Origin of the sequence: Kocuria oceani, from assembly GCF_029524215.1 — a bacterium.
Taxonomy (GTDB): domain Bacteria; phylum Actinomycetota; class Actinomycetes; order Actinomycetales; family Micrococcaceae; genus Kocuria; species Kocuria oceani.
Map to the genome: position 1 here is coordinate 1 of NZ_JARAMH010000009.1, position 57,095 is coordinate 57,095.

General features: G+C 73.5%; 48 protein-coding genes, 1 tRNA gene, 1 pseudogene and 1 riboswitch (1 of these 51 running past the window's edge). Of the genes and pseudogenes, 28 read left to right on the plus strand and 22 right to left on the minus strand.

Annotated features, from left to right (window positions below):
- Positions 1–62: 62 nt before the first annotated feature.
- The 3 genes from PU704_RS11295 to PU704_RS11305 form a co-directional block, all read right to left on the minus strand.
- Positions 63–944, minus strand: coding sequence for a siderophore-interacting protein (locus PU704_RS11295; protein WP_075871750.1), 882 nt, complete (start codon positions 942–944; stop codon positions 63–65).
- Positions 945–970: 26 nt separating this feature from the next.
- Entirely contained in the window at positions 971–1,648 is a 678-nt protein-coding gene (locus PU704_RS11300) for a uracil-DNA glycosylase (protein ID WP_075871751.1), read from the minus strand.
- A gap of 130 nt (positions 1,649–1,778) precedes the next feature.
- Positions 1,779–2,867, minus strand: coding sequence for a YihY/virulence factor BrkB family protein (locus PU704_RS11305; RefSeq protein ID WP_075871752.1), 1,089 nt, complete (start codon positions 2,865–2,867; stop codon positions 1,779–1,781).
- Between the two features lie 110 nt (positions 2,868–2,977).
- Between PU704_RS11305 and PU704_RS11310 the strand changes: the two genes are divergently transcribed.
- The 7 genes from PU704_RS11310 (at position 2,978) to PU704_RS11340 (ending at position 8,689) form a co-directional block, all read left to right on the plus strand.
- Entirely contained in the window at positions 2,978–3,679 is a 702-nt protein-coding gene (locus PU704_RS11310; protein WP_047802066.1) for an SDR family oxidoreductase, read from the plus strand.
- Positions 3,676–4,002, plus strand: coding sequence for a DUF3263 domain-containing protein (locus PU704_RS11315; RefSeq protein ID WP_047802065.1), 327 nt, complete (start codon positions 3,676–3,678; stop codon positions 4,000–4,002). The genes PU704_RS11310 and PU704_RS11315 overlap by 4 nt, the downstream gene beginning before the upstream one ends.
- Entirely contained in the window at positions 3,999–4,217 is a 219-nt protein-coding gene (locus tag PU704_RS11320) for a hypothetical protein (protein WP_047802064.1), read from the plus strand. The genes PU704_RS11315 and PU704_RS11320 overlap by 4 nt, the downstream gene beginning before the upstream one ends.
- Positions 4,218–4,299: 82 nt before the next feature.
- Positions 4,300–4,899 (plus strand): GNAT family N-acetyltransferase, encoded by a 600-nt coding sequence (locus tag PU704_RS11325; protein WP_047802063.1) that lies wholly within the window; start codon positions 4,300–4,302, stop codon positions 4,897–4,899.
- 251 nt (positions 4,900–5,150) lie between these two features.
- Positions 5,151–6,782, plus strand: coding sequence for a chaperonin GroEL (groL, locus tag PU704_RS11330; protein WP_047802062.1), 1,632 nt, complete (start codon positions 5,151–5,153; stop codon positions 6,780–6,782).
- Positions 6,783–6,945: 163 nt separating this feature from the next.
- A complete protein-coding gene (locus PU704_RS11335; RefSeq protein WP_075871753.1) occupies positions 6,946–7,653 on the plus strand; it encodes an MgtC/SapB family protein in 708 nt (235 codons plus the stop codon).
- A 43-nt stretch (positions 7,654–7,696) separates the two neighbouring features.
- Positions 7,697–8,689, plus strand: a complete 993-nt coding sequence (locus PU704_RS11340; protein ID WP_277551443.1) for an RNase H family protein — start codon at positions 7,697–7,699, stop codon at positions 8,687–8,689.
- 9 nt (positions 8,690–8,698) lie between these two features.
- Here PU704_RS11340 and PU704_RS11345 read toward each other — a convergent pair whose 3' ends face one another.
- From PU704_RS11345 to PU704_RS11365, 5 genes are read right to left on the minus strand one after another with little or no spacing between them, the layout of a single operon-like run.
- Positions 8,699–10,165 carry a sensor histidine kinase gene (locus tag PU704_RS11345; RefSeq protein WP_047802059.1) on the minus strand — a complete coding sequence of 489 codons (1,467 nt, stop codon included), beginning with the start codon at positions 10,163–10,165 and terminating at the stop codon, positions 8,699–8,701.
- 11 nt (positions 10,166–10,176) lie between these two features.
- Positions 10,177–10,899: a response regulator transcription factor gene (locus tag PU704_RS11350; RefSeq protein ID WP_062736432.1), complete on the minus strand. Its 723-nt coding sequence runs from the start codon at positions 10,897–10,899 to the stop codon at positions 10,177–10,179.
- Positions 10,900–10,941: 42 nt separating this feature from the next.
- The gene (locus PU704_RS11355) at positions 10,942–12,612 is read right to left on the minus strand and encodes a DNA repair helicase XPB (protein ID WP_277551444.1); all 1,671 of its coding nucleotides are present in this window, start codon (positions 12,610–12,612) and stop codon (positions 10,942–10,944) included.
- The gene (locus PU704_RS11360; protein WP_277551445.1) at positions 12,612–14,690 is read right to left on the minus strand and encodes a helicase-associated domain-containing protein; all 2,079 of its coding nucleotides are present in this window, start codon (positions 14,688–14,690) and stop codon (positions 12,612–12,614) included. The genes PU704_RS11355 and PU704_RS11360 overlap by 1 nt, the downstream gene beginning before the upstream one ends.
- Before the next feature lie 3 nt (positions 14,691–14,693).
- Positions 14,694–14,951: a hypothetical protein gene (locus tag PU704_RS11365; protein ID WP_075871757.1), complete on the minus strand. Its 258-nt coding sequence runs from the start codon at positions 14,949–14,951 to the stop codon at positions 14,694–14,696.
- A gap of 154 nt (positions 14,952–15,105) precedes the next feature.
- Here PU704_RS11365 and PU704_RS11370 point away from each other — a divergent pair, with 154 nt between their 5' ends.
- From PU704_RS11370 to PU704_RS11380, 3 genes are all read left to right on the plus strand, one after another.
- A complete protein-coding gene (locus tag PU704_RS11370; protein ID WP_047802053.1) occupies positions 15,106–15,489 on the plus strand; it encodes a cold-shock protein in 384 nt (127 codons plus the stop codon).
- Positions 15,490–15,552: 63 nt separating this feature from the next.
- Entirely contained in the window at positions 15,553–16,101 is a 549-nt protein-coding gene (locus PU704_RS11375; protein ID WP_053004716.1) for a DUF3027 domain-containing protein, read from the plus strand.
- 53 nt (positions 16,102–16,154) lie between these two features.
- Positions 16,155–17,390 carry an MFS transporter gene (locus PU704_RS11380; protein WP_277551446.1) on the plus strand — a complete coding sequence of 412 codons (1,236 nt, stop codon included), beginning with the start codon at positions 16,155–16,157 and terminating at the stop codon, positions 17,388–17,390.
- Here the strand turns inward: PU704_RS11380 and serC are convergent.
- Complete coding sequence (gene serC, locus PU704_RS11385; RefSeq protein WP_380112405.1) at positions 17,387–18,544, minus strand: phosphoserine transaminase; 1,158 nt, start codon at positions 18,542–18,544, stop codon at positions 17,387–17,389. The genes PU704_RS11380 and serC overlap by 4 nt on opposite strands.
- Positions 18,545–18,751: 207 nt before the next feature.
- Here serC and PU704_RS11390 point away from each other — a divergent pair, with 207 nt between their 5' ends.
- The 4 genes from PU704_RS11390 (at position 18,752) to PU704_RS11405 (ending at position 22,343) form a co-directional block, all read left to right on the plus strand.
- On the plus strand, positions 18,752–19,441 hold the full coding sequence (locus PU704_RS11390; RefSeq protein WP_075871758.1) for a metal-dependent transcriptional regulator: 690 nt from the start codon (positions 18,752–18,754) through the stop codon (positions 19,439–19,441).
- Between the two features lie 350 nt (positions 19,442–19,791).
- A riboswitch (cyclic di-AMP (ydaO/yuaA leader) is annotated at positions 19,792–19,981 on the plus strand.
- Positions 19,982–19,986: 5 nt separating this feature from the next.
- Positions 19,987–20,676 carry a C40 family peptidase gene (locus PU704_RS11395; protein ID WP_277551448.1) on the plus strand — a complete coding sequence of 230 codons (690 nt, stop codon included), beginning with the start codon at positions 19,987–19,989 and terminating at the stop codon, positions 20,674–20,676.
- Positions 20,677–20,977: 301 nt separating this feature from the next.
- Complete coding sequence (locus tag PU704_RS11400) at positions 20,978–21,910, plus strand: C40 family peptidase (protein WP_277551449.1); 933 nt, start codon at positions 20,978–20,980, stop codon at positions 21,908–21,910.
- Positions 21,911–22,076: 166 nt separating this feature from the next.
- Positions 22,077–22,343 carry a hypothetical protein gene (locus tag PU704_RS11405; protein ID WP_075871762.1) on the plus strand — a complete coding sequence of 89 codons (267 nt, stop codon included), beginning with the start codon at positions 22,077–22,079 and terminating at the stop codon, positions 22,341–22,343.
- Here PU704_RS11405 and PU704_RS11410 read toward each other — a convergent pair.
- The gene (locus PU704_RS11410) at positions 22,261–22,725 is read right to left on the minus strand and encodes an NUDIX hydrolase (protein WP_222844978.1); all 465 of its coding nucleotides are present in this window, start codon (positions 22,723–22,725) and stop codon (positions 22,261–22,263) included. The two genes, PU704_RS11405 and PU704_RS11410, sit on opposite strands and share 83 nt — an antisense overlap.
- A 42-nt stretch (positions 22,726–22,767) precedes the next feature.
- Positions 22,768–23,643 (minus strand): annotated as a pseudogene (locus tag PU704_RS11415) (DUF4031 domain-containing protein); the annotation flags it as partial.
- 64 nt (positions 23,644–23,707) lie between these two features.
- Here PU704_RS11415 and PU704_RS11420 point away from each other — a divergent pair.
- Positions 23,708–23,783: transfer RNA gene (locus PU704_RS11420), tRNA-Arg, on the plus strand.
- Between the two features lie 55 nt (positions 23,784–23,838).
- Here the strand turns inward: PU704_RS11420 and PU704_RS11425 are convergent.
- The gene (locus tag PU704_RS11425) at positions 23,839–24,510 is read right to left on the minus strand and encodes a hypothetical protein (protein ID WP_047802046.1); all 672 of its coding nucleotides are present in this window, start codon (positions 24,508–24,510) and stop codon (positions 23,839–23,841) included.
- A 173-nt stretch (positions 24,511–24,683) separates the two neighbouring features.
- Between PU704_RS11425 and PU704_RS11430 the strand changes: the two genes are divergently transcribed.
- Together PU704_RS11430 and pcrA are read left to right on the plus strand one after the other, a co-directional pair.
- Complete coding sequence (locus PU704_RS11430; RefSeq protein ID WP_277551450.1) at positions 24,684–25,412, plus strand: NHL repeat-containing protein; 729 nt, start codon at positions 24,684–24,686, stop codon at positions 25,410–25,412.
- 55 nt (positions 25,413–25,467) lie between these two features.
- Positions 25,468–27,939: a DNA helicase PcrA gene (pcrA, locus tag PU704_RS11435; RefSeq protein WP_075871765.1), complete on the plus strand. Its 2,472-nt coding sequence runs from the start codon at positions 25,468–25,470 to the stop codon at positions 27,937–27,939.
- Positions 27,940–28,114: 175 nt separating this feature from the next.
- On the opposite strand, the gene PU704_RS11440 is transcribed toward pcrA, so the two are convergent.
- Entirely contained in the window at positions 28,115–29,563 is a 1,449-nt protein-coding gene (locus PU704_RS11440) for a sugar porter family MFS transporter (RefSeq protein ID WP_047804500.1), read from the minus strand.
- 238 nt (positions 29,564–29,801) lie between these two features.
- The gene (locus PU704_RS11445; RefSeq protein WP_277551451.1) at positions 29,802–30,545 is read right to left on the minus strand and encodes a hypothetical protein; all 744 of its coding nucleotides are present in this window, start codon (positions 30,543–30,545) and stop codon (positions 29,802–29,804) included.
- A 263-nt stretch (positions 30,546–30,808) separates the two neighbouring features.
- Here PU704_RS11445 and sucC point away from each other — a divergent pair, with 263 nt between their 5' ends.
- Both sucC and sucD read left to right on the plus strand, forming a co-directional pair.
- Positions 30,809–31,978, plus strand: coding sequence for an ADP-forming succinate--CoA ligase subunit beta (gene sucC / locus PU704_RS11450; protein WP_277551452.1), 1,170 nt, complete (start codon positions 30,809–30,811; stop codon positions 31,976–31,978).
- Between the two features lie 39 nt (positions 31,979–32,017).
- A complete protein-coding gene (gene sucD / locus PU704_RS11455) occupies positions 32,018–32,935 on the plus strand; it encodes a succinate--CoA ligase subunit alpha (protein ID WP_047804503.1) in 918 nt (305 codons plus the stop codon).
- Positions 32,936–33,028: 93 nt separating this feature from the next.
- Here the strand turns inward: sucD and PU704_RS11460 are convergent, their stop codons facing one another.
- A complete protein-coding gene (locus tag PU704_RS11460; RefSeq protein ID WP_047804504.1) occupies positions 33,029–33,421 on the minus strand; it encodes a tautomerase family protein in 393 nt (130 codons plus the stop codon).
- Between the two features lie 440 nt (positions 33,422–33,861).
- Here PU704_RS11460 and PU704_RS11465 point away from each other — a divergent pair, with 440 nt between their 5' ends.
- The 7 genes from PU704_RS11465 (at position 33,862) to PU704_RS11495 (ending at position 42,289) form a co-directional block, all read left to right on the plus strand.
- Positions 33,862–34,821 (plus strand): sugar phosphate isomerase/epimerase family protein, encoded by a 960-nt coding sequence (locus PU704_RS11465; protein WP_277551453.1) that lies wholly within the window; start codon positions 33,862–33,864, stop codon positions 34,819–34,821.
- A 34-nt stretch (positions 34,822–34,855) separates the two neighbouring features.
- A complete protein-coding gene (locus tag PU704_RS11470) occupies positions 34,856–35,746 on the plus strand; it encodes a sugar phosphate isomerase/epimerase family protein (RefSeq protein WP_075872277.1) in 891 nt (296 codons plus the stop codon).
- On the plus strand, positions 35,743–36,729 hold the full coding sequence (gene iolC, locus PU704_RS11475; RefSeq protein WP_075872276.1) for a 5-dehydro-2-deoxygluconokinase: 987 nt from the start codon (positions 35,743–35,745) through the stop codon (positions 36,727–36,729). The genes PU704_RS11470 and iolC overlap by 4 nt, the downstream gene beginning before the upstream one ends.
- Positions 36,726–37,664 (plus strand): Cgl0159 family (beta/alpha)8-fold protein, encoded by a 939-nt coding sequence (locus PU704_RS11480; protein WP_277551454.1) that lies wholly within the window; start codon positions 36,726–36,728, stop codon positions 37,662–37,664. Before iolC ends, PU704_RS11480 begins: the two co-directional genes overlap by 4 nt.
- Positions 37,661–39,616: a 3D-(3,5/4)-trihydroxycyclohexane-1,2-dione acylhydrolase (decyclizing) gene (iolD, locus tag PU704_RS11485; RefSeq protein WP_277551455.1), complete on the plus strand. Its 1,956-nt coding sequence runs from the start codon at positions 37,661–37,663 to the stop codon at positions 39,614–39,616. The genes PU704_RS11480 and iolD overlap by 4 nt, the downstream gene beginning before the upstream one ends.
- A gap of 11 nt (positions 39,617–39,627) precedes the next feature.
- Positions 39,628–41,154, plus strand: coding sequence for a CoA-acylating methylmalonate-semialdehyde dehydrogenase (locus PU704_RS11490; RefSeq protein ID WP_277551456.1), 1,527 nt, complete (start codon positions 39,628–39,630; stop codon positions 41,152–41,154).
- A gap of 97 nt (positions 41,155–41,251) precedes the next feature.
- A complete protein-coding gene (locus tag PU704_RS11495; protein ID WP_277551457.1) occupies positions 41,252–42,289 on the plus strand; it encodes a Gfo/Idh/MocA family protein in 1,038 nt (345 codons plus the stop codon).
- Between the two features lie 175 nt (positions 42,290–42,464).
- Here the strand turns inward: PU704_RS11495 and PU704_RS11500 are convergent, their stop codons facing one another.
- From PU704_RS11500 to PU704_RS11510, 3 genes are all read right to left on the minus strand, one after another.
- Positions 42,465–43,847, minus strand: a complete 1,383-nt coding sequence (locus PU704_RS11500; protein ID WP_277551458.1) for an MFS transporter — start codon at positions 43,845–43,847, stop codon at positions 42,465–42,467.
- Positions 43,848–43,939: 92 nt separating this feature from the next.
- Positions 43,940–44,857, minus strand: a complete 918-nt coding sequence (iolB, locus tag PU704_RS11505; RefSeq protein ID WP_277551459.1) for a 5-deoxy-glucuronate isomerase — start codon at positions 44,855–44,857, stop codon at positions 43,940–43,942.
- A gap of 157 nt (positions 44,858–45,014) precedes the next feature.
- Positions 45,015–45,755 (minus strand): GntR family transcriptional regulator, encoded by a 741-nt coding sequence (locus PU704_RS11510; RefSeq protein WP_047804973.1) that lies wholly within the window; start codon positions 45,753–45,755, stop codon positions 45,015–45,017.
- A gap of 231 nt (positions 45,756–45,986) precedes the next feature.
- On the opposite strand from PU704_RS11510, the gene PU704_RS11515 reads away from it, so the two are divergent.
- Positions 45,987–47,030, plus strand: a complete 1,044-nt coding sequence (locus PU704_RS11515) for a Gfo/Idh/MocA family oxidoreductase (RefSeq protein WP_277551460.1) — start codon at positions 45,987–45,989, stop codon at positions 47,028–47,030.
- Between the two features lie 97 nt (positions 47,031–47,127).
- Here the strand turns inward: PU704_RS11515 and purU are convergent, their stop codons facing one another.
- From purU to PU704_RS11535, 4 genes are all read right to left on the minus strand, one after another.
- Positions 47,128–48,000, minus strand: a complete 873-nt coding sequence (gene purU / locus PU704_RS11520; protein WP_277551461.1) for a formyltetrahydrofolate deformylase — start codon at positions 47,998–48,000, stop codon at positions 47,128–47,130.
- A 649-nt stretch (positions 48,001–48,649) separates the two neighbouring features.
- Positions 48,650–49,795, minus strand: coding sequence for a VIT1/CCC1 transporter family protein (locus PU704_RS11525; RefSeq protein WP_277551462.1), 1,146 nt, complete (start codon positions 49,793–49,795; stop codon positions 48,650–48,652).
- A 247-nt stretch (positions 49,796–50,042) separates the two neighbouring features.
- On the minus strand, positions 50,043–51,455 hold the full coding sequence (locus tag PU704_RS11530) for a TY-Chap domain-containing protein (protein WP_277551463.1): 1,413 nt from the start codon (positions 51,453–51,455) through the stop codon (positions 50,043–50,045).
- Positions 51,456–51,630: 175 nt separating this feature from the next.
- On the minus strand, positions 51,631–54,969 hold the full coding sequence (locus PU704_RS11535; protein ID WP_277551464.1) for a DEAD/DEAH box helicase: 3,339 nt from the start codon (positions 54,967–54,969) through the stop codon (positions 51,631–51,633).
- Positions 54,970–55,097: 128 nt separating this feature from the next.
- Here PU704_RS11535 and PU704_RS11540 point away from each other — a divergent pair, with 128 nt between their 5' ends.
- Positions 55,098–57,095: the 5' portion of a hypothetical protein gene (locus PU704_RS11540; protein ID WP_277551465.1), read on the plus strand. The gene runs 1,128 nt beyond the window's last position; the window shows 1,998 of its 3,126 coding nt (coding positions 1–1,998); it begins with the start codon at positions 55,098–55,100; its stop codon lies beyond the right edge, outside the window.

Below are 57,095 nucleotides of genomic sequence, written 5' to 3' on the forward strand. Positions count from 1 at the left end.
CGGCACGAGCACCCGCCGCAACCGGCGCCGCTGAGCGTCCGGGCGGCGGTGCCCGGGACCGCTCAGAGGATCATGCCGACGGGCAGCTTCTTCTCCGCCTGGAACACGTCCTCGGTGCGGCCCCGCGCCCAGTAGCCGGACAGCGAGACCTGGTCGCGCTCCAGGCCGCGGCGCCCGAACAGCTCGTCGCGCAGGGCCTTCATGGCCTCCCGCTCCCCGTGGGCGAAGACCTGCACGCCCTCGGGCGCCGCGGGCCAGCCGGCCTCCTGCACCGCCCGCACGAGCGCGGGGACGCCCTCGGCCGTGTCCCGGCGGAACACCCAGCGCACCGCCATGCCGGCCGGGGCCGTCACGGGCAGGACGTCGCGGGGCGAGTCCACCTCCAGCACCACCTCGCCGTGCGCGGACGCCGGCAGGGCCTCCAGGACGGCGAGCGCGGCGGGGATCGCGGCGTCGTCGGCGGCGATCAGGGTCCATGCCGCCTCCGCGGACGGCGTCCACCGGCCGCCCGGGCCGAGGGCGATGATCCGGTCCCCGGGCTCGGCGCGGGCGGCCCACGGCCCTGCCCAGCCCTCGTCGCCGTGCAGCACGAAGTCCATCCACAGCTCGGCGCGCTCCGGGATCCACCGCCGGATCGTCAGGTGGCGGGTCACGGGCTGGTGCTCGGGCGGCAGGGACTCCTTGAGCGCCCAGTAGTCCGGGTTCGGCCCCGGGGCGGGGCGCCCGGGCACCGGGTGCCCGGTGGCCGCGTGCTCGGCGGCCGGGCCGAGGAACACGAGCTTGACGTACTTCTCCGGAGGGGCGATGTCCTGGAAGCGCTCCGGCTCGTCGACGCCCAGGACGACCCGGACCATCGACGGGGAGAGCTGCTCGCACCGGCGCACCGTGAGGTTCAGCTGCGGCTTGCGGGGGCGTGCGGGAGCGGACCCGGGCGTCGTCGTCATGCGCTCCACCCTAGCGGGGCCGGGGCTCAGAGCCGCCAGTCGACGGGGTCCGTGCCCTGCTCCTCCAGGAGGTGGTTGGTGCGCGAGAACGGCCGGGAGCCGAAGAAGCCGCGGGAGGCGGACAGCGGAGAGGGGTGCGCGGACTCGACCGTGGGGTGCCCGTCCAGCCACTTGGCGGTGCTGCGGGCGTCGTTGCCCCACAGGATCGCCACGAGCGGGTGGTCGCGGGCGGCGAGGACCTGGATGGCCCGCTCCGTGACCGCCTCCCAGCCCCGGCCGCGGTGGGAGGCCGGGGCGCCCGCGCGCACGGTGAGGACCCGGTTCAGGAGCATCACGCCCTGCCGCGACCACGCGGAGAGGTCCCCGTGCTCGGGCGGGTCGATGCCGAGGTCGTCCTGCAGCTCCTTGTAGATGTTCTGCAGGGAGCGCGGCACCGGGCGCACGTGCGGCTGGACGGAGAAGGACAGGCCCATGGCGTGGCCCGGGGTGGGGTAGGGGTCCTGGCCGACGACCAGCACCCGGACCTGCTCCAGCGGGTCCTGGAAGGCCCGGAAGACCGCCGACCCCTCGGGGAGGGTCCGGTGCCCGTCGGCGTGCTCCTCGCGCAGGAACCGGCCCATCTGCCGGATCTGCGGCTCCACCGGGGCCAGGGCCTCGGCCCAGTCGGGGGCCATGATCGTGTCCAGGGGCTGGGGCTCGCTCACGCTGCTCCTCGGTGGTCGGTGGTCGGTGATGGGTGGTCGGTGCTCGGTGTCTGTGACGGTGTGCCTGTGGCCGCCCGGCAGGGTCGTGGCCGGCCGGGCGGGGAGGTGCGTCCCTCGCCCGGGCACCACTCTAGGCCGGTCGCTCGGGGCCGGCGGCCTCGCGGTAGTCGACGTCCGCGTACCGGCGGCGGAGGTCGCGGCCCTCCTCCACCAGCTCCTGCTCCTTCTGCCGCAGCTTCCGCGCGGCCCGGACGTCGCGCGGGGGCAGGCGCAGGTTCTCCTCGGCGGCGATCCCCGCCTGGAGCTGGCGGGCCCGTTCCGTCTCGGCGTTGAACTCCGCCCCGGCCAGCAGCACGGTGTTCATGATCCAGATCCACAGCAGCAGCACGATCACCCCGCCGATGGCGCCGTAGGTCGCGTTGAAGTTGCCGAAGCTGGAGACGTAGTAGCTGAAGCCGGCCGTCGCGGCGGCCATCACCGCGATCGCCGTCACCGAGCCGATGCCGAGCCAGCGGAACCGGGGCTGCCGGACGTTCGGGGTCGTGGAGTAGAGCAGGACCACCATGAAGGCGAGCAGGGCCAGCATGACCGGGACCCGTGCCGCCTGCCACAGCCGCAGGGTGCTCCCGGGCAGGCCCACCAGCTCGCCCAGCCGCTCGGCGACCGGCCCGGAGAGCAGCAGGAGCAGCATCATGCCCACGGCCAGGACCACCAGGAGCAGCGTGATCCCGACCATCAGGGGGTAGAGCTTCCAGAACGGCCGGCCCTCCTCGACCTCGTAGATCCGGTTCATGGACCGGCCGAAGGCCCGGACGTAGGCCGAGGCGGTCCACAGGGCCCCGAGGAGTCCGGTGACCAGCGTCAGCCCCGCCGAGGGGGACCCGGCCAGCTCGCGGACCGGGCCCTCGACCACGGCGACGGCCTGGTCCGGCACGCCGAACTCGTGCAGCAGCCGGAGGAGGGTCTCGGCGGTCGCCTCGGCCTGGCCGACCACGCCCAGCAGGGAGACCACGGCGAGCAGGGCCGGGAAGACCGAGAGCACGGCGAAGAAGGTCATCACCGCGGCCGAGTCCGTGCACTCGTCGCGGCGGAACTCGTGCGCGGTCCGGCGCAGCACGTAGCTCCAGGACGGCTTGCTGATCTGGGTGGGCGAGGACGGCTTCTCGGCGCTGTCCGGGTCCTCCCCGGGGGCCCCCGAGGTCTCGGTTTCGACTGCCATGGGGATCCTCCGCGTGGTCGGCTGCGGGCCAGGATACCGGGGCCGCCACCGTCCCGGTGCCTCCGGTCCGGGGCGGGCGGGACCGGCGGGGGACTGGTTAGAGTGGGCGCATGAGCGCAACCGATCCCCGACCCGTCGCCGTCGTCACCGGGGCCACCGGAGGCATCGGCCGCGCGTGCGTGGCCGACCTGGCCCGGGACCACGACGTCGTGGCCCTGGGCCGCGAGCCCGCCCGTCTCGCCGAGCTGGCGGAGCTGCCCCACGTCACCGTCCGCGCCGCGGACCTCACCGACCTCGCCCGGCTGCCGGCCGCGCTGGAGGGCCTCGACCGGGTCGACGTCCTCGTGCACTCGGCGGCCCGCGCCGGCCGCACCACCGTGGCGGCGGCCTCGGTGGACGACTGGCGGGGCCAGCTCGAGCTCAACGTCGTGGCCCCGGCGGAGCTGACCCGGCTCCTGCTGCCCGCCCTGCGTGCGACCCGCGGCACGGTGGTGTTCCTCAACTCGGGCTCCGGGTTCACCGCACGCGCCGGGGACGCCGTCTACGCCGCCTCGAAGTTCGCGCTGCGCGCGCTCGCCGACTCCCTGCGCCAGGAGGTGGAGGCCGACGGCATCGTGGTCAGCTCGGTGCACCCCGGGCCCGTGGACACCCAGATGCAGCGGGACATCCAGGCCGGTCTGGGCAACGAGTACGAGCCCGAGCGCTACATCCGCCCCGAGTCCGTGGCCGCGGCGGTGCGCGCCGTCGTGGACGCCGGCGAGGACGCGCAGCTGACCACCGTCACCCTGCGGCCCCGGGCCGAGTCCCGGTGACCGGGGAGGACGCCGCCGCCGAGGACCCGGCGGCGGAGGAGCCGACCGGGGACGACCCCGCGGCGGGGGAGCATCCCGGGGCGGACGCGGCCCCGGCCGGGGCCGGCCCGGGGCTGGACGAGACCGACCGGGAGATCCTGGCGATCGAGAACCTGCAGTGGAAGTACCAGGGGGCCAAGGAGATGGAGATCCGGCGCCGCCTGGGGCTCTCCCCGACGCACTACTACCAGCGGCTCAACGTCCTCATCGACAGCCGCGCCGCCCTCGAGCACGACCCGATGCTCGTGGGCCGGCTGCGCCGGCAGCGCGGGGACCTCGGATGAGCCAGTACCCGCCCGACGAGTTCGACGACGTCCCCGAGGACGGCCCGCGCCAGGGCGCCCACCGCGGGCTGCGCCCGACCGCCCGGGTGGGCGCGGGGGAGCTGACCGCCATCGTCGTGGCCGGTCTGCTCACCCTCGGCGTGGGGGCGTACGCGTTCCTGGAGGGCGCCGCGGACCCGGCACCCGCCCCGGCCGTCTCGTCCCCGCAGCCCTGACCGGCACCGCCCCACCACCGGGGACCCGGGCACCCGCACCCGGCCCCCGCACCCCGTGCCAGACGCCCCGGAAGGAAGCACCGTGCAGATCGCAGGCAGCCGAGTCCACCTCCGTGACTGGACCGAGGAGGACCTCGCCGCGTACGAGACGTGGATCATGCCGCCCGAGGGCGGCGGCGAGCACGAGTGGCAGCGCACGGACGGGCCGTTCTACCCGAACTTCACCGCGGAGGGCGCCCAGCGCTGGCTCACCACCCTGCGCGCGCACGTGACCGCGCAGGACTGGCCGGACCCGCGCGAGACCATGGTCATCGCGGACGCCGCCACCGGCCGCTTCATCGGGCAGGTGTCCTGGTACTGGTCGGAGAAGCCCACCGAGGACCCCGGGACCGGCACGCACCTGCTGCCGCTGCGCTCCCTGGGCATCACCGTCTACTCCCCGCAGCACTGGAGCGGCGGCTACGGCACCGAGGCGATGCGGCTGTGGATCGACCACCTCTTCGCCCGCTCCGACTCCCACCGGCTCGATCTCGAGACCTGGAGCGGCAACGTGGGCATGTGCCGGGTGGCCGTGAAGCTCGGCTTCACCGAGGAGGCCCGGCTCCGCCGGGCCCGCAGGGTCGGCGGCGAGTACTACGACCGGATGATCTACGGCCTGCTGCGCGAGGAGTGGCAGGGCTGAGCGACACCGGCTCAGGGGGTTTGCACTCTCCCCGGACGAGTGCCAAGATTGCGATTAGCACTCAGTCGTGCGGACTGCTAAGGGGTCGGTCCCCGGCCCGGCCCGGGCAGCCACCGGCACAGGAGTGACACCTCAACCACCACGGTGAGGTGCCGTGCGGCGTCGGGAAGAGCCCGCCGCCGTGCGCGCCGTCCGTCGCGGGCACCGTGGAGGTCGACCGTTTGTCTACCGTCCAGGAGGGACGAAGTCACATGGCAAAGATGATTGCTTTCGACGAAGAGGCACGCCGCGGTCTCGAGCGGGGTCTGAACACCCTGGCCGACGCCGTCAAGGTCACCCTCGGCCCGCGCGGGCGCAACGTGGTCCTCGAGAAGGCCTGGGGCGCCCCCACGATCACCAACGACGGCGTGTCCATCGCCAAGGAGATCGAGCTCGAGGAGCCCTACGAGAAGATCGGCGCCGAGCTCGTCAAGGAGGTCGCCAAGAAGACCGACGACATCGCCGGCGACGGCACCACCACCGCCACCGTGCTGGCCCAGGCGCTCGTCAAGGAGGGCCTGCGCAACGTGGCCGCCGGGGCGGACCCGCTGAGCCTCAAGCGCGGCATCGAGAAGGCCGTCGCCGCGGTGACCGAGGAGCTGCTGGCCTCCGCCAAGGAGGTCGAGACCGAGGAGCAGATCGCCGCCACCGCGTCCATCTCCGCCGGCGACCCCGAGATCGGCCGCCTCATCGCCCAGGCGATGGAGAAGGTCGGCAAGGAGGGCGTGATCACGGTCGAGGAGTCCAACACCTTCGGCCTGGACCTCGAGCTCACCGAGGGCATGCGCTTCGACAAGGGCTACCTCTCCGGCTACTTCGTCACCGACGCCGACCGCCAGGAGGCCGTCCTCGAGGATCCCTACATCCTCGTGGTCAACTCCAAGATCTCCGCGGTCAAGGACCTGGTCCCCGTGCTCGAGAAGGTCATGCAGGCCGGCAAGCCGCTGCTGATCATCGCCGAGGACGTCGAGGGCGAGGCCCTGGCCCTGCTGGTGCTCAACAAGATGCGCGGCTCCATCAAGTCCGTGGCCGTCAAGGCCCCCGGCTTCGGCGACCGCCGCAAGGCCCAGCTGGCCGACATCGCCATCCTCACCGGCGGCCAGGTCATCACCGAGGAGGTCGGGCTCTCCCTGGAGACCGCCACCGTGGACCTGCTGGGCCAGGCCCGCAAGGTCGTCGTGACCAAGGACGAGACCACCATCGTCGACGGCGCCGGCACCGCCGAGGAGATCGAGGGCCGCGTGGCCCAGATCCGCGCCGAGATCAACAACTCGGACTCGGACTACGACCGCGAGAAGCTGCAGGAGCGGCTGGCCAAGCTGGCCGGCGGCGTGGCCGTGCTCAAGGCCGGTGCCGCCACCGAGGTCGAGCTCAAGGAGCGCAAGCACCGCATCGAGGACGCCGTGCGCAACGCGAAGGCGGCCGTGGAGGAGGGCATCGTCGCCGGCGGCGGCGTCGCCCTGATCCAGGCCGGCCAGAAGGCGTTCGAGAAGCTGCAGCTCACCGGCGACGAGGCCACCGGCGCGAACATCGTGAAGGTCGCCATCGACGCCCCGCTCAAGCAGATCGCCATCAACTCCGGTCTCGAGGCCGGCGTGGTCGTCGACAAGGTCCGCGGCCTGGACCTGGGCCACGGCCTCAACGCCGCCACCGGCGAGTACGAGGACCTGATGGCCGCGGGCATCAACGACCCGGTCAAGGTCACCCGCTCGGCGCTGCAGAACGCGGCGTCCATCGCCGGGCTGTTCCTCACCACCGAGGCCGTCGTGGCCGACAAGCCGGAGCCCGCGGGCGCCGGCGCCGGTGCCGACGACGGCATGGGCGGCATGGGCGGCATGATGTGATCGACGGCTGACCCGTCGAGCGTGCGAGCCACGCATCCGGCACGGGCCGGGCACCCCTTCCGGGGCGCCCGGCCCGTCGTCGTTCCCCCGCCCGCAGCGGCCGCCCGTTCCGCAGCACGCGGACTTGGTGTTCAATCGAGTCACCACGCGGGGAGGAGCGGCCATGGACTTCGCCGACTGGGACCGGGTCCCGGTTCAGCTGGCCCTGGTGGTGGCGGCGTTCGGGCTCACCGCGCTCGTGGGCCTGGAGCGGCGGCTGCGGCGCAAGAGCGCCGGGCTGCGCACCCACGCCCTCGTCGGCACGGGCTCGGCCGTGTTCACGCTGGTCTCCGCCTACGGCTTCGGGGCGCTGCCGGGCATCGACGCCGGCCCGGACCCCTCCCGCGTGGCGGCGCAGATCGTCACCGGCATCGGCTTCCTGGGGGCGGGGGTGATCTTCACCAACCGGGACGTGGTGCACGGGCTGACCACCGCCGCGAGCATCTGGCTCTCGGCGGCCATCGGCATGGCCTGCGGGGCCGGGCTGGTGCCTCTGGCGGTCGTCGCCACCGGTCTGCACCTGCTCTCCGCCGTGGCGCTGGGGCCGTTGTCCCGCCGGCTGCCGCGCATGGTGGCGCCGCAGGGACTGCGGCTGCGCTACGCGGACGGCCACGGGGTGCTGCGGGAGGTGCTGGCCGTGGTCGAGGAGCTCCAGCTCAGCGCCTCCGTGGTCTCCAGCCGCCGGATCGGCGGCCCGGGGCGGCCCGAGGTGGAGCTGCTGCTGCGGCTCGAGGGCAAGACCGACCTGCGCACGGCCGCGGTGCAGCTCTCCGGGATCGACGGCGTGCGGGACGTCGCCCAGCAGCGTCTCGAGGACGACCGCGGCGACTGAGCGCGGTCCGGGGCGCCGCCGGGGCCGTGAAAAGATGGACGCCATGACGATCACTGCTGCCGCCGACGGCTCCGCCCTGGGCAACCCCGGTCCCGCCGGGTGGGCCTGGTACATCGACGACGACACCTGGCGGGCCGGCGGCTGGCCGCACGGCACCAACAACATGGGCGAGCTCAAGGCCGTGCTCGACCTGCTCGAGTCCACGGCCCACCGCCCCGAGGAGCCCCTGCGGGTGCTGTGCGACAGCCAGTACGTCATCAACTCGATCACCAAGTGGATGCCGGGCTGGAAGAAGAAGGGCTGGAAGAAGAAGGACGGCAAGCCGGTGCTGAACGTGGAGCTCATGCGCTCCCTGGACGCCGCCATGGCCGGGCGCGACGTGCGCTTCGAGTGGGTCAAGGGCCACGCCGGCCACGAGCTCAACGAGGCCGCCGACGCCCGCGCCCGCGCGGTCGCCACCGCGTTCCAGACCGGCCGGCCGGCGCCGGAGGGCCCCGGCTTCCCGGGCGCCGGAAGCGCCCCGGCGCGGGCCGCCGGGAGCCCGCGGGGCCGCACCGCGTCCCCGGACCGCGCGGCCGCGGCGGGACGCCTCCCGGCGCCCGTGGCGCCCGAGGACCGCCACGACCCGGACCTGCTGAGCGAGCTGCTCGCCCACGAGGAGGACCTGGCCCGCGGGCGGTCGGCGGCGCAGACGGTCCAGGCCCTGGAGCGGGACCTGCTGCGCCCGGAGGTCCGCGCCGACGCCGGGCGGGTCGGCCAGCTGCTCCACGAGTCCTTCGCCGAGATCGGCACCTCGGGGACGTGGTGCTCCCGGGCCGAGGTCCTCGACCGGCTCTCCCGCGAACCGGGGCTCGGCCCGGTGGACGTGCACGTCCTCTCCGCCACCGAGCTCGGCCCTGCGGCCGTGCACCTGGTCTACCGCCTGGTCGCGGGGGACCGCCCGAGCCTGCGCAGCTCGCTGTGGGTCCGGGAGGACTCCCGCGCCGAACTCGGGCCCTGGCAGCTGCGCTTCCACCAGGGCACCGACGAGTCCTGAGCGGCCCGCTCAGACCTCCGGGGCGTCGTCGGCCCGCTCGATGCCCGGCACGCGCACGGTCATCGTCGCCCCGCCGCCGGGCGTCTCGGTCAGGCGGACCGTGCCGTCGTGCTGCTGGACGATCGCGGCCACGATGGACAGCCCCAGGCCCGTGCCGCCGGTCTCGCGGGTGCGGGAGGAGTCGGCCCGGTAGAAGCGCTCGAACACGCGCTCCGCGTCCGGCCCGTGGATGCCGGGGCCGTGGTCGCGCACCTGCAGGACCGCGTTGAAGGTCTCGTCCACCGAGCGCTCCACCCCCACCGCGATCTCGATCGGGCTGCCGTCGGGGGTGTAGCGCAGGGCGTTGGTCACCAGGTTGGCCACGACCTGGCGCAGCCGCGACTCGTCGCCGTGCACCCAGGCCGAGACGGGCCCCGCGCCCTGCAGGCCCACGACCTCGATCCGCCGGTCGGGGTCGGAGGCATGGGCGTCGCCGGCGGCGTCGAAGGCGAGGTGGAGCAGGTCCACGTCGACGTTCTCGGCGGGGCGCCGCTCGTCCAGGCGGGCCAGCATGAGCAGGTCCTCCACGAGCTGCGTCATCCGCTTGGCCTCGGACTCGATCCGGGCCATCGCGCTGCCCACGTCCTCGGGCTTCTGCAGGGCGCCGTGCCGGTAGAGCTCCGAGTACCCCCGGATGGTCACCAGCGGGGTGCGCAGCTCGTGGGAGGCGTCGGCCACGAACCGGCGCAGCTTGCCCTCGGAGCGGGTGCGGGCCTCGAAGGCGTCCTCGATGTGGCCGAGCATCGTGTTCAGGGACGCGGAGAGCTGGCCGATCTCGGTCTGCCGGTTGTACCCCTCCATGCGCTGGGAGAGGTCGCCCTCGGCGATCCGGGCGGCCGTCTGCTCCACGTGGTGCAGCGGCGCGAAGGCGCGCGTGACCAGGACCCAGCCGACGGCCATCGCCGCGAAGAGGGTCGCCACCCCGAAGCTCAGCGTCAGCAGCGTCACCGCGCTGAGCATGGCGTTGGTGTCGTCGAGCGGCTCCGCGACGGCCACCACCAGGTCCAGCCGCTGCGGCTTGGCCGTGACCACCCGCCAGGTCCGGTCCGGGGCGCCCACGGAGCCCACGGTCGCCGCCTCGAGGGGATTCTCCTCGACGTGCTCGAGGTCGATCCTCGACAGGTCCGGGCGCAGCGTGTGCACGCCGTCCGGGGTGTTGACGGCCTCGGCCACCACGGCGCCCTCGGCGTCGAGCAGATAGCCCGCGTGCGGGACCTGCACGCCCTCCTCGCCCTGCAGGTCGGCGACCAGCACCGCGGAGACCGTCCGGACGGAGTCGCGCAGCTCGCCGTCGATGCCGTTGAGCATCGAGGTGCGCAGCACCGAGATCGCCACGAAGCTGGTCACCAGGATGGACAGCGCCAGCAGCACGCCCGTCAGCACCATCAGCTGCGAGCGCAGCGACGCCGAGCGCCACCGGGAGGACAGGGTCTGCATCCCGGACCGGGTCAGTGGTGCTTGTGCGAGGACCGCAGCAGGTAGCCGACCCCGCGCTTGGTGTGGATCAGCGGCGGCAGCTCGGGGTCGTTGTCGATCTTGCGCCGCAGGTAGGAGATGTAGGACTCCACGATGGAGGCGTCCCCGTTGAAGTCGTACTCCCAGACGTGGTCGAGGATCTGCGCCTTCGACAGCACCCGGTTCGGGTTGAGCATGAGATAGCGCAGCAGCTTGAACTCGGTGGGGGACAGGTCGATCTCCCGGTCGCCGCGGAAGACCTCGTGGGCGTCGTCGTCGAGGACGAGGTCGTCCACGCGCAGCCGCGAGTCGTCCTCCTCGGCGGGCTGGGTGCGGCGCAGCACGGCCCGGATGCGGGCGACCACCTCGTCGAGGCTGAAGGGCTTGGTGACGTAGTCGTCGCCGCCCACGGTCAGCCCGGTGACCTTGTCCTCCGTCTCGTCCTTGGCGGTGAGGAAGAGGATGGGGAAGTGCCGCCCGGCCGCGCGCAGCTTGCGGGTCACGGAGAACCCGTCCATGTCCGGGAGCATGACGTCGAGCACCGCGAGGTCCGGGTCCTCGGACTCCGCCTTCGCCAGGGCGTCGCGGCCGTTGGCGGCGGTGACGACCTCGAAGCCGGCGAAGCGCAGGGACGTGGCCAGCAGCTCGAGGATGTTGGGCTCGTCGTCGACGACGAGCAGTTTCGCTTCGGGGTTCTCGTTCTTCACAGGCACCATTTTCTCGGAACACCCTGAGAGCCGTCTGAACGCAGTTCGCTGTTACCCGGGGAGTTCGCCGGAGGCGGCGAGGTCGGCCGCGTCGAGGATCCGGTAGGCGTAGCCCTGCTCGGCGAGGAACCGGCGGCGCTTGGCGGCGTAGTCGGCGTCCACGGTGTCCCGGGCCACCACCGTGTAGAAGGTGGCCGGGCGGCCGTCCCGTTTGGGCCGCAGCAGCCGCCCCAGGCGCTGGGCCTCCTCCTGGCGGGAGCCGAAGGCGCCCGAGACCTGCACCGCCACGGAGGCCTCCGGCAGGTCCACCGAGAAGTTCGCGACCTTGGACACCACCAGCACCGGTAGCTCCCCGGCGCGGAAGGCGGCGAAGAGCCGCTCCCGCCGGGCCGTGCTCGTGCTGCCCTTGAGCACGGGGGCGTCGAGCAGCGCGCCCAGCTCGTCGAGCTGGTCCAGGAACTGCCCGATCACCAGCACCGGCTCCCCGCGGTGGCGGGCCACCAGGCGGGCCGCGACGTCGAGCTTGTGCGGGGAGGAGGAGGCGAGCCGGTGCCGGTCGGCGTCCTCCGCGGAGGCGTAGGCCATCCGGTCCCCGACGGGCAGCTGCACCCGCACCTCCACGCAGTCCGCGGGGGCGATGTGCCCCTGGGCCTCGATCTCCCGCCACGGGGCGTCGTAGCGCTTCGGGCCGATGAGCGAGAACACCTCCCCCTCCCGGTGGTCCTCGCGCACCAGGGTCGCGGTCAGGCCCAGCCGGCGCCGGGCCTGCAGCTCGGCGGTCATCCGGAAGACGGGGGCGGGCAGCAGGTGCACCTCGTCGTAGACGATCAGCCCCCAGTCGTGGCCGTCGAGCAGCTCCAGGTGGGGGTGGGTCCCGCCGCGGCGGGCCGTGAGCACCTGGTAGGTGGCGATGGTGACGGGGCGGACCTCCTTGAGCGCCCCGGAGTACTCGCCGATCTCGTCCTCCGTCAGGGTGGTCCGGCGCAGCAGCTCCGCCTTCCACTGCCGGGCGGAGACGGTGTTCGTGACCAGCACGAGCGTGGTCGTCGAGCTCGCCGCCATCGCCGCGGCGCCCACCAGCGTCTTGCCCGCGCCGCACGGGAGGACGACGACGCCGCTGCCGCCGGCCCAGAAGTTCTCCACGGCCCGGCGCTGGTAGGGCCGCAGCGCCCAGGCCTCGCCGGAGACGGGGTCCGTCTCCGTCAGGGAGATGGGGTGCGGGGTGCCGTCCACGTACCCGGCCCGGTCCTCGGCCGGCCAGCCCACGGCGAGCAGCAGCTGCTTGAGCTCGCCCCGGGCGCTCGCGTGCACCACGGTGGTCTCCCCGTCGATCCGCGGGCCCAGCAGCGGGGCGATCTTCCGGTGCCGGGCGATCTCCTCCAGGACGGGGGCGTCGTGGCAGCGCAGCACGAGCCCGTGCACGGGGTCCTTCTCCAGCACGAGCCGGCCGTAGCGGGACATCGTCTCGTCGATGTCCACGAGCAGGGCATGGGGCACCGGGAAGCGGGAGCGGGTCAGCAGGACGTCCAGCACCTGTTCGGCGTCCAGGCCGGCGGCGCGGGCGTTCCACAGGCCCAGCGGGGTGATGCGGTAGGTGTGCACGTGCTCGGGGGCGCGCTCGAGCTCCGCGAAGGCGGCGAGCTCGCGGCGGGCCTCGTCGGCGTCCTCGTGGTCGATCTCGAGCAGCACGGTCCGGTCGCTCTGGACGATCAGGGGTCCCATCAGTGCTCTCCTGCAGGGTCGGTGCGGTCGGGCGGCGGCGGGACGTCGTCCGCGCCGGTGAGGCGGGCCAGCAGGTCCTCGACCTCCTCGGCCGACGGCCCCGGGTGGCGCGGGGCGGGCGCCTGCGGCAGCAGGTCCGGGCCGGCGTCGCCGGCGGACGGCGGCGGTGCCGGCCGGACGGTCTCCACCGCCGGTTCCGTGCCCGTGGCGCGGACGGCGGCGACGAGCTGCTCGAGACTGCCCCCGCGCGCCGGTCCCGCCCGGCGCCGGCCGGGACCCGGTTCGTCCCCGGTGACCACGAGCACGCCCGGGGCGGGCCGGCGCAGCCGGTGCCCCGCCAGGCGGGGGGAGCGGGCGAGGGCCTCGAGGAGGTCCTGCTCACCCGTGAGCACCCAGTCGGCGGGGGTGATCCGGACCCGGCCGTGGTCCCGGCCGGCCTCCTCGACCAGGTAGGCCAGGGCCTGCGGCACGGGTCCGCGGCTGTGCTCGGCCAGCCACGCCAGGATGCTCTCCGGGTCCCACCCGGCGTCGAGGGCCCGGTGCAGGGAGCGCTCGGTGAAGCGGTGCCGGGCCGCCGGGCCGTGGCCCTCCGCGTCCGCGAGCTCGCCGAGGGCGCGGGCCACGGGCGGGGCGAGGTAGCCGGTGGCCGTGGCGGTGAGGTCGCCCTGCAGCAGCACCGTCCGTGCGGGAGCGGGCAACCAGCCGGCCACCGCCCGGGCGGCCTCCTCGGCCCGGCCCGCGGCGACCGCACGCCCGGCCGGGGAGAGGGCGTCGGCGCCCACGAGGCCGAGCTCGGCCGCCTCGGCGAGCATGCCGGGTCCCCACCGGTCGAGGGGGCGGGCCAGGCGCGGGCGCTGCCACCGGGCGAGCGCCAGGACGTCCTCGGGGGCGTGCCCGCCCGGCGCGGCCTCGGCGAGGTCGGCATGGGCCCGCAGCAGTGCCCGGCGCACCGGCGGGGCCTCCGGGGAGTGCGTCCCGCGGGTGAGGACCCCCACGACCGTGCCGTCGGCCAGGGGCAGGCCGACCGCGGAGGGCACGACGTCGGCGGCCCACCACGAGCTGACGACGTGCAGCCACTGCTCGGGGCGCTCGGCGTCCTCGAAGGGCGCCGGCGCGGGCCGCCACGCGGAGGTGTCCGGGTCGAGCTCCACGAGCCCGGCGAGCTCGGCCAGGCCCAGGAGGCGCACGAGCTCCGGGTGCTCCAGGGCCAGGGCGGTGCGCAGGCGGCGCAGCTCGCGCACGCCGATCCCCCCGGCGCGCAGCGTGGTCAGGGGACGCTCGCGCAGCTCGGCGCGCAGCGCGGCCAGCCGGCGCAGCACCTGCTCGACGGCCGCCGCGGCGGCGTTGTCCCGCAGCCGGTCGGGCACCCGCGTGCCCGGGGGCAGGGGCGGGTCCTGCGGGGACCGGGCCCAGGGGTCGCCCCCGCGCAGGGCGAGGCCGAACTCCCGGGGCAGCTCGACGTGGCGGGAGTCCACGGGGAGCAGGACGCCGCGGGCCAGGAGCCAGTCCACGGGCCGGGCGGCGGCGGCGGCCTCCGGGTCCGGACGGCGCAGCGCGTCCGGCAGCAGGCCCACCGGGCGGGAGCGGAACCGCTCGAGCACCTCCCGCACCGGCGCGGGCCAGCGCACGATCTCCGCGGGGGACGCGGGGGACGCGGGGGCCGCCGGCTCGCCGCCGCGCAGGCGTGCCGCCCGGGCCGCCAGCACCCGGTGCGGGCGGCCCAGCCCGGCGGGGTAGCGGCCCAGGGCCTCCGCCACCCCGGGCACGAGCCGCAGCGCGTTCCCGTCCCTGTGGACCAGGGCCAGCCGGTGCAGCCGGTCCCACGGCGGGGCGGCCAGCAGCGGGCCGGCGGGACCGTCCGGGGTGCCGAGCACCACGGCCCGCTCGAGGGCGTCCAGCTCCGGCCGGGAGAGCTCGTCGAGGGCCCGGCTCAGGCCCGCCCGGGAGAGCAGTGCCTCGGCGAGCTCGGCGGTCGTCGTCGTCCCGGGGCGCACGGCGTCGGGTCGCGCGTCGAGCAGCGCGGCCAGCTCACCGGGGGAGCGGGCCGCGAGGTCCCGGAGCAGTCCGTCCGGGACCACGGGTCAGGCCCGGCGCCGGCGCAGCACGGAGCGCACCAGGGCGGCGCAGAAGAGCAGGAAGGCCACGGGCAGCACGAACCACGGGATGACCGTCAGCCCGTCCCACGGGTCCGCGCCGACGGCCTTCAGCACCAGCAACAGCCCGAGGCACACCGCGCAGACCAGGCCCAGCACGACCGCGGCGGCGCCGAGGACGTCGACCCCCGGGCGGCGGGCGGGGCGGTCCTCGGGCGTGGCGGCGCGGTCGTCGTGGGAAGGCATGGGTCCAGAATAGCGAGCCGGGGACCCCGCCGTGACCGCGTCCGCGGGCGTCCCGGCGCCTGCGGCAGGGCTAGAATGGGAGGTTCCACAGGGTGGCCCGGCAGCACGGACGGCGGGGCCGCCCTTCCACGAGGACGACGACGAGGGAGACAGCGTGCCCACCGGCAAGGTGAAGTGGTTCGATTCCAAGAAGGGCTTCGGCTTCCTGGCGACCGACGACGGCCAGGAGGTGTTCCTTCCCTCCTCGGCCCTGCCCGCGGGCGCCACCACGGTGAAGCCGGGGACGCGCATGGAGTTCGGCGTGGCCCAGGGGCGGCGCGGCGCGCAGGCGCTGTCCGCGCGCATCCTGGACCGGGCGCCGTCGATCGCCAAGAACGTCCGCAAACCGGCCGAGGAGATGGCGGTCATCACCGAGGACCTCATCAAGCTCCTGGACGAGATGTCCAACGGGCTGCACCGCGGCCGCTACCCGGACTCCGCGCACGGCCGGAAGATCGCCGCCATCCTGCGCACCGTGGCCGACAACCTGGACGTCTGAGCCGACCGGCCCGGGCCCCGGCCCGGGCGCCCCACCCAGCACTCACCCCGAGGGAGACCAGCAGTGACCGAGGAGACCGTCCAGGACGCGCCCGCCGAGGCGGCCCCCGAGCCTCCTGCCCGCCCGGCGCGACCGGCCCGCCGCCGGGCCCCCAAGCAGGACGCCCTGCTGATCGCCGACACCGCCACCGCCCGTGCCGGCGTGGAGCAGATCGCGGAGCCTCAGCAGATCGGTCCCGGGCACCGCGTGCAGGTCGAGGAGGACCGGCTGGTCGTCCACCTCTTCGAGTGCACCCTGCCCGGCTACCGCGGCTGGAACTGGTTCGCGAGCCTCGCCCGGGCCCCGCGCAGCAGGACGGTGACCGTCTGCGAGGTCGGCCTGCTGCCCGGGGAGGACGCCCTGCTGGCCCCCGAGTGGGTGCCCTGGTCCGAGCGTGTGAGCCCCGAGGAGAAGGCCCAGGAGGAGCAGGAGCGCGCCGAGGAGGAGGCCGCGGCGGCACCCGCCGACCAGGCCCCCGGGACCGCCGCCGAGGAGCCGGCCGCGGGCGGCGACGAGCCCGGGTCCGGCCCGCAGGACGGGACCGTGCCGTCGCCGGACGGCGAACGGCCCTGAGCGCCCCGCGGAGCGGCGTCGCGGCCGCGGGCGCCCCCGATCCCGCCCGGGGCATGTTCCGGTCCTTCCGCTTCCGCAACTACCGCATCTGGTTCCTGGGCGCCCTGGTGTCCAACATCGGCACGTGGATGCAGCGCACCGCCCAGTCCTGGCTGGTCTTCGACGAGCTCTCGGACCACGACGCCACCGCGATGGGCGTGGTGACCGCCCTCCAGTTCCTGCCCCAGCTCTTCCTGGCGCCTTGGGCGGGGGTGCTCGCCGACCGGCTGGACCGGCGCCGCCTGCTGCTGTGGACGCAGACCGCCATGGCCGCGCTCGCGGCGGGACTGGGCGCGGCCGTGCTGGCCGGGGTGGCGAGCCTGGGGCTCGTCTACGCCTTCGCCCTGGCCCTCGGTGTCGCGTCCACCGCGGACGCTCCCGTGCGCCAGACCTTCGTCTCCGAGATGGTCGACGACGACTACCTCTCCAACGCCGTGGCCCTGAACTCCACCTCGTTCAACGCGGCCCGGATGATCGGCCCCGCCGCCGCCGGCGTGCTCGTGGCCTCGATCGGTTCCGGGTGGGTGTTCCTGCTCAACACGCTCACCTTCGGCGCCATGCTCGCCGCGATCCTCGCCATCCGGTCCGAGGAGCTGCGCGGGATGCCGCGCTCCGGGCGGGGGCGCGGGCAGATCCGGGAGGGACTCGCCTACGTCGGCGGCCGTCCCGACATCGTGGCGGTGCTGGTGACGATCTTCCTCATCGGCACCTTCGGGCTGAACTTTGCCGTGTTCCTGGCCGCCATGGCCGGCCCCGAGTTCGGCCGCGGACCGGAGACCTTCGGGGTGCTCAACTCGGTCCTCGCGGTGGGCACGGTGGCGGGCGCCCTGCTCTCGGCCCGGCGGCGCAGCGCCCGGTTGCGCTACGTCTACGGCGGCAGCGCCGTCTTCGCGCTCAGCTGCCTCGGGGCGGCCACGGCGCCCACCCTGACGGTGTTCGCGCTGTGGCTGGTCCCGTGCGGGCTGTCCTCCCTGACGATCATGACCACCGCCAACGCCTATGTGCAGTCGACCACCTCCCCGGTGATGCGCGGCCGGGTGATGAGCCTCTACATGGCCATCTTCATGGGCGGCACCCCGGTGGGGGCGCCCGTGGTCGGGTGGATCACGGACGCCCTCGGGGCGCGGTGGGGCATGGGCGTGGCCGTGGCCGCCGGGCTCGGCGGGGCCCTGGTCGGCGCCCTGTTCTGGCTGCGGCTGCGCGCCCGGGGCCCCGCGGCCGGGGCGGCGTCCCCGGGGGCGGCTCCCTAGCGCCCGCCGTCCGCCGCGCGCAGCCGGTCGACGACGTGGTCCACGCAGGCCAGCAGCCGCGCGACGTCGTCGGGCTCGATCGAGACGAACGTGGCGATCCGCAGCTGGTTGCGCCCCAGCTTCCGGTAGGGCTCCACGTCCACCACGCCGTGGGCGCGCAGCACGGCGGCCACGGCGGCGGCGTCCACGCCCGAGTCGAAGTCCACCGTGGTGATCACCGTGGAGCGGTCCTGCGGGCGGGCCACGAAGGGGGCGGCGAAGGGGGAGGCCTCGGCCCAGGCGTAGACCAGGTCGGAGGACTCCTTCGTGCGGGCCGCCGCCCAGGCCATGCCGCCCCGGTCGTTGAGCCAGCGCAGCTGCTCGTCCAGCATCACCAGCGTGGCCAGCGCCGGGGTGTTGTAGGTCTGGTCCTTGCGAGAGTTCTCCAGGGCCGTGGTCAGCTTCAGGAAGTCGGGGACCCAGCGCCCGGAGGCGCCGATCCGTTCGATCCGCTCGATCGCGGCGGGGGAGAAGGCCCCCAGCCACAGCCCGCCGTCGGAGCCCAGGTTCTTCTGCGGGGAGAAGTAGTAGACGTCCGCCGCGGAGAGGTCCGCGGCCATTCCGCCCGCCGCCGAGGTGGCGTCGACCAGCACCAGCGCCTCGTCCGCGATGCCGGCGGGCCGGACCACGGGGGCGGCCACCCCGGTGGAGGTCTCGTTCTGGGGCCAGGCGTAGACGTCCACGCCGTCCTCCGCCCGCGGCTCCGGACGGGTGCCGGGCAGGGTCTCCACCACGGAGGAGGCCTCCAGGAACGGCGCGGCGTCCGTGGCCTGGGCGAACTTGGCGCCGAACTCGCCGAACACCAGGTGCTGGGCCTTGGCCTCGACCAGCCCGAAGACGGCGGCGTCCCAGAAGGCGGTGGCCCCGCCGAGGCCGAGCAGGACCTCGTGGCCCTCGGGCAGACGGAGGAACTGCGCCAGGCCCTCGCGCACCGAGCCCACGAGCCGCCGGACCGGGGCCTGCCGGTGGGAGGTCCCGAGCAGCCCGGCCCCGGCCCGGGCGACGGCGTCGACCTGCTCCGGGCGGACCTTGGAGGGCCCGGCGCCGAACCGGCCGTCGGCCGGGAGCAGGTGCTGGGGGATGGTGACGTGTGCGGACAACGGGTGCTCCCTCATGACGGACGTGCGGCGGGCGGCGGGCGCGGCGGTGGTGGTGCAGGGGCGTGCACGGCCGGGCCCCGGCCCATTCTGCCCCACCCGGACCCGGGCCCCGCCGCGGCCCGGTCCCCTCCGCGGCAGGGGACCGCGGACTAAGCTCGTGCGGGAAGACCGGACCGGGCGGGATCCCCGGGGACGGACGGCCGGACGAAGGATGACTGAGGCATGAGCGATCTGATCGACACCACGGAGATGTACCTGCGGACCGTGCTCGAGCTCGAGGAGGAGGGCATCACGCCCATGCGGGCGCGCATCGTCGAGCGCCTCGACCACTCCGGGCCCACCGTCTCGCAGACGGTGTCCCGGATGGAGCGCGACGGACTGCTGACGGTGGGGGCCGACCGCTCCCTGGTCCTCACCGAGCTGGGCCGCGAACGCGCGGTGCAGGTGATGCGCAAGCACCGTCTGGCGGAGCGGCTGCTGGCCGACGTCATCGGACTGGACCTGGCCCAGGTCCACGACGAGGCGTGCCGCTGGGAGCACGTGATGAGCGAGCAGGTCGAACGGCGGCTGGTGGACCTGCTGCACAGCCCCCGATACTCCCCGTACGGCACGCCGATCCCGGGCCTGGCCGCACTGGGCGTCGGGGACAGCCCCTCGGCGGCGGGGCACCCCTCCCTGCTGGAGGCCGCCCGCGCGGATCCGGAGGCGACGCACACCGTGGCGCTGCTGCCGGAGGTGGTGCAGGCCGACGCCGCGCTGCTGGGCGTGCTGAGCGACGTCGGCGTGCTCACCGGGGCCGTCGTTCGGGCCCGCGTGGAGGGCCAGCGGGTGCGGATCGAGGTCGCCGAGACCGGCCGGTCCGCGGAGATCGACCTGCGCACGGCCGGGGCCATCCGGGTCCTCGCCGTCTGAGCGCCCGTCGGGTCGTGCCCGGCCCGAGGGCAGGTCACGGGACAGGTCACGGGGCCCTGCGCGAGACCCGGCCACCCTTGTGGGGACGTTCACAAGGCACTTTCGGCCAGTTCGGCCGGACCGTGCCCCGCCGGCGGCGAATGCCCTGGTGAGCCGCGGGTTCAGGGGTGCCCGGACCCTCGCTCCACCGTGCGCCGCCGGATCGCACTGATAGTCCGGAGCGACATAATCCACAGGTTTTCGTCCGGCCCGAGATGCAATTCCGTGATCGGCCGTGATCAAAACGTGACACTTCCGTAACCGGTCATGTATTGTTCAACCCGTGCTGATCACTGGTCGGATCGGCATCCTCGTGCACATCGCCGAATTCTGCCGGTGCCCGGGGCCCATGCACAGAAACTGCTTGGCAGAAGCGGGGGAACCATTTCCGGTCCCGGTGATCCGGGGCCTTGGGGTTAAGTCGCCGGAGCGCATGCGCTCCGCGGCCGGGTGTCTCCCACCCGAATCCGACAGCTCACCTCGTAGGCAAAGGGAGGAACACACCCATGGCTATTTTCAAGCAGAGCACCGCCCGCCACCGCGCCGAGACCACCTCGAACGCCGTGCGCAACACCACGATCGCCGCCGCCGCCGGCGCCGCGATCGTCGGCTCCATCGCCCCGGCCCAGGCCTACGCCGAGATCCCCGCGGCCTCCGGTGCCGCCTACTCGGCCCCGGCTCCGGCCGCCGCCTCGCTGGCCTCCTACACCTACCAGGCCCCGGCCCCCGCCGCCTACCAGGCCCCCGTTGCCGCGCAGCCCGCCGCCCCGGCCTACCAGGCCCCGGCCCCCGCCGCGCAGCCGGCGGTCTCCACCGCGAGCGTGACCCCGCAGGCCAACGCCACGACCGAGATCACCGCGGCCGCCGGCGGCATCGTGGGCACCGCCCAGCAGGGCATCGGCTCCGGCTACGTCTACGGCGGCACCGCCTTCGGCGCCTGGGACTGCTCCGGCTTCACCCAGTGGGTCTTCGCCCAGAACGGCATCGACCTGCCCCGCACCACCTGGGCCCAGTTCGCCGCCGGCACCCCCGTGTCCAACCCGCAGCCCGGCGACCTCGTCTCCCAGAACGGTGGGGGCCACGTGGGCATCTACATCGGCGGCGGCAAGATGATCTCGGCGCTGAACCCCTCGCAGGGCACGCAGATCCACTCCGTCAACGCCATGCAGCTCGACGGCTACTACCGGATCGGCTGATCCGGCTCGTCTCCCGCGGAGACCCCAGGGTCCCCGCGGGAGGCACCCGGTCCCTCCCGGACCACCCGGACCCGCACTCCCGGGTCCCCCCCCCGCACATCCGTCCTCTCCGACGCCGTGCGCCCCGTCCGCCTTCGGACGCCCTCCTCCGTTCCCCCCGCCGTGCGCGGCCCTCCGCATCCGGACGGCCGCGCTGCCGGAGATCGATCACCCCGCGCGCCTGCGCGCGGGGTGATCCGTGCTGTCACCGCAGTCTCCCGGCAGGTTCGCCCGGCCCTCCAGAAAGCCTGCTGAAACCCCCATGACTCGTGACCTGAACTCCTCGACCGGCGTCACCTCCCTCCTGACCGGCCGGGCCCGCACCGTGGCCGCCGTCGCCGCCCTCTCCGGCCTGGCGCTGGCCACCACCGTCTCCGCGCACGAGGCCCCGGCCCAGGAGGCCGCCGCCGACGCCCCGCTGTCCGCCGTGGCCGCGGCGACCCCGTCCGCCGCCCCCACCGTCTCCCTCGCGCCGGTCGCCCACGTGACGAAGGCCCAGGACGAGTCCGAGAAGAAGCAGACCGAGAAGGCCGAAAAGAACGAGAAGAAGGCGGCCGAGAAGAAGGCGGAGCCCGAGGCCCGCGAGACCGTCCAGCGGCCGGCAGCGACGCCGGCGGCGCAGCCGGTCGTCGCCCCGGCCCCGCAGCCGGCCGCCCCCGCCGTGCAGGCCGCCCCTGTCGTGGCCCCCGTGGCGCAGCCGGCGCCGAAGGCCGTGGCCGCCCCGAAGCCCGCCCCGGCCCCGCAGCCGGCCGCCCCCGCCGTGCAGGCCGCCCCGCAGCCGGCCGTGAAGCAGGCCCCGGCGCCGAAGCCGGCCGTCCAGGCGGCCCCGGCGGCCGAGCGCACCGTCGCCCCGCAGAGCTCCGCCTCCGGCAAGGGCGCCACCATCTCCTCGGCCGCTCTGGGCCAGCTCGGCGTCGGCCAGGACTGCACGGCCCTGGTCACCAACGCCCTGCGCGCCGCCGGCATCAACCACCACGGCTGGCCGGCCTCCTATCTGAGCCTCGGCACGCAGGTCTCCGCCGGCCAGGCCAAGCCCGGCGACCTCGTCTACTACGCCGACGGCGGCATGGGCTCGGCCCACATCGGCGTCTACATCGGCGGCGGCAAGGCCGTGCACGGCGGCTGGAACGGCGGCACCACGGTCATCGACAGCGTCAACGTGGGCTCCGGCCCGATCTACGTCCGCGTGCGCTGACCGCACGCGAGGACATCGGTTCGGGTGCGCGGATCCTGGTCGGCCAGACAGGTTCCGCGCACCCGCTGCTCGTCCGGCGGCCGCCCGCCCACCGTGCCCGGTGCGCGCCGCCGACCGGTCCGGCCACTGCCCGGCCCGCGTCGCCCGGCGCCGATAGACTGGACCCATGGCCACCGACCTCAGCCGCAACGCCCGCACCAGCCTGGACCGTGAGTACGCCTACATGGCCTACGGCATGATCGGCGGCGCCGTGCCCGGGATCGTGGTCGGCCTCGTGGTGGCCGCGTTCGTCGGCCACGCCGCCATGTGGCTGTCCGTCTTCGGCGGTGTCGGCATCGTGCTGGGCCTGGTCACCGGGCTCCTGCTCCACCGGCGGCACCGCGCCGCGGGCGAGCTGGACGATCCGCAGGGGAGCCCAGCAGCGCGGGAATGACGTGCTCCCGGAGCAGCGGCGCCAGATCGGCCGGCAGCGCGGCGGGCGAGACGTCGTCCAGCGGCTGCCACCGTAGCTCCTCGATCTCCGCGCGGGCCTCCGGGCGCCCGGTGAGGGGCGCGGTGAAGACCGTGGAGCGCACCCACGTGGCGGTCTCGTTCGCGGCGGGGGCCTCGAACTCTCCCAGCAGGCGGAGCTGCCCGGGGCGCAGCGCCAGTCCCACCTCCTCGGCCGTCTCCCGCACGGCCGCCTCGGCGGGGGACTCGCCCGGGTCGAGCTTGCCGCCCACCAGCATGAACCGGTCCGTGCCCCGCTTGCGCACCGTGAGCAGGGCGCCGTCGTCGTCGCGCAGGCACACCGCCGTGATCGTGAGTACCTCCACGTCGGCGGGGGCGCCCCGGCCCGCGGCAGTGCGCAGCTGCTGGATCTCGGCCTCCAGGTTGCGGGCGGCGCGGGCTCCCCAGCGCCGCTGCGCGGCCGGCGTGCGGTAGAGCGGCTGCCGGTGCCAGAGTCCCTCGAGCACCCGCAGCCGCCCGGCGGCGAAGTCGGTGTCGGGCACGTGCGCGTACTCCCGGCGCACGGCGGCGGCGTAGGCCGCGTACGCGGCGGGCGAGGACCCCAGCACGGCGAGGTCCGCGTCCAGCAGGAGCGCCCCGGGGAGGTCCTCGGCCGCGGCCGCGTGGTCGAGGGTGAGCAGGATCAGGCGCTGGACCTCGGCGACCACGTCCGGGGCGAGACCGGCCGCGGTCAGGCGCTCCCCGGCCAGTTCGGCGGAGTCCCGCTCGTCCTGCCCGGGCCGGCCGGCGTAGACGGCGTCGTGGAACCACGCGCCCAGCAGGAGGGCGTCGTGCTGCTCCCGGTCCAGCCCGGCTCCGGCGGCCAGCTCGTCGAGGGCCTCGAGGACCGCCAGCAGGTGCGAGCGGCCGTGGTAGTGCCGGTGGGGCTCCCCCCACCGTTCGACGAGCTCCGCCCCGAGCCGCGGCAGACCGGGGAACCGGCCGTCCCAGCGCCGGCCCAGCACCCGGCCGATCCGCTCCGGGCGGGCCCGGGCGGGCACGCGCAGACCGCTGCGCAGGAGCACCCGGGTGAGCTCACGGCCCTCGACCGGCCGCGCGCCCGCGGCCACCGCCCGGTCGTAGAGGCTGCCCCGCACGTCGTAGTGGTCCCGGTCGAACGCGCGCCGGGGCACGCCCAGCCGGTGCGCGAAGGCGTGCAGCTCCTCGTAGGAGGAGTCGGAGACCAGGTGGGAGAAGTGCGTCCCGTGGGCGGGCCACAGCGGCGGATCGATGTAGACGGGCATGCGACCGATCCTAGACGCGCACGGTTCGCGGGGTTCCCGGGCAGCACCTAGACTGTTCGGCGTCGCCCTCGTAGCTCAGGGGATAGAGCACGGCTCTCCTAAAGCCGGTGTCGTTGGTTCGAATCCAATCGGGGGCACCACCGCAACGCCCCGGACCGCCCGGTCCGGGGCGTTGCGCTGCCCGGGTCCTGCCGCTCAGCGCGGCAGGACCCCGGGGCGCTCCGGGCCGCCGGCCGGAGGCCGCGGCGCCCGGCGCCGCAGCGCCTCCACGGCCACGGCCACGGTGACCGCCAGCAGAAGCACCAGCAGCACCCAGCGGGCCACCACGAGGGCGGACGCCGTGGCCACGGCCGAGGCGTCGCCGGGGTCCGCGAGCGCGGCGTCGATCGCCGCGTTGCCCGCCAGGGAGACGGCCGCGAAGCCCAGCACGACCGCCGAGCGCAGCCACCGGCGAGCGCGCGAGGCCGTGTGGAGGGCGACGAGGAGCAGCCACGCCAAACCCACGAAGAGCGGGGCCAGCAGACCGGCGGAACGGTGCACGGCCTCGTACTGGGCCCGTCCCTCCTCGCCGAGGGCGACGGCGAGCCGTGCGGCGTGGGCCTGGTCGAACCCGCCGGGCATCCACTCGGGCAGGAGCAGGCCGTCCGCGACGGCCGCGCCGAACTGGGGGAGCACCCACGCGTGCACGTACAGCCACAGCAGCGCGGAGACGCCCACGGCCACCCCGACCACGAGCCCGGAGCTCGACCGGGCGGGCTCGGGCCGCAGCTCGCCGGGCCGCGCCTCGTGCAGCCGGGCCCCCCGCGGCGGCGGCTCGACCGCCGTGCTGCCGTGCTTGCGTGCCTTCTGCGCCCGGGTCAGTGCCATGCCCCCATTATCCGTCCGGTGGCCGGGCGTGCGGTCCGGCTGTGCGTCCCCCCGCGGGGCGCTCGACCCAGGAGTAGGCTGGGGCCACCCGCACCGGTCCTCGCGACCCGCGGGGGAACGGTCCGGCCGACGACGACCGGGCGCGCGACGAGGACGACACGGAGGTGCCCGTCATGGAACTGTCCATCGGACTCCCGGACGGCCTGCTCATGCGGCTGACCGAGGGCAATGCGCTGAGGCTCTTCGAGAAGGACCACGAGACGGTGCGCCGCACGGTGGACTGCTCCGTCCTCGGCGGCGCCCCCATCACGGACATGGTGTGGTCGCACAAGCTCTCGGCCGTGATCGTGGCGGTGCCGTCGCTGCACCGGCTGTTCCGCTGGGACCCGTACACCGACGTGCTGTACGGGTTCGCGGGCACGGGGGAGTCCGGGCAGCGGGACGGGAAGGCGGGACAGGCCACGTTCGCGGCCACCGTCTCGATCACCGAGGACGGCAACGGGACCCTCTGGTTCGTGGACCGCGACTCCTCGTCCCTGCGCTGCATCGAGATCGACACGGACAAGCCCGACGGCGACCCGCGGGTCTGCACGGTGGTGGGCCGGGCGGGGCCGGGCTTCGCCGACGGGCCGGCGGACGCCGCCCAGCTGGACCACCCCGAGGACCTGCAGATCCTCTACGACGGGTCGATCGTGATCGCCGACACCGGCAACGACGCGATCCGCCACCTGGACCTGGCGGACCGGCAGCTGGACACCGTCTACGGCGGCGGTGAGGCCGGGGCCGCGGAGTTCGACGACGAGATCCGGCTGCAGCGGCCCGTCCGGGTCACCGTGGCCGACTCGGAGCTGTGGGTCGACGACGACAACGGGCGGCACCGGCTGGAGCTGCACTTCGTCTGAGCCCGCTCCCCACCCCGGCCCGGGTGTCACCGGCCCTCGGTAGACTGGGACCACGATGGACTACCTCTTCGACAACCCGCTCCTGCCCTCCTCCTCCGTGGCGCGTCCCGCCGCGAACGCGGCCCCGCGCCGCGGCGCCGTTCCCGCGGAGGCCCTCGTGGAGGGTCTCAACGAACCGCAGCGGGCCGCCGTGGAGCACTCCGGTTCGCCGCTGCTGATCGTCGCCGGCGCGGGCTCCGGCAAGACCCGGGTGCTGACCCACCGGATCGCCCACCTGCTGGCCACCGGCCGTGCCCACCAGGGGGAGATCCTGGCGATCACGTTCACGAACAAGGCCGCCGCCGAGATGCGCGAGCGCGTGGTCGAGCTGGTGGGGGAGTCGGCGAAGTCGATGTCGATCTCCACGTTCCACTCGTTCTGCGTGCGGGTGCTGCGGCGGGAGGCCGCCAGCGTGGGCCTGAAGTCGACCTTCTCGATCTACGACTCCGCCGACTCGCTGCGGCTGATCACCCTCGTGGCCAAGCAGCACGACCTCGACCCGAAGCGTTTCGCGCCCAAGAGCATCCAGCACCGGATCTCCGCGCTGAAGAACGAGCTCGTCGACGACGAGACCTACCTGTCCCGCGTCTCGGAGACCGACCCCTTCGAGAGCGCGGTGGCCCAGGTCTACCGCGGCTACACCGAGCGGCTGCGCGCGGCCAACGCGATGGACTTCGACGACCTCATCGGCCAGACCGTGCACATGCTCCGGGCCTTCCCCCAGGTCGCCGAGTACTACCGGCGCCGGTACCGGCACGTGCTCATCGACGAGTACCAGGACACCAACCACGCGCAGTACGCCCTGGTCCGGGAGCTCGTCGGCACGGGCGCCGGAGCTGATCCCGGTCCGGGGGCGAACCCCGTGCCGCCCGCCGAGCTGACCGTCGTGGGCGACTCCGACCAGTCGATCTACGCGTTCCGCGGGGCCGACATCCGCAACATCGTCGACTTCGAGAAGGACTACCCGCAGGCGCGCACCATCCTGCTGGAGCAGAACTACCGGTCCACCCAGAACATCCTCACCGCCGCGAACGCGGTGATCGCCAAGAACAAGGCCCGCCGGGACAAGCGGCTGTGGACCGCCTCCGGCGACGGCGCGAAGATCACCGGCTACGCCGCGGAGAACGAGCACGAGGAGGCCCGGTTCATCGCCGAGGAGATCGACCGCCTCCAGGACGAGGACGGCTACCGTCCCGGTGACGTCGCCGTGTTCTACCGCACCAACGCCCAGTCCCGCTCGCTCGAGGAGATCCTCATGCGCGTGGGCCTGCCGTACAAGGTGGTGGGCGGCACCCGCTTCTACGAGCGCAAGGAGATCAAGGACGCCCTGTCCTACCTGCGCTCGATCGTGAACCCGGACGACGACATCAACGTCCGGCGCATCGTGAACGAGCCCAAGCGCGGCATCGGCGACCGCGCCGAGGGGGCCGCGGCCGCGCTCGCCGAGCGGGAGCGGATCTCGTTCATGGACGCCCTGCGCCGCGCCGACGAGGCCCCCGGGATGGCCACCCGCTCGCTGAACGCGGTCAAGGCGTTCGTCCAGCTCATGGACGACCTCGCCTCGGTGGCGGAGGCCTCGGGGGCCGCCACGGTGCTCGAGGCGGTGCTCGAGCAGTCCGGCTACCTCGCCGGGCTGCGCGGGTCCTCCGACCCGCAGGACGAGTCCCGGGTGGAGAACCTCGCCGAGCTCGTGGCCGTGGTGCGCGAGTTCGAGCGGGACAACCCCGAGGCCGGGCTGCCCGAGTTCCTCGAGCACGTCTCGCTGGTGGCCGACGCCGACCAGATCCCCAACCGGCCCGCGGGGTCCTCCGAGGACGGGCCGAGCGCCGAGCAGATCGCGGCGGAGGTCGCCGAGGCCCGCGTCCAGGGCGTGGTCACCCTCATGACCCTGCACACCGCCAAGGGCCTCGAGTTCCCCGTGGTCTTCCTGACCGGCATGGAGCACGGGCTGTTCCCGCACCAGCGCTCCCTCACGGACGAGAAGGAGATGGAGGAGGAGCGGCGCCTCGCCTACGTGGGCCTGACTCGCGCCCGGGAGCGCCTCTACCTCACCCGCTCCGAGTTCCGCTCGATGTGGGGCCAGTCCCAGTACAACCCGGCCAGCCCGTTCCTCGACGAGATCCCGGCGGAGCTGCTCGAGTGGAAGCGCGAGGGATCCTCGGCCCCGGCCTCCTGGGGCTCCTCGCTGCACGCCGGCGGCTCCGGGCAGCGGGACGCGATGCGCGGCTCGTACTGGGGCGCGGCGGCCTCCTCGAACGCCGCCTTCGAGCGGATGGCGCCGTCCCGGGCCGCCGCGGCGGGGCGGGTGCAGCCCAACAAGGAGATCCCGAGCCTGTCCGTCGGGGACACCGTGGACCACAAGGCCTTCGGCAAGGGGACCGTGGTGTCCGTCGAGGGGGCCGGGGACAAGACCGTGGCCAAGGTGCGCTTCGGCGGGGACGAGAAGCGGCTGCTGCTGCGCTACGCCCCCCTCACCAAGGTGGGCTGAACCAGGCCCACGGCGGCCCGCCGCGGCGCCTGCGCGACGTGCGTGCCGCGGCCCGGCAGGAGGCCGGGCGCCTCGGCGCAACGGAAGAGCCCCCGGGTGCGGTGGGGCCCCTCGAGGGATCCCACCGCACCCGGGGGCTCTTCCGCGCCACGAGGTCCTCGGGGCCGGCGGCCGTCTAGGAGTTCGGCGCCTTGACCGTGTAGATCGCGCCGGTCGTCACGTCCTCCTCGAGCGCCTCCAGGGTCCGGCCGCGGGTCTCCGGGACCTGGGTGTAGACGAAGAGCAGGGCCAGCGCGCCGACCCCGGCGAAGAGGAAGAACGTCCCCGTGATCCCCACCGCGGCGACCAGGGAGGGGAAGTAGAGGGACAGGACGCCGTTGGCGACCCACAGCATGAAGACGGACACGCCGATCCCCACGCCGCGCATGTGCAGCGGGAACACCTCGGAGAGGTAGACCCACACGGCGACGTTGAGGAAGGTTTGCATGGAGCCGACGAAGGCCACCACCAGGGCCAGGATCACGAAGGGCCGCAGCGGGTTGCCCTCCTCCAGCAGCATCGAGGAGGCGCCGATCAGCAGGTGGCAGACGGTGGTGAGCGTCAGGCCGATCATGAAGGTCTTGCGCCGGTCGAGCCGGTCCATGAGGTACAGGGCGATGAAGCCGCCGACCACGGCGATCACGCCGGGGGCGATGTTGGCGATCAGGGCCGCGTTGGCGCTGAAGCCCGACTCGATCAGCACGATCTGCCCGTAGTACATGATCGAGTTGATCCCGGTGAGCTGCTGGGCGATGCCCAGGCCGATGCCGACGAGCAGGATGCGGATCAGGTTCTTGTTGGACAGGATCGCGCCCAGGCCGATCTGGTTCTCGGCGCGCTCCTCCTCCGCCACGTGCTCGACCTCGCCGAGCTCGGCGATCGCCCGCTCCTCGGAGCGCACCGTCTTGAGCACCTCGAGGGCCTCACGGTGGCGGCCCTTCTCCACGAGCCACCGCGGGGACTCCGGCATCCGGAGCATCCCGATGAACAGGGCCACGGCCGGCAGCGCGGAGATCGCGAACATGACGCGCCACACGCTCGGGGACTCGCTGAAGACGTTGCCGATGATCGCGTTGATCACGAACGCCGAGAGCTGGCCGATCACGATGGCCACCTCGTTGCGGCCCGCGATCGAGCCGCGGATCTCGTAGGGGGCCAGTTCCGCGAGGAAGACGGGCACCACGGCGGAGGCCCCGCCCACGGCGAGCCCGAGGCAGATGCGCCCGGCGACCAGCACCTCGTAGCCGGGCGTGAACACCACGATCATCGTCCCGACGAAGAACAGGACGGAGAGCAGGAGGATGGTCCGCCGGCGCCCCCAGGCGTCGGAGATGCGACCTCCGGAGAGCGCGCCGACGGCGGCGGCGAAGACGAGCGAGCTGGTGACCACGCCCTCCGTGAACGGCGTCAGACCGAGCTCCTCCGACATGGGACGCAGCGCACCGTTGATCACGCCGGTGTCGTAGCCGAAGAGCAGACCGCCGAAGCAGGCCACGATGGAGATGAGGCCGAGGCGCTTGCGATGTGGTCCGGAGGTCAGCGGAGGCAGCGCAGCCGCTGTCTCGCGTGGTGACGATGTGGCCATCGAAGGTTCCTTTGTTCGTGCGCAACCGGTGCGCTCTGCACAGTGTGATGATCTCGCCGGGTCGGCGCGTCCCTCACGGAGTGACGCACGTCTCACTGGTTCGAATGTCCTTATGTTAGGACATATGGCGCGGCCAGGAAACCCCTCCAGGAAATTCCTGTGATCGGCGCAACATGTCGCGGTCGCCCCGGTGACGTCCTGAGCGCCGGGCGCGCCGGCGGTGCCGCGGCGGAGGTGTCTAGACGAACAGGAGCACCACGACCGCCGCGGGGCCCGTCCAGCGCAGCGACCGGCCGGTGAGGTTGTGCACCATCCCCAGCAGCGTGCAGCAGATCAGCGCCGTGGCCGCGGAGGTCCACCCGCCCAGGACCAGGCCGAGCAGGGCGAGCAGGACCCCCAGGACCAGCCCGCCCACCGGAGCCGCCTGGGTCCAGCGACCGGGGCGGCGCAGCTCCACCGCCCGCTGCACGCACGTCAGCACGAGGGCCAGCAGCAGGGACCGGCCCACGTGGTAGGCCGCGAAGCCGACCATGCCCAGCCAGGCGCCCCCGCCGTAGTCGGCGTAGAGGTCGAGGTAGAGCTGGACCGGCTGGAGCCGCCACTGGCCCACGAGGAAGACGGGCAGGATCACCCCGAGCAGGACCGCGAGCACGAACAGCACGAGTGCGGTGGTGGTCCGCCGGTGATCGAGCGCGGGGGAGTAGGTGGGGGGCTGCGGGGTGACGGGGTCCGCCGCCCGGTGGCGCAGCCACGCCACGAGCCCGCGCTGGATCCCGAGCCAGGCCGCGCCCAGGCACAGCCAGGCGAAGACCTGCCAGCCCAGGGGATACACGTCGGGGATCTCCCCGGTGACCGTGAGCACCGTGCCGTCGACCACGGCCTCCAGGCCGAGGGCCACGAAGGCGAAGGTCGCGATGGAGACGAGGAAGCCGGGGTCGGCGGGGGCGAACGCCCGGTTCTCGGGGGTGTCGACGGAGCTCATGGGGCCAGTCAATCAAGAAACGCCCGGGAACTCGTGCGCGGGCCCGGTTGTGGCCGCCGATTCAGCATGGACTACAGTCTCGTACAGGGAGTGCCCCGGCACGTCCCGCGCCCGGGAACGGCTCCGCGGAACGGTCCGGACGCATGCCTCAGGTCTCGGCCCGGGGATGCGCGGCGCTCCGTTCACCATCAGGTCGGAGGACGACCCGCCTACTGCCCGGGCCGTCGCCGATCCACGACTTCGACGAAGAAGGGCATTCACCCGTGGACCTGTTCGAATACCAGGCACGCGACCTGTTCGAGAAGCACGGCGTCCCCGTGCTCCAGGGCATCGTCGCGACCACCCCGGAAGAAGCAAAGGCCGCCGCCGAGAAGATCGGCGGCGTCACCGTCGTGAAGGCCCAGGTCAAGGTCGGAGGGCGCGGCAAAGCCGGTGGCGTGAAGGTCGCCAAGACCGCCGACGAGGCCTACGAGCACGCCCAGCAGATCCTCGGCATGGACATCAAGGGCCACACGGTCCACCGCGTGATGATCGCCCAGGGCGCCGACATCGCCGAGGAGTACTACTTCTCGATCCTGCTGGACCGCGCCAACCGCTCCTACCTGGCCATGTGCTCCGTCGAGGGCGGCGTGGAGATCGAGCAGCTCGCCGTGGAGCGGCCCGAGGCCCTCGCCCGCGTCGAGGTCGTCCCCACCGAGGGGATCACCGAGGCCAAGGCCCGCGAGATCGTGGCGCAGGCGAAGTTCGACGAGGAGACCGCCGCCGGGGTCGTGCCGGTCCTGGTCAAGCTGTGGGACGTCTTCAAGAAGGAGGACGCCACCCTGGTGGAGGTCAACCCGCTGGTCAAGACCGGCGACGGGAAGATCATCGCCCTCGACGGCAAGGTCACCCTCGACGAGAACGCCGAGTTCCGTCAGGCCGACCACGCCGAGCTCGTCGACAAGTCCAGCGCCGACCCCCTCGAGGAGAAGGCCAAGGAGCACGACCTGAACTACGTCAAGCTCGACGGCGAGGTCGGCATCATCGGCAACGGCGCGGGCCTGGTCATGTCCACCCTGGACGTCGTCGCCTACGCGGGGGAGAAGCACGGCAACGTCAAGCCGGCCAACTTCCTGGACATCGGCGGCGGCGCCTCGGCCGAGGTCATGGCCGCGGGCCTGGACGTCATCCTCAACGACCCGCAGGTCAAGTCCGTGTTCGTCAACGTCTTCGGCGGGATCACCGCCTGCGACGCCGTGGCCAACGGCATCGTGAAGGCCCTGGAGATCCTCGGCGACGAGGAGGACAAGCCGCTCGTGGTCCGCCTGGACGGCAACAACGTCGAGGAGGGCCGGCGCATCCTCGCCGCCGCCAACCACCCGCTGGTGACCCTCGCCGAGACGATGGACGAGGGTGCGGACAAGGCCGCCGAGCTCGCCCACGCCGCCAACTGATCCGCCGACCGGACGAACACTTCTAAGGAACGAACAGCAATGTCTATCTTTTTGAACAAGGACTCCAAGGTCATCGTTCAGGGCATCACCGGCGGCGAGGGCACCAAGCACACCGGCCGGATGCTCGCCGCGGGGACCCAGGTCATGGGCGGGGTCAACGCCCGCAAGGCCGGCACCACCGTGGCCCACCGGGACCAGGACGGCAACGACGTCGAGCTGCCGGTCTTCGGCACCGTCGCCGAGGCCGTCGAGAAGACCGGCGCGGACGTGTCGATCGTCTTCGTGCCGCCGGCCTTCACCAAGGACGCCGTGATCGAGGCCATCGACGCCGAGGTCCCGCTCGTCGTGGTCATCACCGAGGGCATCCCGGTGCAGGACTCCGCGGAGTTCTGGGCCTACGCGAAGTCGAAGACCGACGCGGACGGCCGGCAGACCACCCGGATCATCGGCCCGAACTGCCCCGGCATCATCACCCCGGGCGAGTCGCTGGTGGGGATCACCCCGGCGAACATCACCGGCAAGGGCAAGATCGGCCTGGTCTCCAAGTCCGGGACCCTGACCTACCAGATGATGTACGAGCTGCGGGACATCGGGTTCACCACCGCCATCGGCATCGGCGGCGACCCGGTCATCGGGACCACCCACATCGACGCCCTCGAGGCGTTCGAGGCGGATCCCGAGACCGAGGCCATCGTGATGATCGGCGAGATCGGCGGCGACGCCGAGGAGCGTGCCGCGGACTTCATCAAGGCCAACGTCACGAAGCCGGTCGTGGGCTACGTCGCGGGCTTCACGGCCCCCGAGGGCAAGACCATGGGGCACGCCGGCGCGATCGTCTCGGGCTCCTCGGGCACCGCCCAGGCCAAGAAGGAGGCGCTCGAGGCCGCCGGCGTGAAGGTCGGCAAGACGCCGTCCGAGACCGCCCAGCTGATGCGGGAGATCTTCGAGGGCAAGTGACCCGGCGGGCCCCGGCCCGTCGACCGGCACACGGGAAGGCCCCGTCCACGGTGTTTCGTGGACGGGGCCTTCCCGTGTGCCGGCTCGTGCGGCTCAGAGCTCTCCGGTGAGGAACTGGGCGACGCCCCGGCCGAAGGACCAGTCCTCGCGGGTGTTCTCGGTGACGGAGACGATCAGGTCCTGCGGGTCCAGGCCGGTCCGCTGCTCGAGCCGGTCGGCCAGGGCCCGGTACATGGCCTGCTTCTGGGCTTCGCTGCGGCCCTGCTGGACGACCTGGACCACGACGAGGTCGTCGGTGCGGCTCAGGCCCAGGCCCGTGTCCTCGGCGATGATCTGTCCGGGCCGGTGCTCGGTGATGATCTGGTAGCGGTCCCGGGGCGGGGCGGCGAAGGTGTCGAGCATGACGCCCTGGACGACGTCCGCCAGGGCGCGGAGCTGCTCGGGGGTACGGCGGTTCTCGGTGACGTCGATGCGCACGAGGGGCACGGCGGGGCCTTTCGGTCGAATGGTGCGGAAGGGGTCACGGGCAGGGCGGTCCAGGCCGGGCCTGGGCCGGGCGGAGCGGCGGTCGGGTCGTGGCGCCGCTCGGGGCGGCGTCGGCCCGGCCCCGGGACGCCGTGGATCCGGCTCCGTGCGGTCGGAGCTCCTCCACGATCACCCGTGCCGCCCATTATGTCAAGACATATTTACATAATTGCCGGCGGGCGGTGCCGGCTGGCGTCCGTCCCGCTCCGGGCGCGCCACTGCGGGGCTCGGAGGTGCTGGTGGCCTCCCGTGCCCGGCGGGTGCGGGACGCATAAGACGGTATGTCTTTACAAACTGACCTGGGTCGGTATTCTGGTTGTGATCCCGACCACTGATCGCCCCGTCGCCCGGACGACGGACCGTGGCGGTGACCAGGTACCAGAACCAGGAAGCAGGTCATCATGGCGCAGCAGAACGCGACCACCGCGACCGCCGGCGCGGCGGCACAGCAGCAGAACCCCGTGCTCATCGGCACGGCCCCGGACTCGTGGGGCGTGTGGTTCCCCGACGACCCGCAGCAGACCCCCTGGGAGCGGTTCCTCGACGAGGTGGCCGAGGCGGGGTACTACTGGATCGAGCTGGGGCCCTACGGCTACCTGCCCACCGATCCCGCCCGGCTCGCCGACGAGCTCGCCCAGCGGAACCTCAAGGTCTCGGCGGGCACCGTCTTCACCGCCTTCCACCGCGGGGCAGACCAGTGGCAGGAGGCCTGGGAGCCCGCCCGGAAGGTCGCCGAGCTGACGGCCGCCATGGGCGGCGAGCACATCGTGGTCATCCCCGCCATGTGGCGCGACGACGTGACGGGCGACGCGCTCGAGAACGAGCACCTGAGCACGGAGCAGTGGAACGCCCTGTGCGAGGGCCACGACCGGCTCGGGAAGGTGCTGCGCGAGGACTTCGGCCTCCAGCAGCAGTTCCACTCCCACGCGGACTCCCACGTCTGCGGCCAGCCCGACATCGAGACGTTCCTGCAGCGCACCGATCCCGAGCTCGTGACCCTGTGCCTGGACACCGGCCACGCCGAGTACGGCGGGGCGTCCTCGGTGGACCTGATCCGCAAGTACCCCGACCGGATCGGCTACCTGCACCTGAAGCAGATCGACCCCGTGGTCCTCGAGCGCGTGCGCCGGGAGAACATGACCTGGGCCGCCGCCAACCTCGCCGGCGTCATGGTGGAGCCCCCCGCCGGCCTGCCGGACCTCGCCGCGGTGATCGCGGAGGTCGAGAAGCTCGACCGGCCGATCTTCGGCATCGTCGAGCAGGACATGTACCCCGTCTCCTCCTTCGACGTCCCGCTGCCCATCGCCACCCGCACCCGCTCCTACCTGCTGGGCTGCGGCTCCCGCACGAGCGTCCGCTGACCCGCCCCGGCACCACAGACCTGGAGAACCGTCCATGAAGATCGCTCTCGACCCCACCCCGTTCCACCACTCCCACTCCCTGCTCGAGTTCCCCGCGCTCGCGGCCGAGCTCGGCTACGAGTACCTGCAGCTGACCCCGCACGCGGACTTCCTGCCCTTCTTCAACCACCCCAAGGCCGACGACCAGCTCGTGGCGGACCTGCGCCGGGCCTGCCGCGACGCCGGCGTGCAGATCGCCTCGGTGCTGCCGGTGCTGCGCTGGTCCTCCCCGGACCCGGACGCCCGGGAGGCCGCGGTGCGCTACTGGAAGCGCGCCATCCGGATGACCGTGGACCTCGGCGTGACCCAGATGAACACCGAGTTCCAGGGCCGGCCCGAGCTGGCCGAGGAGTCCGAGCGGGCGTTCTACCGCTCCGTGGAGGAGCTGCTCCCGCTGATCGAGCGGGAGGGCGTGCACATCGCGATCGACCCGCACCCCGACGACTTCGTCGAGCAGGGTCTCGCCGCGTGGCGCGTCATCCGCGGCGTGAACTCCCCGCACCTCGGCTTCGCCTACGTGGCCCCGCACACCTTCCACATGGAGGACGCCCCGCTCGAGATCATGGCCGCCGTAGGGGACCGGCTGCGCGTGGTGCACGTCGCCGACACCATGGACCACCACCGCTCGCACGGGCTGCGCTACATCACCAACCCGCCGGGCGCCCCGGCCCGGGTGCACCAGCACCTGAAGATCGGGGACGGCGACGTCGACTGGGACGAGTTCTTCGGCGGGCTCGCGGCCAACGGCTTCCTCGACCGCGAGGACACCGTGATGGTCTCCTCGGTCTTCGCCGAGAACGAGAACGCCGTGGAGGTCTCCCGGTACCAGCTGGAACAGATGCGCGAGCGCGCCGCCGCGGCGCAGAAGGTGGAGGTGAAGGCGTGAGCTACGACGTCGTGACCCTGGGACGCATCAGCGTCGACATCTACCCCGACGACGTCGGGGTCGGCCTCGAGGACGTGACCACGTTCCGCAAGTACCTCGGCGGCTCCCCGTCCAACGTGGCCGTGGCCGCGGCCCGCCACGGCGAGTCCGCCGCGGTGATCACCCGCACCGGCGACGACCCGTTCGGCACCTACCTGCACCGCGAACTCGTCCGCTACGGCGTGGACGACCGGTTCGTCACGGCCGTGCCGGGGCTGCAGACCCCCGCCACGTTCTGCGCGATCCGCCCGCCGGAGGACTTCCCGCTGTACTTCTACGGCCGGTTCCCCACGGCCCCGGACCTGCAGATCCGCCCCGAGGAGATCGACGCCGAGGCCGTGCGCGAGGCGCGCATCCTGTGGTCCACGGTCACCGGGCTGTGCCAGGAGCCGTCCCGCTCCGCCCACCTCGCCGCGCACGAGGCCCGCCCCCGGGAACAGCTGCGCGCGGACCAGCACACGATCCTGGACCTCGACTACCGCCCGATGTTCTGGAGCACCGAGGAGGAGGCCCGGGCCCAGGTGCACGAGCTGCTGCAGCACGTGAGCATCGCCATCGGCAACGACAAGGAGTGCGCGGTGGCCGTCGGGGAGGGGACCCCCGACGAGCAGGCCGACCGGCTGCTCGCGGCCGGCGTGCGCATCGCCGTGGTCAAGCTCGGCCCGGAGGGCGTGATGGCCAAGACCCGCGACGAGCGCGTGGTCTCCGCGCCCGTCCCGGTCGAGACCGTCAACGGCCTCGGCGCCGGGGACTCCTTCGGCGGCGCCTTCTGCCACGGCATCAACCAGGGCTGGCCGCTCGAGCAGGTGCTCGACTACGCCAACGCCTCCGGTGCCATCGTCGCGTCGAGGATCTCCTGCTCGGACGCCATGCCCACCCCCGACGAGGTATTCCAGCTGCTGCGCGAGCGCGGCCGCGCCGTTCCCGAAGGAGCCACCCGATGACGACCACGTCCCCCGTCGAGCTCGACACGGCCGATCCGCGCCGCTACGAGCACCTGTCCCGGATCCGGCTCGAGGACCCCCGGGCCGTCCAGCGCGCCGCCGACTCCCGGCGCCGCCACCCCGGCCCCGTGCACGGGCGGCAGAACTTCGTGGTCGCCGCCGACCACGCCGCCCGCGGCGCCCTCAGGGTGCGCGGGGAGCACGACGCCATGGCCGACCGGCGCAGCCTGCTCGACCGGCTGCAGATCGCCCTGGCCAACCCCCAGGTGGACGGCGTCCTCGCCTCCCCGGACGTGCTCGACGACCTGCTGCTGCTCGGGGCGCTCGACGGCAAGCTGGTCTTCGGCTCCATGAACCGCGGAGGCCTGCCCGGTCTGGTCAACGAGATCGACGACCGCTTCACCGGGCACACCGCGGAGGCGCTGGACAAGATCGGCGCCGACGGCGGGAAGATGCTCACCCGCATCTGCTTCGAGGACCCGCACACCACCTCGGTGCTGGAGAACACCGCCCGGGCGGTGGACTCCCTCGCGGCGCTGGGGCTGATCGCCATGGTCGAGCCGTTCATCTCCCGGGCCACCGGCACCGGGATCGTCAACGACCTCTCCGCCGACGCCGTGATCCAGTCCGTGGCCATCGCCCAGGGACTCGGCGGCACGTCGTCGCACACGTGGATGAAGCTGCCCGTGGTGGAGGAGATGGAGCGGGTCATGGCGGCCACCACGCTGCCCACCGTCCTGCTGGGCGGGGACCCGAGCGGCCGGCCGGACGAGGTCTTCGCGACCTGGGAGGCCGCGCTGGCGCTGCCCGGCGTCCAGGGCCTCACCGTCGGGCGCACCCTGCTGTACCCGGAGGACGGCGACGTCGCCGGGGCCGTCGCCACCGCCGCCTCCCTGCTGAAGGGCCACCCCGTCGAGGAAGGAGCCGCCCGATGAGCACCCGCACCCTCTCCGTGTCCCAGGCGCTCGTCGCGTTCCTGGCCAACCAGTGGACCGTGGACCGGATCGGCGCCGAGGAGCACCGGCAGCGCACGATCCAGGGCATGTTCGGCATCTTCGGGCACGGCAACGTGGCCGGCGTGGGCCAGGCGCTCAAGCAGTTCCAGGCCGAGGACCCCACGGTCATGCCCTACTACCAGGGCCGCAACGAGCAGGCCCAGGTGCACCAGGCCGTCGGCTACGCCCGGCACACCCGCCGCCGGGCCACCTTCGCGGTGTCCACCTCGATCGGCCCCGGGGCCACGAACATGGTCACGGGCGCCGCGCTGGCCACCACCAACCGGCTGCCGGCGCTGCTGTTCCCCTCGGACCAGTTCGCCACCCGCACCCCGGACCCGGTGCTGCAGCAGCTGGAGCGCCCCGACGCGGGCGACATCACGGTCAACGACGTGTTCCGCCCGGTCTCCCGCTTCTTCGACCGCGTGGTGCGGCCCGAGCAGCTCTTCTCGGCGCTGCTGTCCGGCATGCGCGTGCTCACGGATCCGGCCGAGACCGGGGCGGTGACGATCGCGCTGCCGCAGGACGTGCAGGCGGAGGCTCTCGAGGTGCCCGAGGAGTTCCTCGCCCCGCGCGAGTGGCGGATCCGTCGCCCCGCCCCGGAGGAGGAGGACGTCCGCGCGGCCGTCGCGGCGATCCGCGCCGCCGAGCGGCCGGTCGTCATCGCCGGCGGCGGCGTGCACTACGCCTTCGCCACCGAGGCGCTGCGGGAGTTCGCCGAGGCCACCGGCATCCCCGTCGCCTACACCCAGGCCGGCGTGGGGGTCATGGACTGGGACCACCCGCTGTGCCTGGGCGCCGTGGGCTCGACCGGCTCCACCGCCTCCAACGCGGTGGTCGCCGATGCCGACCTCGTGATCGGCATCGGTACCCGCTACGAGGACTTCACCACGGCCTCCCGCACCGCCTTCCAGCACCCGGACGTGCGCTTCGTCAACGTCAACGTCGCGGCGTTCGACGCCTACAAGCAGGGCAGCTCCGTCCCGATCGTCGCCGACGCCCGCAAGACCCTCGTCGAGCTGACCAAGGCGCTCGGCGGGTACCGGGTCGGCGGGGACCTGGCGGCGACCGTCGAGGCCGAGAAGCAGCGCTGGGACACCACCGTGGACGCCGCCTTCGGCGAGCGGCACCTGCCGCTGCCCAGCCAGAACGAGATCATCGGGGCCGTCAACGAGGCCATGGACGACCGCGACGTCGTCGTGTGCGCCGCCGGCTCGCTGCCCGGGGACCTGCACAAGATGTGGCGGGTCAAGGACCCGTACGGCTACCACGTGGAGTACGCGTTCTCGTGCATGGGCTACGAGATCGCCGGCGGACTCGGCGTGAAGCGGGCCGCGGTCGCCGAGGCCGAGCAGGCCGGCGCCCCGGAGGACGCCCGCGACGTCGTCGTCATGGTCGGCGACGGCTCGTACCTGATGATGCACACCGAGCTCGTCACGGCCGTGGCCGAGGGATTCAAGCTCGTGGTCGTGCTGATCCAGAACCACGGCTACGCCTCGATCGGCGCGCTGTCCGAGCAGCTGGGGTCCCAGCGCTTCGGCACGAAGTACCGCTACCTCGACGGGGAGCGGCACAGCTTCGACGACGGCTCCACGCTGCCGATCGACCTCGCCACCAATGCGGAGTCCCTCGGTGTGCGCGTGCTGCGCGTCGAGTCCGGCGAGGGTGTCATCGACCGGCTGAAGGAAGCCGTGGCGCAGGCGAAGGCCGTGCCCGAGGGCTCCGGCCCCGTGCTCGTGCACGTGGAGTCGGACCCGCTGATCGACGCGCCCAGCTCCGAGTCCTGGTGGGACGTGCCCGTCACGGGCACCGCCACCCTGGACTCCACGAACGAGGCCTACGAGGTCTACCAGCAGCACAAGGCCCGGCAGCGTCCGCTGCTCGGGAACTGAAGGAGGAACCCATGACGCAGCAGACCCAGCAGCAGATCAAGCACGTCGAGCACTTCATCAACGGGGAGCGCACCGCCGGCACCGGGGACCGCACCCAGGAGATCTACAACCCCGCCACCGGTGAGGTGTCCGGCATCCTGCACCTGACCACGGACGAGGACCTCCAGGCCACGGTGGCCGCGGCCCGGAAGGCCGCCGACACGTGGGGCGACGTGTCCCTGGCCAAGCGCACCGCGGTGCTGTTCAAGTTCCGTGAGCTGGTGGCGGCCCACACCGACGAGCTGGCCGCGCTGATCACCGCCGAGCACGGCAAGGTCCTCTCCGACGCCAAGGGCGAGGTGGGCCGCGGCCTCGAGGTCGTCGAGTTCGCCTGCGGGATCGCCGAGCAGCTCAAGGGGGAGTTCTCCGACCAGTTCTCCACCGGCATCGACGTCTACTCCTTCCGCCAGCCCCTGGGCGTGGTCGCCGGCATCACCCCGTTCAACTTCCCCGTCATGGTGCCGCTGTGGATGGCCCCGGTGGCCATCGCCACGGGCAACGCGTTCATCCTCAAGCCCTCCGAGCGGGACCCGTCCCCGTCCCTGCTGATCGCCGAGCTGTGGCAGCGGGCCGGGCTGCCGGACGGCGTCTTCCAGGTGCTGCACGGCGGCAAGGAGGCCGTGGACGGGCTGCTGACCCACCCCGACGTCGACGGCATCTCCTTCGTCGGCTCCACCCCGATCGCGAAGTACGTGCACGAGACCGCCACCAAGCACGGCAAGCGGGTGCAGGCCCTGGGCGGGGCGAAGAACCACGCCATCGTCCTGCCCGACGCCGACATGGACTCCGCGGCCGACAACCTCACGGCGGCGGCCTTCGGATCCGCCGGTGAGCGCTGCATGGCCGTCTCGGTCGCGGTGGCCGTGGGCGAGGCCGCGGACCTGCTCGTGGACAAGCTCGCCGAGCGGGCGAAGGACATCACCGTGGGCAACGGCATGGACGCCTCCTCCGACATGGGCCCGGTCATCACCCCGGCCTCCCGCGACCGCGTGGTCCGGATCGTCACCGCCGCCGAGGAGGCCGGCGCGGCCGTGGTCGTGGACGGCCGCGAGCTCATCGTGCAGGACCACGAGAACGGCTTCTTCGTCGGCCCGACCGTCCTCGACAGGGTCCGCCAGGACATGGAGGCCTACGAGGAGGAGATCTTCGGCCCCGTGCTGGTCGTCCTGCGCGTGGACAGCCTCGAGGAGGGCATCGAGATCATCAACGCCAACCCCTACGGCAACGGCACCGCGATCTTCACCTCGTCCGGGGCCTACGCCCGCCAGTTCAAGCGACGGGTGACCGTGGGCATGATCGGGGTCAACGTCCCGATCCCGGTGCCCGTGGCCTGGCACTCCTTCGGCGGCTGGAAGGCCTCCCTGTTCGGCGACCACCACATCTACGGTCCCGACGGCGTGCGCTTCTACACCCGCGGCAAGGCCGTCACCGAGCGCTGGCCCGAGCCGCACCACGCCTCCGGGGCGTCCTTCGCGTTCCCGTCCTCCGGGGACCACTGACCCGCACCCCGCCCCCGCGCCCCCGCCGGTGCCCCACCGGCGGGGGCGCGGTCCCGAACCACCCGTGCCCCACCGGGGCAGATGAAGGAGACCGACCATGAACACCCCGCTGCGCGTCGCCGTCGTCGGCGCAGGACGCATGGGCGCCGACCACATCGAGCGCCTCCACCGACGGATCAACGGCGCCGAGGTCGCCGCCGTCGTCGACATCGACCGGCCCCGCGCCGAGGCCGCCGTGGCCCACATCCCCGGCGCCGCGGCCCACACGGACCTGCAGGAGGTCCTCGACCGGGACGCCGCGGACGCCGTCCTGATCGCGACCCCCGGCTTCCTGCACGAGCAGGTGCTGCTGCCCGTCATCGAGCACGGCCTGCCCATCCTGTGCGAGAAGCCGCTCACCCCCGACGCCGATTCCTCCTGGCGCGTGGTCCAGGCGGAGGTCGCCGCGGGCCGCCGGCTGGTCCAGGTCGGCTTCATGCGCCGCTTCGACGCCGGCTACCTGAGCCTGCGCCGGATGATCGAGGAGAAGACCTACGGCGAGCTGCTGACCCTGCACCACCAGCACCGCAACCCCACCACCCCGGCCGGGTTCACCAACGAGATGATCATCAACGACTCTGTGGTCCACGAGTTCGACGCCGTGCGGTTCTTCACCGGCGAGGAGATCACCTCCGTGCAGGTCCGGATCGGACGCTCCACCCGCAACGCGCCGGCGGGCCAGCGGGACCCCCAGCTCGTGCTCCTGGAGACCGAGTCCGGGATCCTGGCGCAGGTGGAGGTCTACGTCAACGCCCAGTTCGGCTACCAGGTCGCCACCCAGGCGTCCTTCGAGACGGGCATCGTCGGCATCGGCGGCGACCAGGAGCCCTACGTCCGCACCGCCGGCACCTGGGGCGGGTCCGTGACCCCCGGTTTCGAGGAGCGCTTCGTCGAGGCCTACGACCGCGAGATCCAGGCCTGGGTCGACGCGGCCGCCCGCGGGGGGATCGGCGGGCCCTCGGCCTGGGACGGCTACGCCACGGCGGCGTGCTGCGAGGCCGGCGTCCGCGCGCAGGCCAGCGGGGAGATCGTCACCGTGCAGCTCCAGCCGAAGCCGGAGCTCTACGGCGCGGCCCAGATGCCGGCCCGCGCCTGAGGGGCCACGACGGGCCGGCGTCGGGGCGCGGCGGAGCCACGGCTCCACTGCGCCCCGACGCCGGTCCTCGGCGGGACTACCCGGTGCACCCGGGGCACCCCGTCGCCCGCCCGGGCAGGACATGGTGCCTGCCGCTCATGCGAGTGCGGACGGCAGGGCCGCGGACCCGGGACCCTCACCCCGCCCGCCGGGACGCCGCCGCCCGGGGGAGCCGCCCGGCGACGTGCGCGGCGGTCCCCGGCGGGAGCCGCAGCACGCTGAGCAGGGGCACCAGGAGCAGGGCCGCCATGGCGGCGAAGGCGACCCGGTACGGGAACAGGTCGCCGGCCTCGGGCCCGGCCGGGGCCGTGGTCGTGGCCAGCTGCAGGACCAGCGCTCCCACGGCGATCCCCAGACCGGTGGCCAGCTGCGCGCCGGTGGCGGACAGGGTGTTGGCCGAGGAGAGCCGGCCCGGCTCCACGTCGGCGAACTGCAGGGAGTTGTAGGCGGTGAAGCCGATCGAGCGCAGCGCCCCGCTGAGCAGCAGCAGGGCGGTCACGAGCCACAGGGGCGTCGCGGGCGTGAGGAGCAGGAACGCCGCGATGCAGGCGGCACCACCGGCCACGGAGCCGAGGAGGACGGCGCGGAACCCGAACCGGCGCAGCAGCGGCGTGGTGGCCGGCTTGACGCCCACGTTGCCGAGGAAGACCGCGGTGACCAGCAGCCCCGACTCCACGGGCGAGCGGCCGAAGCCGTCCTGGAACAGCAGCGGGAGCAGGAACGGGACCGAGCTGACGACCGCACGGTAGACCAGCCCGCCCGAGTTCGCCGCCCGGTAGCCGGCGATCCGGTAGACCCGCAGGTCCAGCAGGGGGTGCGCGCTGCGCAGCAGCCACCGGACGGCCGCGGCACCGCTGAGCGCGGCCGCGCACAGCAGCCCGGCCCCGGCCGGGGCCCACCGCGGGTCCGCGACGAGCTGCAGCCCGGCCACCAGTCCGAACACGGTGACCGTGGCGCCCAGCAGGCCGGGTGCGTCCAGGGGCCGCCGCTCGGTCTCCACGTCCCGGACGAGCCACAGGGCCGCCAGCAGGGCGGCCGCCCCCACCGGGACGTTGACCAGGAAGATCCAGTGCCAGCTCGCCCAGGAGGTCAGCAGCCCGCCAAGGAGCGGTGCCAGCACGGGGGCGAGCAGCGCCGGCCACGTGATCCAGGCGATTGCCCGCAGCAGGTCCCGCCGGTCCGTGGCCCGCAGCACCACGAGCTGTCCGACGGGGACCATGAGGGCCCCTCCGAGGCCCTGCAGGGCCCGTCCGGCCACGAGGGCCGGCAGGCTGCCGCTGGCCGCGCACAGCACGGAGGCCAGGGTGAAGACGACGATGGACGTGCAGAACACCCGCCGGGCCCCGAAGCGGCCGGCCAGCCACCCGCCCACGGGGATGAAGGTGGCCACCGTGACGAGGTAGACGGTCATCGCGAGGCCGACCTCGGCGCTGCCCACGCCGAGATCGGCCGCGATGCGCGGAGCCGCCGTCACGAGGATCGTGCCGTCGAGGTGTTCCATGAACAGCACCGCCGCCACGAGCAGCGCGAGCCGGCGGCTCCACGGCCGGGCGGGCTCCGGGTCCGCCGGGCCCGTCCGGGGCCGCTCGCCCGGCGGCGGCGCGGACGTGCTCAGCGCCCGAAGGGGAGGCGCGGGTCGATCGCCGCCTCGTCCCAGGTCCGGCGGATCCAGCCGTGGTGCGGGTCGTCGCTGATCAGCCACTCCCGCACCCGGCCGGGACCGGCCATGACATTGAGGTAGTACATGTCGTAGCCGGGGGTCGCCATGGCCGGGCCGTGCCAGCCGTAGGGCACCAGGACGACGTCGCCCGAGCGCACCTCCGCCGCCACGTCGATGGGCCGGTCGTCGGAGGCGTAGACCCGCTGGTAGCCCATGGGATCGGGACCGCCCTCCTCCGGGGCGGGCATGCCGGCGGCGAGCTGCGTCTCGAAGTAGTAGATCTCCTCGAGGGCCGTCTCCCCGTCCTTCTCCTCGTCGTGCTTGTGCGGGGGATAGGAGGACCAGTTGCCCGCCGGGGTGAGCACCTCGCAGACGATGAACCGGTCGGCCTCCAGCGCCGCGGGCGTGCCGAAGTTGTGCACCTGCCGGGAGCACTGGCCCGCCCCGCGCAGCTCCACCGGGATCTCCGCACGGGCGACCAGCCGGGTCGGGTACTCCTCGCGCGCCGGGGCGGAGGCCACGGCCACCCGGCCGCCGGTCGCGGTGGACACGGTCAGGTCCCGGCGGACCCCGGTGTAGAGGACGTCGGTGGGGCCGGCGAAGACGGACGGGCGCCCGGCGAGGTCGTACGTCTCACCACCGGTCTCGGCGGTGAAGCTGCCGGTCAGGGGCACCACGATGCGCTCCTCCTCGGCGGCGTCCAGGGTGATCCGGTCGCCCGGGCCGAGATCGGCCACGCGCAGGCCCGTGTGGGCCCAGCCGGGGACCTGGGTGGCGGAGTCGTGGCCGCCGAGGGAGACGAACCAGCCGTCCTGGGCGGCGGAGTCCTTGGGGTGGACCCATTCGGGGCGGGAGCTGTCGGTGTGCATGCGGTCGATGTGCCTTCCGGTGTCGTCGGGTGGTGCTGGTCGGATGTCGGGGCCCGGGGGCCGGGCGGTGTGCGGGGAGACGCGGGCGGGGCCGGGCCCGTGGAGGAGCTGCCGCCCGGGGCGGCGGGATCCGGGGCCGGCGGTGCCCGGACGATACCTAGCGCTGGACGAGGGTCAGCTCGAAGGTGTACTTGTCCGCCCGGTACACGTGCCGGCCGGTCTCCACGGGGCGGCCGAGGTCGTCCATGGCGGTGCGGTGCATGCTGACCAGCGCGGCACCGGGGTCGACGCGCAGCTGCTCCGCCTGGAACGCGTCGGCCGAGACGGCACCCACCCGCTGGTGGGCCAGCTGGAAGTTGACGCCCTGGCCGCGCATGAGGGAGTAGAGCCCCTCCTCGGCCAGCCGGTCCCGGCTGAGCTCGCACAGCGCGCGCGGGATCCAGTTCTCCATGAGCGCGAGCGGTTCCCCGTCCGTGCAGCGCAGCCGCACGAGGTGGTAGACCTCGTCCCCGGGCTGCAGCCCCAGCAGCAGGGCCACCTCATCGTCGGCGGGCACCACGGCGAAGTCCAGCACGTCGGTGCTGGGCGCGCTGCCGCTGCGCCGGAGATCCTCGTGCAGGCTCGTCAGCTCCAGGGAACGGCGCACCTGGGTGCCCACCACCTGCGTGCCCACCCCGCGCTTGCGCACCAGCAGCCCGGCGCGCACGAGCTGGTCCATCGCCTTGCGCATGGTGGGGCGGGAGAGGTTGAGGCTGTTCGCCAGGTCGATCTCGTTGTCGAGCTTCGTCCCGGGCGGCAGCTCTCCGCTGCGGATCGCGTCCTCGAGGCCCTGCGCCACCTGGTGGTAGAGCGGTACGGGGGAGGACTTGTCGACCGTGAGACGGAGTGGGCCGGACATGGTGTGCCTCCAGGGGTGGGCCGGGCGGGGACGGATGGCGCTGCTGCCCATTGTCCACGGGGTGATGTGAATATGTCCATACATTTTATTGACATCCGTGACCAGGGTCACCCAGTCTGGGGGGCGGAGCGCGGTCCGCGCCGCCCGGCCCGGCCGGCGGCCCCCTCCGCCCGATCCACCGCCCGATACCGGACCCGGGCGTCAGCCCTCAGTCCTGCACGAAGGAGCACCATGGAGCAGATCACCCTCGGCCTCGTCGGCGTCGGCCGGATCGGCGTGATGCACGCCGAGAACCTGGCCTCCCTCGAGGAGGAGCTGAACCCGCGGGGGGTCGACGTCCGGCTGGTGCTGACCGACGTCGCCGCGGCGCACGCCCGGTCGGTCGCCGAGCGGCTGGGGGCCCGGTTCGTGCCCTCCGTGTCGGAGATGCTGGGGTCCGGGGTGGACGGGCTGGTCGTGGCCACCGGGACGGCGACCCACCCGGGGCTGATCCGGGCGGGCGTGGACGCGGGCGTGCCGGTGTTCTGCGAGAAGCCGGTGGCCCTGGACGTGGCGGACTCGCTGCCCGTGCTGGAGCACGTCCGGGCGGCCGGCGGGACCGTGCAGATCGGCCACCAGCGCCGCTTCGACGCGGGCTATCTGCGGGCCCGGGAGGCCCTCGCCGCCGGCGAGCTCGGCTGGATCCACTCCCTGCGCGCCGTCACCTGCGACATGACCCCGCCCCCGGTGGAGTTCCTCGCCGCGTCGGGCGGGCTGTTCCGCGACTGCTCCGTGCACGACTTCGACATCCTGCGCTGGCTGACCGGCCACGAGATCGTGGAGGTCTACGCGAGGGGCTCCAACAACGGCGATCCCGCCATCGGGTCCGTCGGGGACGTGGACACGGCGCTCGCCGTGGTGACCTTCGACGACGGCACCGTGGGCACGGTCTCGGCCGGCCGCTACAACGGTGCGGGCCACGACGTGCGCCTGGAGATCCAGGGTTCCCGAGCCTCGCTGGCCGTGGGCCTGGACGACCGGACCGCGGTGCGCTCGGCCGAACCGGGCGTGACCTTCCCGGCCGGTACCCCGCACCGGACCTTCGCGGAGCGCTTCGCCGCGGCCTACCGGGCGGAGATGGTCGCCTTCGTGGAGCTGGTCCTGGGCCGCCGGGCCAACCCGTGCCCTCCGGAGGACGCCGTGGCCGCCGCACGGGTGGCCGATGCCGCGCAGGAGTCGCTGCGCACCGGCGTCCCGGTGCGGGTGGCCGCCGACCCGGTGCGCAGCGCGGGGTAGCACCGTCCGGCCGCCGCGCCGGCCCGGCCGCGGCAGGTGCCGCGGCCGGACCGGTGGCCGGACCGGCACCCCACCGGCCGCAGCGCCGTCCGCGCGGTCAGACCAGGACGATGGTGCGGTTGCCGGAGAGCACCACGCGTCCCTCGGCGTGCCACCTCACGGCCCGTGAGAGGGCCTGCATCTCGGCGTCGCGGCCGACCGCCACCAGGTCCGCGGGCGTGTGGGCGTGGTCCACGGCGATGACGCGCTGGGCGATGATCGGGCCCTCGTCCAGGTCCGAGGTCACGTAGTGGGCCGTGGCGCCCACCATCTTCACGCCGCGCGCGTAGGCCTGGTGATAGGGCTTGGCGCCCTTGAACGAGGGCAGGAACGAGTGGTGGATGTTGATGCAGCGGCCCGACAGCTCGCGGGTCAGCTCGTCCGAGAGGACCTGCATGTAGCGGGCGAGCACCACCAGCTCGACGTCGTAGTGCTCGACCAGCCCGAGCAGCTTCGCCTCCGCCTGCGGCTTCGTCTCGGGGGTGACGGGCACGTGGTGGAACGGGACGTCGTGCCACTCGACGAGGCTCTTGTGGTCGAGGTGGTTGGAGACCACGGCCACGATCTCGATGGGCAGCTCGCCGATCCGGGTGCGGTGCAGCAGGTCGGTGAGGCAGTGGGAGAACCGGGAGACCAGCACGAGCACCCGCGTCCTGCGCTGCGCGGAGACCAGCCGGAACCGCATGTCGTGCTGCTCGGCCACCGGGGCGAAGCCCTCCGTCAGGGACTCCACGGTGGCCGTCCCGACCTCGCTGACCGTGTGGCAGCGGATGAAGAACTCGTCGGTGAAGCGGTCGGAGAAGTGCTTGACGTCGAAGATGTCGCAGCCCTGCTCCGTCAGGTTCGACGTGATGGCGCTGACGAGCCCGTGGGCCTCGGGGCAGTGGACGGTCAGGACGTGTTCGACGGTCCCCGGGACCTGGTCGGGCATGGCGGAACTCCTCGGCGCTGGGCGGGTGGTGGGTCGCACGGCACGGCATCGGCCGGTGCGGCCCTACGATCCTAGCCCGCGCGGGCAGAGGGTAGGGACGGCGGGAGCGGCGCCACGGGCTCGGTGCCGGGCCGGCGCGGTGTAGACCGATGGCCGCGGGAACGGGCGGTAGGAGTCCGCCCGGCGCGGGGAGAGATGCGCCTCGCTTCGGAGGACCCGCGGCCATCGGCAGGCGTTGCACGCCTCAACAGAGGAGAGCCGTGGGCTGAGCGGCTTTCAGAGCGCGGGCGCCGCAGACGGTGCACCCCCCAGTGCGTCCGAATCGGTCGTGCCCGCGCAATTTCCCCCATTGCTGTGGTTCTCACCACGATCGCAACTTTATCCGACCCAGAGCCGTGTCGGCACCCGCTGTCCCCAGGAAATTGTCAGGAAGCCGCGCCGAGGCTCTGCCGCCGGGCGGCTCCGGGCCTGCTGCCCGCGTCCCCGGCCGGGCGTTCCCGCGAGAATTCGCGTCCGACCAGCATCTCTGTGCGCGGGGGCCGGTGCAGGCAGCCGGGCACTCGCGCCGCGCTGTCCGCTCAAGTGGGGACAGGCCTGGGTGGCCCTCCGGGCGGGGCGCGGCGTCCCCGGCCCCGTCCCGAGCCCGGTCTCAGGCCACGGTCGTGTTGAAGAGCAGGCCCAGGACATAGGTGGCCAGGGCGGCCCCGTAGCCGATGGCCAGCTGGCGGAGACCCCGCTTCCAGGGGGAGGCCCCGGAGAGCAGGCCGACCAGCCCTCCGGTCACCAGCAGGGCGAGGCCGACCAGCGCGAGGGCGACGGCCATGGCGGGAAACCCGGTGAGGCCCAGGAGGTAGGGCAGGATCGGGATGACGGCCCCCGAGGCGAAGAAGCAGAAGCTGGACGCCGCGGCGCCCAGGTCGGTGCCCAGCGCCACGTGCGCCCGCTGCTCGGGCTGGTCCTCGGCGGGGGCCTGGAAGGAGCGGGACGGGTCGCAGTCGCACTCGTAGAAGCCCAGGCGCTCCGCCGCCCGGTGCTCGGCGGCCTCCTCGCTCATCCCCCGGGCACGGTAGACGAGCACCAGCTCGTTGGCGTCCAGGTCCAGGTTCGGGGCGACGTGCAGGGTGACCTGGGTCGGCTGGGAGGCGTCGAGCAGCTCCCGCTGGGAGCGCACGGAGACGTACTCCCCGGCCCCCATGGACAGCGCCCCCGCGAGCAGGCCGGCGATCCCCGCGAAGAGCACCATCGTGGGGGCCGTGCCGGTGGCGCCCACGCCCATGACCAGCGCGAGGTTGGAGACGAGTCCGTCGTTGGCGCCGAAGACTGCCGCCCGGAAGTTGCCGGAGAGCTTGTGCCGGCCCTCGGTGGCCAGCGCCCGGACGATCTCCTCGTGCACCGCCTCGTCGGCGGCCATGGCGTCGGACGCGTCCTGCTCCCCGTCGTAGGGCGAGCGGCTCTCGGCGCGCTGCAGCAGGGCCAGGACGAAGACGGAGCCGAAGTGCGCGGCGAGGAAGATCAGCAGCCGGGAGTACAGGGACGGGCGGGCGTCGGTGGCGGCGTGCGGGCCGAGCAGCCGCACCCAGTGCTCGGCGTGGCGCTGCTCGGCCTCCGCGACCCGGTGCAGGATCTCCGCCTCCCGGCCGGTGCTGCGGGCGGCCAGCAGACGGTAGATGCGGGCCTCGGCCCGTTCCTCCGCGAGGTACTTGCGCCAGCGCCGGATCTGGCCGCGCTCCGGCGGACCCGGACGGGGCGGGCGTTCCCCGGGAGCGGGGGAGGGGGCTGTCTGTTCGGGGCTCATGAGGGCCTTCCTCGGGCCCGTCGCGGCGCACGGCGCGCGGGGCCCGACCGGGGACGGGGATGGTCCGGAAGGTCTCGTTCGCCCGACGGCGCGGGTGGGCTGCCGGGACTCCACGTCGAGACCGGGATGGCGACAGACCGACGGGTGCGCGCACCCGGGAACTACTCCCCTTCGCTTCCCGACGAGTGTAGACCGGCCGTCACGGCCCCCGGTTTCGGTGCACCGAAGGGGCGCGGGCCCCGGCACATCAGGAGTCGATGCTGTCCGCGGCGTCCGGGGCCCGCCACCGGTGGCCCTCGGGGGCGATCACGGAGCTGTCCTCCCGCGTCTCGGCGGGGAAGGAGCCCACCCCCCAGTGGAACCGGTAGGGGTCGGAGCAGCCCCAGCCGAAGCGCAGTCCCTCGACCAGCTTCTGCGCCGCTTCCGGGAAGCCCAGCGGGCCAATCGTCCAGGGCTGGTTCCACGCCGAGGGCTCGTGCCACTCGTCCTCGTGGAAGAACGTGGCGTCCACGGGCCAGGCCGCGTGGGTCAGCTGGCCGCCGGAGACCACGGAGCACTCCACGCCGTGGGGTCCCACCCCGGCCCACGCGACCGGGGCCTCCGAGCGGTCGTCGTCGCGCTCGTACTCGACCACGAGGAAGTCGTTCCAGGACAGCCGGGCGAGCACGGTTGCGATGAGCCGCCGCAGGTCCTCCCACACGTCCTCGCCGACGACCTCGGCGGCCGTGCCGGGGCCGACCACGCCGATCCCCGCCCGGCCCAGCATCTCCTGGGCCTCGGGGGTGGCCAGGTCCGACCAGGTCCGCGTGTCGGAGAAGCCCTCGCCGACCGGCTCCCCGGCCGGCTGGCGGGTCGAGGCGAAGCGCATGGCCTCCTCCCAGGAGCCGAAGAACCGCCGGACGCCGTCGAAGTACGGCCGGCGCGTGCTGGAGGCCTCCTGCTCGACCACCCAGCGGCCGTACCGAGCCGTGGTGGGATGGTGGCCGGTGCTGCGGCAGTGGCTGAGGAAGGCCGTCACCGCCGCGGCGTACTCCTCCTCCGTGAACACGTGCTCGTGGGCGGGCTCGGTGCCGGCCCGCAGGCCGACCCGCTCCAGGGCCGCGTCCCAGTGCCCGCCGCCCAGGCGCTGGGCGACCACGCGCTCGGGAACGGGCCAGTAGTGGGCGATGCCGCACAGGAAGTTCGCGTCCGTGCACAGGCTCAGCCGGGCGAGCTCGTAGGCGTGCGCGCTGAGCGGCCGGCAGGCGGTCTGCTCGGCGCAGTGCTGCTGGGCCGCGCCGATGAGCGCCAGGGTCTGCTGCGTGAGGGTGCCGTCCGGGTCCGCGCCGGCGAGCAGCGCGGTGACGTCGCGCACCACGTCGGCGCTCAGGTGCAGGGCGGCGTAGTCGCGGGCGGGGCCGACCCCCAGGTGCTGGGCCATGACGAGCCAGACACCGGCGCCCACGGCGCCGTCGGTGACCTCGGGGGCAGTGGCCTCCTGCGCGAAGCGCTGGCCCAGCTCGGCGATCGCCGCATCCAGCAGGACGGTGGACTCCTCCGGGAACAGCAGCTGGAAGCGCATCCGCACCTGCCCGCGCGTCATGCCGCGGTCGGCCATGGCACGGATCAGGGAGCCATAGCGCTGCACGAAGGCTGCGAGGCCCGCCACGGCGTGGGGCATGGAGGGTCCTCCGGTCGGTCGGTCGTCGGGTGCCCGGTCGGGAAGACCGGGTTGGGGTGCCCACGGGGAACGGGGGGCCCACTGCCGATCCTAGTCGGTGGGGGGTGGCGCCCGCCTGTCCCAGGGGATTGTGACCGGCGGATGACGCCGGCGCCCCCGGCGGTAAAACTGCAGGTCAGGGGGTGATCAGCCCGCGGATGTCCTCGGCCGTGAGCGCGCTCGAGAACATCCGGTCGTCGTCCAGCACGGCCGTGAACAGCCGGGCCTTGCGCTCCTTGAGCGCCATGACCTTCTCCTCGATGGTGTCCCGGGCGACGAGCCGGTAGACCATGACCTTCTTCTGCTGGCCGATGCGGTGGGTGCGGTCCACGGCCTGCTCCTCCGTGGCGGGGTTCCACCACGGGTCGAGCAGGAAGCAGTAGTCGGCCTGGGTGAGGTTCAGCCCGAAGCCGCCCGCCTTGAGGCTCACCAGGAACACGGGCGCCTCCCCGGAGGTGAAGCGCTCGAGCGCCCGCGCCCGGTCGGTCGTCGAGCCGTCCAGGTAGGCGTAGGGGATCCTCAGCTCGTCCAGGCGGGCCGCGGCCTTCTTGAGGAAGCTCGTGAACTGGCTGAACACCAGCGGGCGGTGGCCCTCGGCCACGATCTCCGGCAGGTGCTCGAAGAGCAGGTCGAGCTTGCTCGAGGAGACCTCCGCCTCGGGGTCCACGAGGGAGGCGTCGAGGCTGAGCAGACGCAGCGTGGTCAGGGACTGGAAGATCGTGAACCGGTTCCGGTCCAGGTCCCGCAGCAGCCCCAGGACCTTCTGCCGCTCCCGCTGCAGACGGGTGTCGTAGAGCCGGCGGTGCGCGGGGGAGAGCTCCACCTGGATGGTCTGCTCCAGTTTGGGCGGCAGTTCCAGGTCCACGGACTCCTTGGTGCGCCGGAGCATGAGCGGCTTCACGCGCCGGCGCAGGCGGGCCAGCGCCGCGGCGTCCTCCCCGCGCTCGATGGGGCGCTGGTACGTCTCGGTGAACTTCCGCCGCGACGGGAACAGGCCCGGCGCCGTCAGGGACAGCAGCGCCCACAGCTCCACGAGGCTGTTCTCCAGCGGGGTGCCCGTGATCGCGAGCGTGAACGGGGCCCCGAGGTCCCGGACCGCCCGGTGCGCCTTGGTCCGGGGGTTCTTCACGAACTGTGCCTCGTCGAGCAGCACCCCCGCCCAGGCGACCCCCCGGTAGGCGTGCTCGTCCAGGCGCAGCAGCGTGTACGAGGTCACGACCACCTGGGCGCCGGCCACCGTGTCCGCGAGCGCGGTGCCGGCCTTGGCCTGGGTGTCGGTCACGCCCACGGCGGTGAGGGACGGGGCGAAGCGGCGGATCTCGGCCACCCAGTTGGGCACCACGGAGGTGGGCGCCACCACGAGGAAGGGCGGGAGGTCCGGGTCGCGCTCGACGGCGCGGCAGATCAGGGCGATCGCCTGGACCGTCTTGCCCAGGCCCATGTCGTCGGCGAGGATCCCGCCGAGACCGTGGTCCCACAGCACGCTCAGCCAGGCGTAGCCGTCGCGCTGGTACGGGCGCAGCTCGGCGTGCAGGGACGCGGGCACGGCCGGCGCCTCCACCGTCTCGAGCTCCAGCAGGGAGCGCACCGACGCCCGCCAGGCCTCGGCCTGGTCCGTCTCGGCCGCGAGGTCCTCGAACTCCTCCCACAGCCCGGCCTGGTGGCGGTGGATCCGCAGCGGGCCCTCGGGGGTCTCCTGCAGGGAACGGGCCTCGGCGATGAGCTCGCGCAGCCGGTCGAACTCGGGCCGGTCCAGGGAGAACCACGACCCGTCCGGGGTCAGCATCACGTCCTGCCCGAGGTCCAGGGTGCGGAAGACGTCGGCGAAGGAGATGTAGAACTCGCCCACCTTCACCGTGACCCCGAGGTCGAACCAGTCGCGGCGCTCCGTGGGGGCGGTGCTGACGGTGATGGTGGGCGGGTCGGTGATCTGCTGATAGGCCGGGCGCCCTCCGGTGTGCTCGATCCGCAGGTCCGGGATCTTCTCCAGGGCGGGCAGCCACTGCCGCACGAGCACCAGGGCGTCCCCCGCCACGTAGCTCGAGCGGCGGAGGTCCACGCCCGGGGCGCGGTGCCGGACCGCGGCGGTGACGGCGGTCTCCCAGGAGGACTCGCGGTGCACCGGCTCGTCGGCGAGGGGGTCCACCGGGCGGAAGGGCAGCCGGACCCGGTCCCGGCCCTTCTGGTACTCCCACTCCCACCGGGCGCGGATGGTCAGCTCCTGGTGCTCCAGGGTGAACACCAGCTCGGGGTCAGCGACCTGCGGCAGCTCGATCGACCCGTCCCCGTTGTCCACGTCCATGCTGCGGTGCAGGCGGGGGAAGTAGCGGTCGAAGAACTCCTCCACCTCGTCCTGGGGGATCGTCAGACCGCCCGCGGTGTCCAGGAACCGTCGCTGCTCCCGGGTGAGCCGGGTGGCCAGCGGCACGAGGCGCAGCGGGAAGAGGTTGAGGTCCTCGGTGTCCGCGACGTCCCGGGGGTCCCCGTCCGGGGCGAACAGCCCGTGCCCGGGATCGCCGATGATCCGGGCGGTGTCCAGCGCGATCCGGCGCCCGCCGCTGTCCACGGTGGGCCGCAGCTCGAGGTCCTTCCCGGGGCCGCGGACGACGTCCACGTGGAAGCGTCCCGGTTCCTCCACCGTCACCGGCAGCCCGTGCTCCCGGCCGACCAGGGTGATCCCGGCGTCCTCGGCCCGGGCGAGGATGCCCCACAGCAGCGGCGAGGCGTAGGAGTCCAGGCGGATCCAGTGCCGGTCGTGCACCGCGTAGGGGGTGCGGGTGGCGCTCAGCGCCCGGAGCTCGTCGAACCAGTCCGCCTGGCCGGGGCTCAGCGGCCCGGCGCCGAACTCCCCGCCGACGGTCTCCCAGTCCAGCCCGCCCTTGATCCACTGGCCCCGGCGGCCCCGGCGGACCGGCCGCACGTAGAGGTGCCACGGGGAGCCGGCCCGGCCCGTGCCGTGCACGTAGCGGTAGGGCTCGCGGCGCAGGTCGAACTCCAGCGCCACCCCGGACGGGTCCTCCGGGTCCGGGGCGACCGGCCCCGCGCCGCCGAGGATCTCGGCCAGGGCGTCCTTCCAGTCCGGCGGCTCCTCCGGCCCGGCGGTCGTGCTCGCCCCGGCCGTGGCCCCGGGGGAGACGGGGGCCGCGCTGCCGCCGGGCCGGTGGGCGCGCACGGCGGTCTCGAAGTTGTGACGCAGCACCGTGGCCACGGCGTGCTTGCAGAACCCCCCGGCGGGGCAGCTGCACCACGCCGGCCCCGGCGCGCCGCCGGTGCCGACGCGCACGGTGACGCTGTACACGGAGCCCGAGCCCTCCACCTCGGCGGAGAGGCTGCCCGCCTCCTGGGCCCCCGGGGACCACCGCACCGTCCGGACGCGCCCGGCGCGGAAGTACTCCTGGCCGCGCTGGAAGACCGCGGGCCCGGAGGCGGCCACGAGCCGCCGGGCGTCCACGAGGGGACCGGGGAGGGGTTGCATCCCCCCACCGTATCCGCCCGCGCGGACGAACCACGAGCGTGCGGAGGCCCCCTCGCGGGCTATCTATAATCGAGGCGACCCCTCGAACGACGACAGCGGCCCCACGTGCGGCCGCGGACGGAGGACTCGTGCCCGACACTGCTGGGCTCCGCCTCGGAGACCATGCCATTGCCGACAGTGCCGAGGAGCTCGCCTACCTCCGGTGGAACGACGCCGTCTGCGCGGCCTTCTTCGGCCCGGAGCGGGCGGGGGAGCTGATCTACCTCGACCTCGACGACAAGGTCCTCGCCGCGATCGGCGAGGAGCACGGGCTCGACGGGCCCTCGGCGCTGCGGGCGCTCGCGGACTCCGTGACCCCCCTGCTGGTGACCGAGGACGGCCGGCGGTCCGTGTTCGACGTGTTCAACCGCCTCAACGGCCAGTGGTACCGCGCCACCCGCCGCAGCCTGGACTCCATCGCGGAGATCCCGCCGCCGCCCGTCGTCGCGCTGCTGGCGCTGTTCGCGCTCGCCGGGCGGCACATGTCCACCCTCGCGGCGCGCACGGGCAACAAGTCCGTCTCGACGTTCTTCCTGCCGCTGATCGTGCTGCTGCAGGCCGGCCCGGACAACGCCAAGGCCCTCGAGTCCTCGTTCAAGAAGGACACCGAGGCGTACTGGGACGCGCTGCGCTACTGGCTGGAGCTGCGCGACGGCGAGATCGGGCTGCCCACGGCCTACGCGGTGAACCAGCGGCCCGTGGGGCTCGCGCTGTCCCAGACGATGTTCGGGGAGGCCGAGCGCCGCCAGCTGCACCGGATGTTCGAGGACCTGGGGATGACCACCGCCCAGGGCCTCTCCGCGGCCGAGCTCGGGGTCTACCTCGACTTCTGGCTGGACATGGCCGAGACCAAGGCCTCGAAGGCCATGAAGCAGGTCTGGGCGAACCCGCTGACCCGGGAGCCGGGACTGGAGATCGCCCTCGCCGAGCTCGCCGTGTGGGAGCAGTCCCGCGAGCAGGCCCGCGCCGAGGTCCGCGCGCACGTCCGCGGGCCGGGCCGCAGCGCCGTCAAGTCGTGCTCGCTGTCCCTGACGGACAGCACCGACTACGTGGGCAACCCCGTGTTCGAACTCGGCTTCGTGGTGCCCAAGCGGTTCCTCTCCGGCCGGGAGGTGGAGCTGGAGACCACCGCGGGTCCCCGCACGGTGTTCCTGTCCTTCATCGGGGACGCCTTCCTGGGCGTGTCGGCCTACACCGCCCGCACGGACCCGGGGACGCTGCTGGGCGGGGCGCTGCGGCTCAGCGCCGGGGACGTGCGCTTCGAGCGCAACCCGCGCCCGGTCGTCATCTTCGCCAAGGACGGGTTCTCGGACACCTTCATCTCGGTGGACCACATCCCCGCGGCCTGGCCCTGCCGGATCATGGTCCGGGACGAGCCGGAGTGGATCGCCCAGATCAAGCGCGTGCTCGACGACTCCGCGTCCCCGGACTACCGCTTCGTGGAGGCCGGCACGCACGGCCTCGCGGAGGGCTGGGTGATGTTCGACGACGTGCAGGTGCTGCGGGCGGGCAATCCGGAGCTCACCGCGAACGACAACTTCTCCGGCCTCGTGCCGCGGCTGGTGCCCGCGGTGACCCTCTCGGGCGGCCTGCGCATCCCCGGCGACGTGGTGCGCTGGTCCACGCAGCGGCCCCCGCAGGTGACGATCACCTCGGACTCGGACGTCCCGCTGACCGTGGAGTGCGAGTGGCGCAACCCGCACTCCTTCAAGCTGGAGAAGGCGAAGCTCGCCGAGGCCCGGGTGCCGCCGTTCCAGATCTCCCTCCAGGGCACGCCCCTGGCCCGGGCCGACGGCACGCTCAGGCCCAACGACTACACCCTGGTGCTCAAGGCCGGGCGCACGGTCAAGCAGCGCCGGGAGTTCAAGCTGCGGGACTCGTCCTTCTACCTGACCCAGCGCTCCCTCGGCTACGAGGGGGAGATGGTGCACGTGGCGGACGAGCCGCTGTGGCCGGTCACCGCCTCCACCGTGGGGCAGCTGCCCGAGCACTACGTGCAGGGTGCCTTCGACAACCTGCCCGCGCGCCCGGCGCCCGAGGAGCACGAGGTGCCGGGCGCCCCCGGCTGGCACTCCTCCGAGGGGCAG

Excerpts from the sequence above, each read along its gene's own strand:
- PU704_RS11350 (WP_062736432.1), bottom strand. The coding sequence starts at position 10,899 with ATGGTGCCTGTGAAGAACGAGAACCCCGAAGCGAAACTGCTCGTCGTC.
- groL (WP_047802062.1), top strand. The coding sequence starts at position 5,151 with ATGGCAAAGATGATTGCTTTCGACGAAGAGGCACGCCGCGGTCTCGAG.
- PU704_RS11535 (WP_277551464.1), bottom strand. The coding sequence starts at position 54,969 with ATGCAACCCCTCCCCGGTCCCCTCGTGGACGCCCGGCGGCTCGTGGCC.
- PU704_RS11320 (WP_047802064.1), top strand. The coding sequence starts at position 3,999 with ATGAGCCAGTACCCGCCCGACGAGTTCGACGACGTCCCCGAGGACGGC.
- PU704_RS11430 (WP_277551450.1), top strand. The coding sequence starts at position 24,684 with ATGGAACTGTCCATCGGACTCCCGGACGGCCTGCTCATGCGGCTGACC.
- PU704_RS11400 (WP_277551449.1), top strand. The coding sequence starts at position 20,978 with ATGACTCGTGACCTGAACTCCTCGACCGGCGTCACCTCCCTCCTGACC.
- PU704_RS11355 (WP_277551444.1), bottom strand. The coding sequence starts at position 12,612 with ATGGGACCCCTGATCGTCCAGAGCGACCGGACCGTGCTGCTCGAGATC.
- PU704_RS11310 (WP_047802066.1), top strand. The coding sequence starts at position 2,978 with ATGAGCGCAACCGATCCCCGACCCGTCGCCGTCGTCACCGGGGCCACC.
- PU704_RS11425 (WP_047802046.1), bottom strand. The coding sequence starts at position 24,510 with ATGGCACTGACCCGGGCGCAGAAGGCACGCAAGCACGGCAGCACGGCG.
- PU704_RS11495 (WP_277551457.1), top strand. The coding sequence starts at position 41,252 with ATGAACACCCCGCTGCGCGTCGCCGTCGTCGGCGCAGGACGCATGGGC.
- purU (WP_277551461.1), bottom strand. The coding sequence starts at position 48,000 with ATGCCCGACCAGGTCCCGGGGACCGTCGAACACGTCCTGACCGTCCAC.
- PU704_RS11340 (WP_277551443.1), top strand. The coding sequence starts at position 7,697 with ATGACGATCACTGCTGCCGCCGACGGCTCCGCCCTGGGCAACCCCGGT.
- PU704_RS11335 (WP_075871753.1), top strand. The coding sequence starts at position 6,946 with ATGGACTTCGCCGACTGGGACCGGGTCCCGGTTCAGCTGGCCCTGGTG.
- PU704_RS11345 (WP_047802059.1), bottom strand. The coding sequence starts at position 10,165 with ATGCAGACCCTGTCCTCCCGGTGGCGCTCGGCGTCGCTGCGCTCGCAG.
- PU704_RS11395 (WP_277551448.1), top strand. The coding sequence starts at position 19,987 with ATGGCTATTTTCAAGCAGAGCACCGCCCGCCACCGCGCCGAGACCACC.
- PU704_RS11365 (WP_075871757.1), bottom strand. The coding sequence starts at position 14,951 with ATGCCTTCCCACGACGACCGCGCCGCCACGCCCGAGGACCGCCCCGCC.
- pcrA (WP_075871765.1), top strand. The coding sequence starts at position 25,468 with ATGGACTACCTCTTCGACAACCCGCTCCTGCCCTCCTCCTCCGTGGCG.
- iolD (WP_277551455.1), top strand. The coding sequence starts at position 37,661 with ATGAGCACCCGCACCCTCTCCGTGTCCCAGGCGCTCGTCGCGTTCCTG.
- PU704_RS11445 (WP_277551451.1), bottom strand. The coding sequence starts at position 30,545 with ATGAGCTCCGTCGACACCCCCGAGAACCGGGCGTTCGCCCCCGCCGAC.
- PU704_RS11530 (WP_277551463.1), bottom strand. The coding sequence starts at position 51,455 with ATGCCCCACGCCGTGGCGGGCCTCGCAGCCTTCGTGCAGCGCTATGGC.
- PU704_RS11480 (WP_277551454.1), top strand. The coding sequence starts at position 36,726 with ATGACGACCACGTCCCCCGTCGAGCTCGACACGGCCGATCCGCGCCGC.
- PU704_RS11295 (WP_075871750.1), bottom strand. The coding sequence starts at position 944 with ATGACGACGACGCCCGGGTCCGCTCCCGCACGCCCCCGCAAGCCGCAG.
- PU704_RS11390 (WP_075871758.1), top strand. The coding sequence starts at position 18,752 with ATGAGCGATCTGATCGACACCACGGAGATGTACCTGCGGACCGTGCTC.
- PU704_RS11470 (WP_075872277.1), top strand. The coding sequence starts at position 34,856 with ATGAAGATCGCTCTCGACCCCACCCCGTTCCACCACTCCCACTCCCTG.
- PU704_RS11405 (WP_075871762.1), top strand. The coding sequence starts at position 22,077 with ATGGCCACCGACCTCAGCCGCAACGCCCGCACCAGCCTGGACCGTGAG.
- PU704_RS11510 (WP_047804973.1), bottom strand. The coding sequence starts at position 45,755 with ATGTCCGGCCCACTCCGTCTCACGGTCGACAAGTCCTCCCCCGTACCG.
- PU704_RS11380 (WP_277551446.1), top strand. The coding sequence starts at position 16,155 with ATGTTCCGGTCCTTCCGCTTCCGCAACTACCGCATCTGGTTCCTGGGC.
- PU704_RS11525 (WP_277551462.1), bottom strand. The coding sequence starts at position 49,795 with ATGAGCCCCGAACAGACAGCCCCCTCCCCCGCTCCCGGGGAACGCCCG.
- PU704_RS11490 (WP_277551456.1), top strand. The coding sequence starts at position 39,628 with ATGACGCAGCAGACCCAGCAGCAGATCAAGCACGTCGAGCACTTCATC.
- iolB (WP_277551459.1), bottom strand. The coding sequence starts at position 44,857 with ATGCACACCGACAGCTCCCGCCCCGAATGGGTCCACCCCAAGGACTCC.
- PU704_RS11515 (WP_277551460.1), top strand. The coding sequence starts at position 45,987 with ATGGAGCAGATCACCCTCGGCCTCGTCGGCGTCGGCCGGATCGGCGTG.
- PU704_RS11465 (WP_277551453.1), top strand. The coding sequence starts at position 33,862 with ATGGCGCAGCAGAACGCGACCACCGCGACCGCCGGCGCGGCGGCACAG.
- PU704_RS11305 (WP_075871752.1), bottom strand. The coding sequence starts at position 2,867 with ATGGCAGTCGAAACCGAGACCTCGGGGGCCCCCGGGGAGGACCCGGAC.
- serC (WP_380112405.1), bottom strand. The coding sequence starts at position 18,544 with ATGAGGGAGCACCCGTTGTCCGCACACGTCACCATCCCCCAGCACCTG.
- sucD (WP_047804503.1), top strand. The coding sequence starts at position 32,018 with ATGTCTATCTTTTTGAACAAGGACTCCAAGGTCATCGTTCAGGGCATC.
- PU704_RS11440 (WP_047804500.1), bottom strand. The coding sequence starts at position 29,563 with ATGGCCACATCGTCACCACGCGAGACAGCGGCTGCGCTGCCTCCGCTG.